Source organism: Devosia sp., assembly GCF_035944845.1.
Taxonomy (GTDB): Bacteria; Pseudomonadota; Alphaproteobacteria; order Rhizobiales; family Devosiaceae; genus Devosia_A.
Genome location: NZ_DASZAW010000066.1, coordinates 57,672 through 113,675 on the forward strand (window position 1 = coordinate 57,672; position 56,004 = coordinate 113,675).

Here is a 56,004-nt window from a genome sequence, read left to right on the forward strand (position 1 = left end):
TCGACAAGCGCGCTGACCAGGTTGAACGCGGTGGTCTTGGCGAGGCCGGTTCGCGCCGCGAGGTCGCGCAGCGACACCCAGTCGCCGCCAGCCATGGCGTCGAGCAGTGCCTTGGCGCGGGCAACGGACTGGATCCGGGCCTCGGCGGCGGGGGTACTGGTCGGCGCGTCGTCAGGGGCGCTGGCTTTAGGCATTTCGCACGGTCTCTCGGGGCTGGTTCCACATCGTAGAACAAGGGCCGGGTGGCTGCTACCGGCGCAATAAGACACGAGAGGCGGCGTCGTGCAAGCATTGCGAGAGAGTCTTGCGGAGATGCGACCTCGGCAGAGTTGACAGCCCGGCTGTCATTATCATTACATCCAGCACGGCGAGCAGAGTTACGTTCCATCATGTAGGATGGATGGTATTGCCGGGGAGCGATCGAGTTGCGGGTCTTTGTAGCGTCGCTGGCCACTGAAACGAATACCTTCTCGCCGCTGTTCGTCGATCGCAGCGCTTTCGAGGAGGCATTCTACTGCCCGCCCGGTGCACATCCCGACACGCCGACCCTGTGCTCGGCGCCAATGGTGGCCGCGCGACGCCGCGCCAAGACCGATGGGTTCACGCTGATCGAGGGCACGGCGACCTGGGCCGAACCGGCCGGACTGATCTCGCAGGGGGGCTACGAAAGCCTGCGCGACGAGATCCTCGGCCAGCTCAAGGCGGCGATGCCGGTGGACATCGTGCTCTATGGGTTGCACGGCGCGATGGTGGCGCGCGGCTATGACGATTGCGAGGGGGACCTGTTGGCGCGAACGCGCGCGCTGGTCGGTCCCGACGTGGTGATCGGGGCCGAACTCGACATGCACCATCACCTGACGCAGCAGCGGGTCGACAGTGCCGACGTGCTGGTGGCGTTCAAGGAGTTTCCACACACCGATTTCCTGGCGAGGGCCGAGGACCTGGTGGAGCTCTGCCTCCGCACGGTACGGGGCGAGATCGAGCCGGTGACCGAAGTGTTCGACCTTCGCTCGCTCAGCGCCGCCTTCATGACCAGCCGCGAGCCGGGGCGAAGCTTCGTCGACAGGCTGATGCAACTCGAAGGCAAGGACGGCATCCTGTCGATTTCGGTGACGCACGGCTTCACGCCGGCCGATGTCGCCGATGTCGGCTGCAAGGTGTTCGTCGTGGCCGATGGCGAGCGTAACCGCGGCAAGGCCAAGGCACTGGCCGAGCAACTGGGGCGCGAGATCCTCGGTTGGCCGCCGGGTGCGGCGGGGCCCTATCACTATAAGCCCGAGGAGGCGATCCAACAGGCGCTGGCCGAGCCGGGACAGCCGATCGTCTTTGCCGATCGCTGGGACAGCCCGGGTGGCGGCGTTGCCGGAGATTCCTCGGTGATGATCGATGCGCTGCTGGCGCATCCGGAAATCCCCTCGGCGATCGGGGCGCTGTGGGATCCGATCGCGGTGCAGTTCTGCCGCGCGGCGGGCGTCGGCGCGGCGATCCGGCTGCGCTTCTGCGGCAAGGTGTCGGAGACCTCGGGCCACCCGGTCGATGCCGACGTGGTGGTCAAGGGCCTGTCGGACAACCTGATGATCCCGTTCGAGCAGAGCTGGGTGTCGCTCGGGCCGGCCGCGGCGATCAGCATCGGCAATGTCGATATCGTCCTCGCTACCGGGCGGTCGCAGACCTTCAGCCCGCCGGCCTTCACCAATCTGGGTATCGACCTCGCGCAGAAGAAGGTCGTGGTGGTGAAGTCGTCGAACCACTTCTATGCCGCATTCTCCAGGATTGCGGCGACGATCCATTATCTCGATACCGGCGGGCCGTTCCCGAGCGATCCGAGGATGATCCCGTACACCAAGCTTCGCCGCCCCATTTATCCGCTGGACCCCCACCCATGGCTCTGATTCCCCGTCTCGACCTCGCCGCCCTCGATCGCCAGCCGCTCGACCCCTTGACCAAGGGGCTGCCGTTCGACGCGCCGGCGCTCACCGTGGGCGAGGTGGGCCGGCAGGGCTGGAACGTGCTGCAGGGCGACATGCCGCTGCCGCTGGCGGTGATCCGCGAGGAGGTGGTGCGTGCCAATAGCCGATGGATGAGCGCCTTTACCGGGCAGAACGACCTGGTGATCGCGCCGCATGGCAAGACCACGATGTCGCCGGCTCTGTTCGACCTGCAGGTGGCCGATGGCGCCTGGGCGATTACCGTCGCGACGGTACAGCAGCTCAATGTCTGCGTGCGCTTCGGGGTGAAGCGGGTGCTGATCGCCAACCAGCCGGTGGGCCGGCAGGCGATCGACGCCTGCTTCCGGGCGCTCGGGGGTGACGGGTTCGAGCTCTATTGCCTCGCCGACGGGCTGCCGGGGCTGCAGCTGCTGGCCGAAGGCGCAAGGCGCAATCCGCCGCCCAAGGGCAATCCGCTGCGTGTGCTGGTCGAGATCGGTTTTCTGGGTGGCCGCACCGGTGCCCGCACCCGTGTTGAAGCGATGGAGGTGGCGCGTGTCGTCGCCTCGACGCCGGGGCTGGTGCTGGGCGGGTTCGAGTGCTTCGAAGGCTTGCTGCCGACGCCGGAAGCCGCGGACGGGCTGATCGACGATGTGGCGGCGCTGGCGGTCAGTGCGCTCGGCGAAGGGCTGTTCCGCGATGGTCAGCCGGTGGTGGTGAGCGCCGGCGGCTCGGCGTTCTTCGACCGGGTCGGCACCCGTTTCAACCAGGTGTCGTTCGCACGGCCGGTGGTGAAGGTGCTGCGCTCGGGCTGCTACCTGACGCATGACTCGATCTCCTATGCCGCGGCCTTCGAGCGGATCATCAACGACACCTCGCTGAAGCTGCCGGCGGGCCGCCTCGAGGCGGCGCTGGAAGTCTGGGCTTACGTGCAGTCGCGGCCCGAGGATGGGCGCACCGTGCTGACCATGGGCAAGCGCGACGTGAGCTTCGATGCCGGCATGCCGGTGCCGCTGCGCTGGTTCCGGCCGGGCAAGATGACAAAGCCCGAGGCGATGCCGGCGGGGCATACGGTGGTGGCGCTCAACGACCAGCACTGCCACATGACCACGCCCCACGGCAGCCCGCTCGAAGCCGGCGACATGGTGGCGTTCGGCATCGGGCACCCGTGCACGACCTTCGACAAGTGGCAGATGCTGGTGCTGGTCGACGAGGATTATGGCGTCACCGGCGCCCTCAAGACGTTCTTCTGACCGATCAACCAAGGGGTTAGCGATGAGCAAGTCTGGCGGCGACTATATCGTTCTACCTGTGATGAAGGCCCTGCAGGTGCTGGATTACGTGGCGCGGCAGGGGCACGACGTGACGCTGACCGAGACGGTGCAGGAACTGAGGCTCCCCAAGACCACGGTGTTCCGCTACCTGCAGACGCTGTCGGCAGCGCAGTTCCTCGAGCACGACCTGAAACGCGACCGCTATGGCGTCGGCAGCAAGTTCCGCTCGCTGGCGCGGGTCGACCAGGAGCTGCAGGGACTGCGCGATATCGCCCAGCCCGAAATGCGGACGCTGATGGAGACCTTCCACGAGACGGTGAACCTCGCGGTGCTGTCGGAGAACGAGGTGGTCTATATCGACATGCTGGAGCCCGGCCGACCGCTGCGCGCCAATGCGCGGATCGGGCACCGGCACCCGGCGCATTCGACCTCGTTGGGAAAGGCCATGATGGCCTTCCTGCCGGATGCCGGTGCGCTGGCGCTGAGCAGCGATCTGCCGCAGCGGACCATCAACACCCTGACCGATGCCGACAAGCTGCGTCGCCAGGTGGATGACGTGCGGCGGCGCGGTTACGCTATCGAAGTGGGCGAGAACGAGGACGGGCTGATGTGCATCGGCGTGCCGATCCTCGATCGGACAGGTTATCCGGTCGCCGCGATGAGTCTTTCGGCGCCGGAACGGCGGATGAAGCCGGAGCTCACCATGGTGGCGGCGGATGCGCTGAAGGGCGCCGCCAGGCGGATTTCCACACATCTGGGGGCGCAGCATTAGGGCAGTTACCCCATATCGCCCGAGCGGGCGGAGGCCCTGGCTTCTGACCCACCCACCGGCTGTCATCCCTGCGAAAGCAGGGACCCAACTCTCGGCTGGCGCGGGCTGATGCTTGGGTCCCAGCTTTCGCTGGGATGACATCGTGGGTGGGAGATCGCTGTGGGTCAGCCGAAGGTTCGGCAACGTTGATCGCAGCCGCTCCTAAGGTCGATACTCCCCGCCCGTGTTGTTCCCCCTGACGAAACCCGGCGTTATTGACACCATTTTGGGCCGTTAATAGCGTGATGATCTACGGGTGCGCCCTGTGATCGCGACGGCTTAGCACTCCGTTTCCGAGACTTTTCTGAAGTTCTCCACCTTCGGAGAACCGATAGGACTGTTCACCTCGCCAATCCTTCATTTGGCGAGACGGGATGGTATTGCCCGGAGATTGCCTTGCGTATTGCCGTTATTCACGTCGCCCAGGAAACCAACGACTTCAATCCGGTCCTCACCACGATGGCCGACTACGAGGCGTTCGGCATCTATGAGGGCCGCGACATCGTCGAGAAATTGCGCGGGCTCGGGCAGGTCGGCGGCTTCATCAAGGTGATCGAAGAGTCCGATCTCGACATCGAGATCGTGCCGATCATCCGCGCCTGGGCGGTGGCCGGCGGGCGGATCGACCGGGCCTCCTACGACTATTTCGACGACAAGATCCGCGTGGGGCTCACAGCCGCGCTGGCCGAGGGGCCGATCGACGGGCTGGCGCTGCAGCTGCACGGGGCGTGCGCCGCCGAAGGGATCGACGATGTCGAGGGCGAGCAGGCGGCTTTGTGCCGCGCCATCCTCGGGCCGAACGTGCCGATCGTCCTGGGGCTCGATCACCACGCCAACGTGACGCAGAAGATGGTCGACAGCGTCGACGCCATCGTCGGCCACCGGACGCAGCCGCATGACACGTTCGACACCGGGGTGATCGGCACTGAACTGCTGCTCAAGATCATCACCAACAAGCTGAAACCGACGACGGCGTGGCGAAAGATCCCGCTGGTGTCGCATCAGGAGCAGTTCCTCACTTCGAAGGGGCCGATGAAGGTCTGGTTCGATCGGGCGCGTGCGATGGAAGCCGACCTACGGGTGCTGCAGGCCTCGAACTATCCGATGCAGCCCTGGCTGGACGTGGCCGAAGGCGGCTGGTCGGCCGTCGTCGTCACCGACAACGACCAGGCGCTGGCCGAACAGCTGGCCGACGAACTGGCCGACCTCTGCTGGTCGCTGCGTGATGATTTCCAGGTGCGCGAGGCGGTGTCGATCGACGATGCGGTGCGGATGGCCGACGCCGAACCCAAGGGTATCGTCGTCCTCTCCGACACTGGCGACACGGTGTTCGGCGGCTCGGCCGGCGACAGCAACCTGATCCTCGAGGCGATGATCCGGCTGAAGCTCAAGAGCAAGGCGCTGGTGCCGCTGATCTCCCCGGGCGCCGCGAAGACCCTCAGCGAAGCCGGCGAGGGCGCCCAGGTGACGCTCATGCTCGGCGGCGATGCGGCGACCGAGTTCTTCACCCCGATCGAAGTGACGGGCACGGTGCGGACCGTCGGCGGCGGCATGATCCATATCACCGACAGCCACCAGAACGAGGTCGATCTCGGCCAGGCGGTGATCTTCGATGTCGGGCCGATCACCATGATGATCACCGAGCTGCGCGGGCTCGCCGGCAACCTGCCGCAGCTCTACGAGGCGATGGGCGTGGACCCGCGCGACTACAAGATCGCGGTGCTGAAGACCGCGTCGAACTTCCAGTATTTCGCGCCGCTGACCGCGCGGGTGATCCGCGCCGATACGCGCGGCCCCGGACAGTCGGACGTGTTCACGCTGCCGTGGAAGCGGGTGCCGCGGCCGATGTACCCGCTCGATCGGGTCCCGGACTGGCGCGCCGTGTCGTCGCAGCCGGGCCCACGCCGGCCAGCCTGATTTTTCTGCCTGTTGCCGTCACGTCTTTTGAACTCACAGGGGAGTCGCTTGCATGAAGTACGGATTTCTTAGGCCATTGAAGATTTTGGGGCTGGCGCTGTTCGCCGCTGTCGCCCCGATCAGCACCAGCCTCGTCGCGCCGGTGTCGGCACAGGGGCAGGAACTGAAGGGTGGCACGCTGCGCGTCGGCCTGCTCGCCGACATGACCAACTACGATCCGCAGCAGTTCTCGACGGTGAACTTCCATCTGATCAAGAACCTCTATGACAGCCTGATCGAATACACCCCGGAAGGCGAGGCGGTACCGAGCCTTGCCACGGAATGGACGATCAACGCCGACAACACCTCGGTCACGCTCAAGCTGCGCGACGACGTGACCTTCGCATCGGGTGGCAAGTTCAGCTCGGCCGACGTGGTGGCGACGCTGGAAAAGGCGGCCAACCCCGACCTCGGCAAGAACGTTTTCGGCACCATGGCGATCGTTGCGGATTGGGCAGCGCCCGATGCGACGACCATCACCATCAACTTCAAGGCGCCGGTGCCAACCAAGCAGATCACCGACCTCCTGCAGTTCATGATCCCGATCGAAGCGGCGGGGATCGCGACGGTCGAAACCGTGCCGGCCGGCACGGGAGCGTATCTGCTCGCCGATCGTGCCGTCGGGCAGAGCCTGACGATGAAGAAGAACCCCAACTACTGGCGCGAGAACGAGCCGATCCTCGGCGAGATCGTGTTCACCATCTTCGCCGACGACGCGGCGGCCAGCGCGGCGCTCGAGTCGGGTTCGATCGACATGGTCTATGGCAGCACCGCACGTAACGCGGTGCGGCTGCAGGATGCGGGCTACCAGGTGATCCGCGGGCCGGGCTCGCTGGTGCAGGTGTTCCGCATTAATGCAACACGCGCACCGTTCACCAACGAGAAGTTCCGCCAGGCCTTCAACTACCTCATGGACCGCGAGGGCATGGTGAAGGTGGCCTATGCCGGCCTCGGTACCGTGGTGGCGCTGCCCTGGGCTCCGGCTTCGCCGGCGTTCGACGCGGCCTACACCGCCGAGTTCGCCTACAACATGGACAAGGCCAAGGAGCTGTTCGCAGCATCGGGCCTGTCGGCTGCCGAGATGAGCGACTGGAAGATGCTGGTGTTCGGCAATGACGAGCCTGGCGTGGTGATCAGCCAGATCGTGCAGAGCGCACTGGCCGAGGCCGGCATCAATATCGAGCTCGATGTCCGCCAGGGCGCCGAATACACCGATGCGCTGCTGGGCGGCGACTTCTGGGCCACCTTCGGGGCGGTCGGCAATGCGCAGAAGTTCCCGTCGCGCATGGCCACCAACTCGATCTACCGCACGTCCAAGAACCCGGTGCTGAAGGACCCGCACCCGTTCCCGGACTATGTCGCGGCGATCGACAAGGTGAACGCTACCTCCGGCCCGGAAGATGCGGTGAAGGCGGCCTATGCCGAGCTCAACCGCGTGCTGGTGACGAGTGCGTTTGCCGTGCCCACCAACACGGTCGATACCGGGCTGATCGTTGCTTCCGACAAGCTTGGTGGCTTTACGCTCGATATCGACAACCTGCTCGTCGCTCGCACCATCGGCTTCAAGTAATGGCCGACGCAGGCGCCGTGCGACCCGACAAAGACCCGAACGCTGTTCCGGTCCTGTCGGTCAGGGATCTCAAGGTGGAGTTCACCGGTTCCGGTCGTGCGGTGCCTGTGGTGCGGGGCGTCGATTTCGACGTCTACGCCAATGAAGTGCTCTGCATTGTCGGTGAAAGCGGATCGGGCAAGAGCGTCACCGCCCTCGCGGTCACCGGGTTGCTGCCCGAGACCGCGCGGGTCTCCGGCTCGATCCGGCTCGGCAAGCTCGAAGTGATCGGGGCCGAGCCGGAAACGCTGCGCCAGATGCGGGGGCGCGATGTCGGTTTCATCTTCCAGGATCCGACGACGACGCTCAACCCGGTGCTGCCGGTCGGCCGGCAGATCACCGAGGGGCAGGTGGCGCATGGGCTGCTCGCCAAAGGCGAGGCGCCCAAACGCGCCGCCGAGTTGCTGCGCGAAGTCGATATCGCCGATCCCGAAGGGCGGACCACCCAGTATCCGCACCAGTTTTCCGGCGGCATGCGGCAGCGGGCGGTGATCGCCATGGCGATGGCGGGGCAGCCGAACCTGATCATCGCCGATGAGCCGACCACGGCGCTCGATGTCACGGTGCAGGCGCAGGTGCTGGCGGTGCTGGCGCGGCGACAGGCCGAAACCGGCGCTGCGGTGATCCTCATCACCCACGATTTGGGAGTGGTGGCGGAAGTCGCCGACCGGGTGGCGGTGATGTATGGCGGCCGCATCGTCGAGACCGGCCCGGTGGCCGAACTGTTCGGCTCGCCCCGGCACCCCTATACGCGGGCGCTGTTGCGCTCGATTCCGCGGATCGATACCACCGATGCGCGGCTCGACCCGATCCCCGGCCAACCGCCGACCCCCAGTGCGCTGCCCACCGGCTGCAGTTTCCACCCGCGCTGCGCCCTCGCTGTGGGTCGGGCCCGTTGCAGCCGCGAAGAACCATCCCTACGTGTAGTCAACGAGCTGCAGCAGGCGGCTTGTCACTATGCGGACGAGATCCCCGTTGCGAGCGTAGTTGCCACGCCGCGCGAGGCGGCCGGCGGAGCCACCCCGCCGGCCGATCCGTTGCTGGTGGTCGATGACCTCAAGGTGCATTTCCCGGTCCGATCCTCGATCCTCCGCCGCACTGTGGGCTGGGTGCGGGCGGTCGACGGCGTGAGCCTTGCGGTGCGGCCGGGCGAGACGGTGAGCCTCGTCGGCGAATCCGGTTGCGGCAAGACCACCACCGGGCGCGCCATCATGGGGTTGATCGGGGCGACAGGCGGCGACATCCGCTTCGAAGGGCAGTCGATCGTCGGGCTGGAGCGCGCCCAGATGCGCAAGGCCCGCCGGCAGATGCAGTATATCTTCCAGGACCCCTATGCCTCGCTCAACCCGGTGCTGACGGTCGAGGACATCGTCGCCGAACCGCTGCGCATCCATGGCATCTATGACGAAATGGGCGGGGCACCGCGTATCGCCGAACTGTTCGACATGGTGGGCCTGTCGCGCTCGATGCTGGGGCGCTACCCGAGCGAGTTCTCAGGCGGGCAGAAGCAACGCATCGGCATTGCCCGGGCGCTGGCGCTGCAGCCGCGGCTGCTGATCCTCGACGAGCCGGTGGCGGCGCTCGACGTGTCGATCCAGGCGCAGGTGATCAACCTCTTGCAGGATCTGCAGCGCGAGCTGGGGCTCGGCTACCTGTTCATCGCCCACAACCTCAGCGTGGTGCGGCATATCTCGGACCGCGTAGCGGTGATGTATCTGGGCCGCATCGTCGAAGAGAGCGGGCGCGACACGCTCTATGACCAACCGGTGCACCCTTATACGCAGAGCCTTCTCTCTGCCGCGCCGGTGCCCGATCCGGCAGTGCGCGACAGCCGGCGGCGCATCGTGCTCGAAGGCGAGATCCCCAATCCGGCCAAGCCGCCCAGCGGCTGCACTTTTCATCCGCGCTGTTTCCGCGCCACCGAGCGTTGCCGCAGCGAGGCGCCGGTGTTCGAGGCCTATCCGGGGCTTGAAACCCGCACCTCGTGCCATCACGCCGGGCCGTTGCCGGCAGGGGCCGAACGGCAACTGGAGGCGGCGCGATGAAACTCCTCCGTTCAACCGGCTCGGTGGTGCAGCGGCTGCTGCTGAGGCCGGGTTCGGCGCTGGCGCTGCTGTTCCTCGTCGGCATCACGCTGGCAGCGATCTTCGCCGATTTCCTGCCGCTCAACCCCTATGCCCAGAAACTGGTCAACGCGCTCAACGGGCCATCGGCGGCGAACTGGTTCGGCACCGATGAGGTGGGCCGCGATATCCTGGCGCGCGTGGTGTTCGGGGCGCGGACCTCGCTGCTCACCGCCGCCGGCGCGGTGGCGATCGCGGCAGTCATCGGGGTGCCGATCGGGCTCGTCGCCGGGTTCTTCGGCGGCTGGCGTGACGCGACGCTGATGCGCTTCGTCGATGTGCTCCTGGCGCTGCCAGCCATCCTCTTCGCCATGGCGATGATCGCGGTGCTGGGGCGCAGCCAGGTGGCGGCGCTGATCGCGGTGGGGATCACCGGCATTCCGAGCTTTGCGCGCATCACCCGGGCGCAGGTGCTGTCGCTCAGGCGGCGCGATTTCGTTACCGCGGTCGAAGCGTTCGGCGGCAGCTCGGCCTACAACATGTTCCGCACGATCCTGCCCAATTCATGGAGCCCGATCTTCGTCCAGGTCGTCGTGCTCTGCTCGGTGGCGATCCTGCTCGAGGCGGCCTTGTCGTTTCTCGGGGTCGGTGTCGCGCCACCAACCCCGAGCTGGGGCGAGATGCTGCGTACGGGCAAATCCTACCTGCATGAAGCGCCGTACTATGCGGTGCTGCCCGGCATCGTGCTGACGCTGACCATCCTCAGCTTCGACACCATCGGCCGGGCGCTGGCCGGCATTCTCGAGAACCGCAGCGAGGTCGTCACGCCCGCCAAGGTCGGGGGCACGCCATGACTGGTCACGGGACTCTCGGTGATCCTCCACCGCGCAGCGGGGGGCGGATGAGGGCAAAGACCCTCACCGCGGTGGGACCACCGAAGCTGGTGGAGGGGGCGGCCTCACACATCGGCGCTTGCCGTCGCCCCCTCCACCGCCTTCGGCGGTCCCCCTCCCCCGTTCCACGGGGGAGGATCACGGAGAGGCCGGTGCGCACTAACTATGCCAAGGTCGGGGGCGCGCCATGATCGGTTTCGTGTTGCGGCGGTTCGGGCAGTTGCTGCCGGTGCTGCTGCTGGCCTCGATCGGCATCTGGGCGATGATCTTCGCGGTGCCGGGCGGGCCGATCGGCATGCTGGTGGGCGAGAACGCCACGCCCGAGGCGATCGCCGCGGCGGAAAAGCAGTTCGGTCTCGATCGGCCGGCGGTGGTGCAATATCTGGACTGGCTATGGAATGCCCTGCAGGGCAATTTCGGCATGTCGATCCACGGCCGCGAGCCGGTGCTGCATCTGATCGGGCAGCGGCTGCCGGCGACGCTGCACCTGGCGGTAGCGGCGACCATCGTGTCGCTGCTGATCGGTATTCCCGTCGCCATCCTCAGCGCGCTGAAGCCCGGCTCGTGGATCGACCGAGTGCTGAGCGCCTGGAGCGCTCTGGCGCTGGGCGTACCGACCTTCTGGCTCGGGATCCTGTTGATCCTCCTGTTCGCGGTGGAGCTGCACTGGTTGCCGTCGGCCTCGGGCTACGTGCCGATCTGGGAGGATCCACTGACAGCGTTGCGCAACCTGGCGCTGCCGGCGCTGACGCTCGGGGTCTATGTGTCGGGCATCCTGGCGCGGTTCCTGCGGGCCTCGCTGGTGGGCGAGCTGCGCGCCGATTATGTCCGCACCGCGCGTTCCAAGGGCCTGCCGGAGCGGCAGGTGGTCGGCACGCATATCATGCGCAATGCACTGCTGCCGTTCGTCACCATTGTCGGGCTGATGATGGCCAACTTCATCGGCGGGGCGGTGGTGACCGAGGCGGTGTTCACCTATCCGGGGCTCGGGCGGCTGCTGATCCAGGCGATCAGCACGCGCGACTACCCGCTGATCCAGGGCTGCATCGTGGTGATCCTGGTGCTCTATATCGGCATCAACATGGCCGTCGACGTGCTCTACGCCTATATCGACCCGCGGATCGAGTACAGCTGATGACGGACCCTGCACCGCGCAACCCGGCGCAGCTTTTCGACCTCTCGGGCCAGGTGGCGCTGGTCACCGGCGCCTCCAAAGGACTCGGCTGGGCAGTGGCCCAGACGCTGGCTGCGGCCGGGGCTCGTGTGGTGCTGACCGGGCGGCGGGCGGAGCTGCTCGAAGAGCGGCTGGAGCAGATGCTCGGCTGGGGTCTCAGCGCCGAGATTGCGGCCTTCGATGCCGCCGACGGCGATGCGGCGGTCGAGGCACTCAACGATATCGCCGCCCGGCATGGGCGGCTCGATATCCTCTATTCGAACACCGCCGTCGGGGTGCGGAAGCCGTTCGTCGAACTCGACGAAACGGAGTGGCAATCGGTGATCGACGGCAGCCTCACGGCCGGATGGCGGCTGGCGCGCCACGCGGCGCCGCTGATGATCAAAGCCGGCTATGGGCGGATCGTGTTCGTTTCGTCGATCAATGCCACCGTCGCTCGGCCGGGGATCAGCGCGTATGTGACGGCGAAGACTGCGCTGCACGGGCTGGTACGCGGCCTGGCAGTGGAGCTGGCGCCGAACGGGATCACCGTCAACGCCCTGGCGCCCGGCTACTTCCTCACCGATGGCAACGCCCCGCTGCGTGGCGCGGTGCCGGAATTCCAGCAGAAGATCGCCGACCGCACGCCGATGGCGCGCTGGGGCGATCCGCCCGAACTGGGTGCAGCTGCCCTCTATCTCGCCGCACGCGCCTCGGGCTACACCACCGGCAGCGTCATTACCGTCGACGGCGGACTCACCGCCGCAATCTGAGTTTTCGAGGAAACCTTCCAATGTCTGAGACCAAGATGCACCTCGTGCCGTGGGAGCGGCTGCAGGCCAGCACTGTGAGTGTTTTTCGTGCCGCCGGGTCGGAGACACGGGAAGCGCAGCTGATTGCCGGGCACCTGGTGGAAGCGAACCTGCGCGGCCACGATTCACACGGCGTCGGCGTGGTGCCAATGTACATCAACGGCGTGAAGTCCGGCGGCATGGTGATGAACCAGAGCCTCACGGTGGCGATCGACACCGGCGCCATGCTGATTTGCGACGCGGGGCAGGGCGCCGGGCAGGTGATGGCGCATGATGCGATGGCGCTGGGCATCGCCCGCGCCAAGGACGAAGGCAGTGCCATCGTCAGCCTCCGCAACAGCCACCACATCGGCCGCATCGGCCATTGGGCCGAGCAATGCGCGGCCGCCGGCATGGTGTCGATCCATTTCGTCAACGTGGTCGCCGGCGCCATCGTCGCGCCGTTCGGCGGTACGCAGTCGCGGCTCGGTACAAACCCGTTTGCCGCAGCCTTCCCGCGTGACGGAGCGCCACCGGTGGTGGTGGATTTCGCCACGTCCAAGCTCGCTGCCGGCAAGGTGCGCGTGGCGCACAACAAGGGGGCCGAACTGCCGCCCGGGGCGCTGCTCGACAACCAGGGCAAGCCGACCATCAACCCGGGCGCGCTGTTCGAAAACCCGCCGGGCTCGCTGACGACGTTCGGCGAGCACAAGGGCTGGGGTCTCATGCTGGCCTGCGAACTGCTCGGCGCCGCGCTGGTCGGGGCGCCGACGCAGCACGCAAAGGCCGGCAATGGCGCAGTGATCAACTCGATGTTCTCGGTGATCGTCTCGCCAGAGCGGCTCGGGACATCAGGACCGTTCGCCACCGAGATGGAGTCGGTGCTGAGTTGGGTGCTGTCGGAGAACGAGGGCGGCGGCAGTGTGAAGCTGCCGGGGATGCCCGAGCTCGAGACGAGGGCGAAGCGCCTCGTGGAGGGCGTGCCCGTAGATGCGGCGACACTCGAGCAGCTCGACGCGTCGGCGCGCGATGTCGGGCTTAAGGGTTTCGGGGCGGTCTGATGCGCATCTTCATCGCGGCGCTCGGCACCGAGACCAACACGTTCTCGCCACTGCCGACCGGACGGCAGACGTTCGAGGAAACCCTGTGGGTCCGCCGCGATGCCAGCCTCAGCTCGGACAACTATTTCGTCCTGCCGCTCAAGGAGTGGCGCCGCCTCGCCGAGGCGGCAGGCGACGAGGTGATCGAAAGCCTGTCGGCCTTTGCACAGCCGGCGGGCCGCACGGTGCAGGCGGTGTGGGTGGAACTCAGGGATACGCTGCTCGGCGACCTCCGAGCCGCCGGCCCGCTCGATCTGGTGCTGCTGAACCTGCATGGCGCAATGGCGTCAGAGCAGTGCGACGACTGCGAGGGCGAACTGGTCGAGATGGTGCGCCAGGTGGTCGGGCCCGGGGTGACCGTGGGCGTCGAGTTCGACCTCCACTGCCACATCTCCGAGCGGTTGATGCGCAGCGCCGACCTGCTGGTGCTCTACAAGGAATATCCGCATACCGACGTCGCCGAGCGCGGGGCCGAGCTGTTCGAACTGGCGCAGCGCACCGTCAGGGGTGAGATCAAGCCGGTGATGGCGCTGCATGATCTCCGGATGCTCGATGTTTGGCGCACCTCGGATCCGCCGGTGCGGGCGCTGGTCAACTGGATGCAGGCGGCCGAGCAGCGCGACAAGGTGCTGTCGGTGAGCTTCGGGCACGGCTTTCCCTGGGCCGATGTGCCGGATGTCGGCGCCAAGACGGTGGTGGTGACTGATGGCGACCTGCCGCTGGCCGAGGCGGTGGCACAGGAACTTGGCGACCGCATCTGGGCGCTGCGGGAAACCTACGCGGCGAACCTCCTTGATGTGACCGAGACGATGGCGGCGATTGTCGGCGGCAATGGCTGCACGGTGGTCGCCGATATTTCCGACAATGCGGGGTGCGGTGCAGCGAGCGACTCGACCTTCCTGCTCGAGCCGCTGCTCGCCGCAAAAGCCGAGCGCGCGCTGTTCGGGCTGCTGTGGGATCCCGCGGCGGTGCGGATCTGCGAGGAGGCCGGCGAAGGGGCGACGCTGCGGCTACGGATCGGCGGCAAGGTCAGCGCCATGTCGGGCCGGCCGGTGGATGTCGAGGCCAGGGTGCTGAAGCTCATCCACGATGCCAAGGTGACCTATGGCGCCGGCAAGATGCCGATGGGCGATGCCGTGCTGCTCGATGCAGGTGGCGTCCACATCGTCCTCAACACCATCCGCACGCAGACTTTCAATCCCGATGCCTTCACGCAGTTCGGCATCGAGATCGGCGACTACCGCACGGTGGTGCTGAAATCGGCACAGCACTTTCATGCCGGCTTCGCGCCGGTCGCCGACCGGATCATCTATGCGGTGGCCGAGGGCACGTCGTCGCCGGATTTCCGGACGCTGCCCCTGCCGCATGCCGGACGGCCGTTGTGGCCGCAGGTGGCGGATCCGTGGGCGTGAGGGTGTGGAGACCCACGCTACGCCGGTGCGAGCCGACCCCCACCCCTGTCCCCTCCCCGCAAGGGGGAGGGAGACCAAAACACTGACGCTGGTGTGGGCGTCTCCTCCCCCCTTGCGGGGGAGGGACAGGGTGGGGGGTACTCTGTGCGCACCAGCCTATCGAGGCATGGCGCTCACACCTTGTGCCCCGGCCAGCCCATCAGCAGCTTGACGTCCTTCTCGGCCTCCTTGGCCTTCGCCGCGTCCTTGAACACCCGCATGACGCATTGCGGTTTCTTCCGGTCGATCACGTCGTAGACCAGGTGGTAGCCGGTCTTGTCGAAGATCGGGCCGATCCAGCCGGCGCAGTGGTCGCAGTAGCGGCCCATCGGCTCGGCGTCGTTGTCCATGACTTTGGAAAGACTGGGGCAGACATTCATCCGCAATTCGAGGCGATCCTCGTTGCGGTCGATGTCCATGTCGCAGTTTTCTTCGATCTTGATGTGGGTCCAGTACTCCTCCATGCCCTCGAGCCCCTTGGTCTCGATCAGCTCGAGGATGTGCTTTTCCTGGTTCTTCGAGATGGCGAGGAAATAGGCCTGCAACTGGTCCTCGCCCTGCGATTCCAGAAACTTGAAAACCTCGTTGTAGAAGCGGGTGAAGTGGTCTGACGGGATCATGCGCGCCTCCTGATCACCTGACGGCACGACCCCGGGCCGGTGATTTCCGTGTCGATGGCATAGGGCGAGCCCTCGGCCAGTGCCTCGTTGGTGCGGCTGGTCTGGTCGCAGAAATGCGGTGAGGGCGTGCCGACGAGCTTGGCGACGTGATGCCAGGCGGTGCAGTGGCGGACGGTGAGGACGATCTCGTCGGCGCCGACATCGATATCGTAGTCGCAGTTCTCGCGGGTGAAGAAATGCCGCCAGTGGCGCACCAGCTGGCCGGTATCGCCGGCGACGAGGTCGTCATGGATCGAGCGGTAGACGTCCTTGCCGACCCTTCGGAAGATCGCGTCCATCGCCTCGACGCCGTAGCGCGAAATGATGAAATCGATGGTGGTGTTGGTGGCGCCGTGGAAATCGAGATGGACCTCGCCGCCCTCGGCGTAGCGCAGGTGTTCACTCATGCTTGGGGCTCCCAGGACATCTGGTTGGCGAGGATGCCGCCATCGACATAGAGCATCTGTCCGGTGATGTAGCGGGCGGCGGGAGAGGCGAGGAAGACGGCGGTGCCGCCGATATCGTCGGGCACGCCGACGCGACCGAGCGGGATCTGCCGTTCGAGCGCCGGGCGCACGCCCGGCGCCGCCAGCCCCTTCGCGGACAGGGGCGTCTCGATGATCCCCGGCCCGATGCCGTTGACGCGGATGCCGCGTTCGGCGAGCGTGACCGCAAGGTTGCGGACCAGCATCAGCACCGCGCCCTTGCTAGTATCGTAGATGACGCTGTTCTTTTCTGCCGCCAGTGAGTTGGTCGAGCCGGTGCAGATGATGCTCGGGTTCTCCTGCCCCGGCGCCAGACCTTTGACGAAGGCCTGTGCGGCGAACAGGTAGCCCTTCACGTTGAGGTTGAAGGTGCGGTCGAACGCCGCCTCGGTGAGGTCGTCGAAATTGGTGTCGAGGTAGGTGCCGGCGTTGTTGACCAGCGTATCGAGCCGACCGAGTTTCGTGCGCGCCGCCGCGACGAAGCCCTGCGCACCAGCCACTGTCGAGAGATCTGCCTGAACGAAGTGGCACTCGGTCAGCTTGCCGAGCCGCACGGCCGCCCCGCTATCGTCAGCGAGGTGCGAGTTGATCACCAGCCGTGCCCCGGCATGGGCAAAGGCCTCGGCGATGGCGTAGCCGATGCCGGTGGTAGAACCTGTTATGGCGACGCACTGGCTCATGCGAGTGCGTTCCCTGCCAGACCCGCCTCGACGCTGAGCACAGCGCCGACGAGCGCCTGTGTCGCCTCGGCCTGGGGGGTGCGGAACAGGTCGAGCGGCTTGCCCACTTCGACGATCTTGCCAGACGACATCACATAGACCTTGCTGGTTGTGTAGGCGACGACGGACAGGTCGTGCGCGATGAAGACAAGGCTCAGGCCGAGGTCGCGCACCAGGTCCTTGAGCAGGTTCAGCACCTGGGCCTGGATCGAGACGTCGAGCGCCGAGACCGGTTCGTCGGCGATCAGCACTTTCGGGCCAGGCATCAGCGCCCGAGCGATGGCGATACGCTGCAACTGGCCGCCGGAGAACTCGTGCGGAAAGCGCTCGAGGGCGTTCTTGTCGAGCCCGACCTGGTCGAGCACCTCGAGCACGCGGGCGGCGTGGTCGCCTTCGATCTTCAGGCTGCGCAGCGGCTCGAGCAGCGAGGTGCCGACGCGCATGCGCGGGTCGAGCGAGGAGCGCGGGTTCTGCAGCACCACCTGCACCGAGCGGCGGAACAGTTTTCGGTGTGCTTCACCGCCGGTCCAAACGTCGGCCCCGTCATAGAGCACCTGGCCTTCACCCGGGCGTTCGACGCCGGTGAGCATGCGTGTGAGGGTGGTCTTGCCGGACCCGGATTCGCCGACAAGACCGACCGCTTCGCCAGGGCGGACGGAGAAATCGATGCTGTCGAGCACCTTGAGCTTGGGGCGCGGCGCGAAGAGTTTCTGGCGGTTGAGACTATAGACCTGGCTCAGTTGCCGCACTTCGAGCAGCGGGCGCGCGTCGGTGGGGAAGGGGGTCACGGCACTCATTGCGCGGCCACCTCGCCAGCGAGGTGGATCGGGTGCCAGCAGGCGGCGCTGATGCCGTCGGTGCCCAGCTCAGGCATGGTTTCGCGGCACTTGTCGGTGGCAGCCGGGCAACGCGGATTGAAGGCGCAGCCGGTGGGCAGGCTGTGCAGCGGCGGCACCATGCCGGGGATCGAGACGAGACGCGACGAGCCGTCGAGCGCGATATTGTCCATGGTCGGCTGGCTGTCGAGCAGGCCGCGCGTGTAGTGGTGCCTGGGGTTGCGGAAAACCTCCTGCACCGGGCCGATTTCTACGATGCGGCCGGCATACATGACGGCGACGGTGTCGCACATGGCGGCGATGATCGGCAGATCGTGGGTGATCATCAACAGCGCCGAGCCGCGGTCGCGGACCGCGCCGTTGAGCAGGCGCAGCACCTGCTTCTGCACGGTGACGTCCAGCGCGGTGGTCGGCTCGTCGGCGATGATCAGTTGCGGATAACAGGCGAGCGCCATGGCGATCATGATGCGCTGGCGCTGGCCGCCGGAGATTTCGTGCGGGTAGGCGCGCACCAGTTGTTCGGGGCGCGGCAGGTTCATCTGCTTGATCAGCTCGATGGTCTGCGCTTCGGCGGTCTTCCTGTCGGCGCCGGTATGACGGCGGATCACCGAGCTGATCTGGTCGCCGACGCGGCGGACCGGATTGAGCGAAGAGAGCGGATCCTGGAACACCATGGAGAGGGTGCGGCCACGGCGACTCGACAGTGCCTTGTCCGACTGGGTGACGAGGTCGACGCCGTCATGGAGGATGCTGCCATGAGTGCTCCAGCCCATCGGCAACAGGCCCATCAGCGCCAGCGCCGTCATCGATTTGCCGGAGCCCGATTCCCCGACCAGCCCCATGCGGCCACCCTGCGGGATGGTGAAGGAGACGCCGCGCACGGCGGTGACATCGCCGTTGGAGACGACGAGGTCCTTGACCTCGATGGCGTGCGGTTTGGCGGAGGTGGTCATCAGCTCCTCCGCTTCAGCTTGGGATCGAGCACGTCGCGGAGGCCATCGCCGAGGAGGTTCAGCCCGAGCACCACGATGACGATGGCGAGGCCGGGCCACATGGCGAGCGGCGAGGAAATGCCGACGGTCTGCTGCGCCTCGTTGAGCATCATTCCCCACGAGATCGAGGGCCGGGTGACGCCGACGCCGAGATAGGAGAGGCCCGCTTCGGTGAGGATACCAGCGGCGAAATAGAGGGTGAACTGGACGATCATGACACCGGCGATATTGGGGATGACGTGGCGGGCCAGGATGAACAGCTTGCCGCGGCCATAGAGCTTGGCGGAGGTGATGAAATCTTCCTGCAGCACGCTCATCGCGGCCGAGCGGATGACGCGGGTGAAGGATGGGGTGAAGAAGGCGGTCAGCGCGAAAATGGTGGTGAGCGCGCCCGAGCCCATGGTGGCGGCGAGCACCAGGGCGGTCACCATGCCGGGGATCGACAGCATGATATCGGCGCCGCGCGAGATGGTTTCGTCGGCGATCTTGCCATAGGCGGCGGCGACCAGCCCGGCGACGGTGCCGAGGATCAGGCTGATGGTGGCGCCGCCGGCGCCGACGAGGATGGAAGTGCGCGCCCCGACCATCAGTTGCGCGATGATATCGCGGCCCAGCCCGTCGGTGCCGAGCCAGTGGTCGACGGTGCCGGGCGGCAGCATGCGGTTCTTGATGTTGGGGATGTTCGGGTTCGAGGGCAGCCAGAAGAACGAGACGATGGCGATGACCAGAAAGCCGATGGTCAACACCACGCCGACGACCAGCGAGGCATTGAGCTCGAGGCGGCGTCGGCGGCGCGGGGCGATGGTGGGGGCGGTGGTGGTGTTCATGGTGCTGCCTCCCGTCTCACGCCGCGTTCCGGACGCGCGGGTCGAGCACGCCGTAAAGCAGGTCGACGGCGAAATTGACGAAGATGACGAAGATGATGATCAGCATGACGGTCGACTGCACCACGATCACCTCGCGGGCCGCGACGTTGGCGAGGATCATGCGGCTCAACCCCGGCAGCGAGAACACCATCTCGATGATCACGGTGCCGCCGATCAGCTCGGCAATCTGCAGCCCGACAATGGTGACGATGGGCAGCGCCGCGTTGCGCAGGCCGACGCTGAGCAGCGCCTGGGTGCGGGTCATGCCGACGGCGCGGGCGGTGCGCACGTAATCCTGGTTCATCACGTCGAGCACGGCGGAGCGCACGTAGCGGATCAGCACCGCGGCCATGATCAGGCCGAGCGACAGCACCGGCAGCACCAGCGAGCGAATGGCGCCGATAGGGCTCTCGCGCCAGTCGATCCAGCCGCCGGTGGGCAGCCAGCCAAGTTTCACGCCGAACAGCACCGAAAGCAGGATGCCGGCCCAGAACACCGGCACGGCGATGCCGATCTGGCTGATCAGCGCCAGCACGGCGCCGGAGGGTTTCCCCACGTTGCGCGCGGCGTAGGTGCCGACGGGAATGGCGATGATAAGGCCGAGCAGCAGGCCCGAGAGCGCGAGCGGCACCGACACGGAAAGGCGCGCGGTGACGAGGTCGGCGACGCTCTCCTTGGTGCGGAAGGATTGGCCGAGATCGCCCTGCAGCATGTTGGTGACCCAGTTGAAATACTGGACCGGCAGCGGCTGATCGAGCCCGTAGGCATGCGCGAGGGCGTTGATCGCCTCGGCGGTGGCGTCCTTGCCGAGGACGATGGCGGCGACATTGCCGCCGGCGGCGCGAATGAGAATGAAGATGGCAAGCGAGGCAACGAAGACGGCGCCAAGAAAGAACGCAAGTTTGCGCAGCGCGTAGATTGCCATTCAGCCTACTTCCTTGTCTGGAGTCGCCGGTATCGGACTGGGCCACCAACCGGGTCATCCCGGCGAAAGCGGGGATCTCCGTTTGCTGTGCGTCCCGAAAACTGAGATTCTCGCTTTCGCGGGAATGACTCCGTGCGTGGTCACGTCGTGCAGGCCGCCAGCGTTACGCCAGCGGCCCGCGAGTTCAAGTGCTGCTTACCAGTGCAGCTTGCCGATCTCGATCGCGACGAGGACGCGCGGCTCGAGGAAGCCCTTGAGTTCCGCATCGAACAGGCCGACGCCCTTCTTGGCGATCAGCGGCACGATGACGGCGTCCTTGCGCAGGATATCGGCGGCCTCTTTCATCTTGGCGAGATATTCCTCGTCGGACGGGGCAGCGTCGGCCGCGAGCAGCGCGTCGGTATAGGGCTGGCTGCAATAGGTGCTCCAGCCGGCCTTGTCCGGAGTGGGGCAGGCCCACTGGGTCGGCTCGGCGTCGCCCGACATCACGGTGATGTCGAACTGCGGCGGCCGGCCCTGGAAGATCAGCTGGCTGTAGCGCGCCAGATCGATGGCGTTGCGGGTAACGTTGAAGCCGGCGCCCTGCATGGCCGGGATCATGATGTCGGCCGGCAGCGACAGGTCAGGCACGTCGCTCAGCGAGGCGTATTCCAGCGGGGTCGAGGCGAACTCCGGGGCCTTGGCCATCGCAGCTTCATAGTCGAACGGGTACGGACAGGTCTCCGGGCTCTCGGGCGAGTACCAGGGCTGGTTGGGCAGCGCGAAGGTACAGGTGTTCTCGGCGCCCCACGCGGCGCCGAAGGCGTCGTTGTAGGACTGGCGGTCGAGCGTCGCGGCAAGCGCCTGGCGCAAAGCCGGGTCGAGCTTCTGGTTGAACACCGCGTAGGTCGGCTCGCCGATCTGCGGGTAGGTGACGAGGGTGAACTTCTTGTCGAGCTCACGCTTGGTCAGCTGTTCCCAGAGATCAATGGTGATCACAGGAACGGCGTCGACTTCACCGGCTTCGAGCGCATTGAGGCCGGCGGTGCCGTCGGTCACGATGCGTACGGTGGCGGCGGTGATGGTGGGCTTGGTGCCCCAGTAGTTCGGGTTGGCTTCGAATTCGAAGGTCGAGTTGGTGGTGTAGGACTTCAGCACATAGGGGCCGGTGCCGATCGGGTTGGTGGCGATGGTGCCGGCGGCGTGCTCGGGCTGGATCAGTCCGGCGACCGAGCCCATGCCGCGCCAGAAGTTCTGGCTCGGCTGCGACAGCGTCACCTTGACGGTGGAGTCGTCGACCTTCTCGATGGCGGTGACGGCATTGTAGGCCGACGAGTTGTTGACGACCGGCGAGGCCTTCATGGTGTTGAGCGAGTAGATCACGTCCTCGACGGTCACCGGGGTGCCATCGGAGAAGTTGGTCTTACGGATCTTGAACTCGTAGGTCAGCTTGTCGTCGGAGATGGTCCACGACTCGGCGACGCCGGGCTCAACCGAGCCATCCTTGTTGAAGTAGACCAGCGGCTCGACGACGTTGGCCGGAATCCACAGGCGCAGCGCCGTTAGGCCGCTGGTGACGTAGTCGAGCGTGCCCGGATCCTGGCGGGCGATCAGCACCACCTTGTTCTCGGCGGCGCGCGGCGAGGCGGCCATGGCTTCGGCGCCGCCAAAGGCTGCCAGCATGATCGCAGCCGCGGCCATGGCGCCGAGGCGCTGGCCGAACTTTCCCTTAGACTGCATGTTGAATCGTCCCTTCCGATTGTCCCTGAAATCTTATGCGTCGCGCGGCGCCTCCACATGCGGCCCCTGTGCAGTCGGCAGTGCACCGCGCCCGTGCTGCCGACGTATTCCATAATGTGGAATGCAAACTCTTTTTGCATGCCGATAGTCTGCATAGGATATGTGCGTATGGCAAGTAGCTTCCCGATTATGCCCCTAAACGCGCAGAAAATTAATGTTCGGGCGCCGATTTGCGTTCCGCTATATGGAACGTTGCTGGACAGCGGCGCGAAATTGGGCGCCCCGAGGCTTGGGGGCGTACCGAGGCCGCGCCCATCCACGATGTCATCCCTGCGAAAGCAGGGACCCAATTATCCACTTGCACCGGCTGTGAGTTGGGTCCCTGCTTTCGCAGGGATGACAGCTGGTGGTAGGTCAACGATCCGGACCCAACCACGCTGCAGCAGCAGCCCCGCTTTTGCATAGCGTTGCGCAGGAGAGATTTGACGTGAAGATCGGAATTATCGGGCTCGGCGCCCGGGTAGGGTACCTGGCGCGGATCGCGGTGCAGCAGGTGCCCGGCGCGAGGTTGGTCGGTTATCTCGATCCGACGCCGTATGGAATGCCGGAGCTGACCGGAGCCGGGATCGATGCAGGTCCCGCATATGAAACGCCCGAGGCGCTGCTCAAGGCTGAGCAACTCGACCTGCTGATGGTGGGCTCGCCCAACCACATGCATCTCGACCACATCCGGATCGGGCTCGAAGCGGGCCTGAAGGTGTTCACCGAGAAGCCGGTGGTGACCACCGAACAGGATACCTATGCGCTGCTGCAGCTGTTGCAGCAGAGTGGCGGCGCCGACAACGTGATGATCGGCCTGGTGCTGCGCTACGCACCGCTCTATCGCGACCTGGTCCAGAGCTATCGCTCGGGGGCGCTGGGCAAGATCACCTCGATCGAAGCGAGCGAGCACATCGCGCCCTATCACGGGGCCTTCTTCATGCGCGACTGGCGGCGGCGCAGTGGCTATTCGGGCGGCTTCATCCTCGAAAAGTGCTGCCACGATATCGACCTCTACCAGGGACTGGTGGGCAACCGGCCGGTGCGGGTGGCGAGCTTTGGCGGGCGGAAGACCTTCGTGCCCGAAAACATGCCGACCAAGGCGGGGATCAACGATCTCGACGTGTATTTCCGTAAGCCCGGCGGCTGGGAAAGCGACAACCGGGTGTGGGACGGCGACGGCGACATCATCGACTACCAGACGGCGCTGGTCGAATATTCCGGCGGCGAGAACCTCTGCTTCCACACCAACCTGAACGTCCCCGACGAGTACCGGCACTTCACCGTGATCGGCACGCATGGCATGGCCGAGGGCGATTTCGTGCGCAATTTCTACCGCATGCACGATTCGCGCACCGGCGAACGGCTGGTCGACAAGCGCTACGAGACCAAGGGCACCTCGGTGCACTACGGCGCCGACGAGCAGATGGTCGCCGATATCTTCGCCCACCTTACGGACGGCGTACCGCTGCCGGTGTCGATCGTCGATGGGCTGGTGGCCGGGATGACGGCGATCAAGATCGATGAGGCCCGAGCCAGCCGGCAGGTGATCGACCTCACCGAGACCTGGCGGCAGTTCGACAGCTACGGGCTCAGCTGACGGATTCACCTTTCAGAGGGCTTTGCGGGCTCAAGCGGCGCCGATATGGTCGCGCGGAATTCTCGGAGGACAATCCCATGCACAAATCCATCGCAGCCCTCGGGCTCGCGTCCATCCTGGCGCTCGGCGTCTCCCCCGCGGCAATGGCTGCCGGCGAGAAGGTCTCGGTGATCACCCCGTTCCTCGCGGCGATCGCGACCGGCGAGATGATCGAAGCGTTCAAGGCCAAGGCCACCGAGTATCAGTGGGGTGTCGACGTGGTGGACACTGCCGGCGACATGGCGGCTTTCGCCAGCCGCGTCGAAGACGCAACCACCAGCGGCGCAAACGCCATTGTGCTGGTGTCGGTCGATCCGGCGCAGATCCAGGACCAGGTCGACAAGGCCAAGGCGGCGGGCGTGCCGGTGATCACCATCGATGGGGCAAAGAACGCCTCGAGCGTGCTCAACGTCACGTCCGACAACTATGTGCTCGGCGAGACGATGACCAAGTTCCTGTTCGACCAGATCGGCAACAAGGGCAACATCGTGCGTTTCTTCTATTCGGCGCACCCGGGCGTGCACCAGCGCGAGCTGGCGCTCGATGCGGCGCTGAAGGCCAATCCCGAGATCAAGCAGGTGGCCGACCACTATGTGGCGGTGCCGGGCCAGGTGGATGACAGCCGCGCCGCCATGGATGCGATGCTGCTCGCCAACCCGGGCGATGGCGCGATCAACGCGGTGTGGGCAGCCTGGGATGAGCCAGGAATCGGCGCCAACCTCGCGATTGAAGCAGCGGGCCGCAAGGGCATCGTCATCGCCGGCATCGACGGCAACCCGCAGGCGATCGACCTGATCAAGGCGTGCAGCGCCTATGTCGGCACGGTTCGCCAGGGTTTTGGCGAGATGGCCAATATCGCGGCGGGCGAGCTCAACACCATTCTTGCCGGTGGCAGCCCCAAGGCGGACGAGCTCTACGCGCCGGTGGAACTGATCACCCGCGAGAGCCTCGGCGTCAGCTGTCCCTGACGTTGCTCGAGCTTTCCGGGATCAGCCGGCGCTTCGGCGCGACGCACGCGCTCGCCGATGTGAGCCTCGCCCTTGCCGAGGGCGAGGTGCTTGGCCTCGTCGGGCCGAACGGCGCGGGCAAATCGACGCTGATCAAGATCATCGCCGGCGCCGACCGGCCTGATACCGGAGAGATCCGCGTCGACGGAGCGCCGGTGGTGTTCCACTCGGCGCATGATGCCTATGCCGCCGGCATCCGGGTGATCCATCAGGATGCGCCACTGGTGCCGGGGTTCGATACGGTCGAGAACTGCTATGTCGGCCGGGCCTATCCGCGGCGCTTCGGGCGGATCGACCGCAAGGCGATGCGCAGGGCGATCGCCGAGGTGGCCGCCGACATCGCACCGGAGCTCGATCTCGACCTGCCGGTGATGTTCCTGCCGCCGGCCGAGCGGCAGTTCGTGCGGCTGCTGCGGGCGGTGGCCGACAAGGGAAGGCTGCTGATCCTCGATGAGCCGACGGCGGCGCTGCCGGCCGAGGACGCGGAGCGGTTCTACGAGGTGCTGCGACGCACGCGCGAGCGGGGAACCTCGATCATCCTCGTCAGCCACCGGCTCGATGAGATCGCCGAGTTCTGCGGGCGCGCCGTGGTGATCCGCGACGGCAGGCTGGTGGCGCATCTCGGTGCGGGCGAGGTGAAGCCCGAGGCGATGATCGCGGCCATGGGCGGCAGCACCTCGGAGCGCTCGACCCGCGAAACCGATACCAGCGCGCCCAAGGTCATCGAAATCGATGGGGTCGTGGCGGGCGACCTGACGCGACCGGCACAGCTCGATGTGCATGCCGGTGAGGTGATCGCGCTCTACGGGCTGGCGGGGTCGGGGCGCTCGAGCCTGCTCAACGCGATCTGGGGAGCCATCCCCTGGGTCGGGCGGATGCGGCTCGCCGGCGCTGACTACGCGCCGCGTTCGCCGCGCCAGGCGATCACCAAGGGCGTTTCCTGCGTGCCGGCGGACCGACATCGCAGCGGGCTGTTCGTCAGTGAGAACCTGATCTTCAACAAGACCTTGCCGCTGCTCTCGGGCTATCGCCGCCTGCGCGGGCTACCGGTGCCGAACGTGAAGGCAGAGCAGGCAGAGTTCCGTGTCGCGGCCGAGCGGGTGTCGCTCAGCTATGGCGATCCGAAACAACTGGCGCGGACGCTGTCGGGCGGCAACCAGCAGAAGCTGATTTTCTCGCGCTGGGCCAACCGGCATTCCAAGGTGATGCTGCTCGACGAGCCGACCGAGGGCGTCGACGTGATGGCCAAGGCGACCATCAAGGACATCATCCGGGCGATCGCCGCGGATGGCAATGCGGTGCTGGTTTCGACCTCGGATCGCGACGAGGCGCTGGAACTGGGCGATCGCATCGCGGTGTTCCGGCAGGGCGGCATCGTCAGAGTTTTCACCCGCGCGGAGGCGAGCGCCGAGGCGCTGTCGGCGGCCGCGCAGTCTCGGGAGGCGGCGTGACCCGCACCAATCTCAATCGCTTCGGCACGCTGATCGCCTTCGTGCTGCTCTGCGTCGGCTTTTCGATCGCGGCGCCGGCGGCGTTCGCCTCGCCGGCCAATGTGTTCAACCTGATCCAGCAGATGGCGACCCTCGCCATCGTCGCGACCGCGGCGACGCTGGTGATGACCATCTCCGAGTTCGACCTGTCGGTGGGGTTCTCCGCCTCGCTCGCAGCGGTGATCTGCTTCGTGCTGTTCGGGCAAGGATATGAGGTGTGGCTGGCGGTGCCGGCAGCACTGCTGGTGGGGATCGTCGGCGGCGCGGCCAACGGCGTGCTGGTGGCCCGGTTCGGCATTCCGTCATTCGTCGCGACGCTGGCGCTCGGCACCATTCTTTCCGGCTTCGCCTTTGGGTTGAGCGGCGGGCAGAGCCTGTTCCAATCTGTGCCCGATGCGTTCAAGGCGCTGGCGCGCGGCGACGTGTTCGGCATCCCGGTGCTGGGCTTCTGGATCGTCGCGGTGCTGGGTGTTGCGGCGTTCGTCCTGACCCAGACGGAGTTCGGGCGGCGGCTGCGCGCCATCGGCGGCAACGCCCAGGCGGCGCGGCTCGCCGGCCTGCCGATCGTGCGCGACGTCATCGTCACCTTCGCCATCGCCGGCGGGCTCTCGGCGCTGGCCGGGCTGCTCCTGGCCTCACGGCTGGGCAGCGTGCAGCACACCATGGGCGAGCCGCTGCTGCTGCCGGCCTATGCCGCGGTGTTCATCGGCACTACGGCATCGCCGACCGGCGCGCCGACCGTGGCGGGGACGCTGCTCGGCGTTGCGATCACCGGGGTGATGGTCAACGGCATGACCATCGTCGGGGTCGAGCCGTTCGTGCAGAAGATCATGACCGGCGTCATCATTCTCGTCGCGGTGCTGCTACGCCGGGTAGGGCGCGCCAAGTGAGCATCCTCGTCCTCGACTGCGGCAGTTCGGCGCTGAAGGCAACGGTGTTCGCCGACGATGGGGCGGTGATCGCCACGACCGATGCCGGCTATCCGGACGCTGCAGCGCCGCATCGGCGGGCGCCCGAGGACTGGTGGCGCGCGGCAGTCGAGGCAGTGGGCAGGCTACCGCTCGACGGCGTCGCGGCGCTCTCCCTGACCGGGATGATGGAAAACCTGATCGCCGTTGATGCGTTCGGCACGCCGGTGCGAGAGGCGGCACTCTATTCCGATCCGGTCGGTACGGAAGCCTTCGAGGCGGTGGTGGCACGGCTCGAAGCGGCCGATGCAACCGCCATCCTCGGCAATGCGCCGCGGCCGCTGATGACGGCGTTCAAGCTCCTGGCGCTCGGATCGAAGGGCGCCGAATGGGTGCTGCCGGGTTCGAAGGACTATCTGGCGCTGCGGCTCACCGGCGTTGCGGCGACGGATCCCAGTTGCGCCAGCACCACCGGGCTCATGGATATCGGCACGCGCGACTGGTCGGATAAGCTGGTCGAGTTGCTCGATGTGGATCGCGCGATGTTGCCGCCGATCCGCGCGGCCGAGACGGTGCTCGGCGGGCTGACGGCCGAGGCAGCCGTGGCGCTGCAACTGCCTGAGGGCATTCCGGTGCTCAACGGCTGCGGCGATGCCGCCGCGACGACCATCGGCAGCGGCGCAGAGCGGCCGGACGAGGTCAGCGTCTATCTGGGCACCAGTGGCTGGGTCGCCGGCGTCACCGGCGTGACCGAGCGGACGCCACGGCCCTATTATCGGCTGGCACATCCGCTGCATGGGGGGCTGATCGAGGTGGCGCCGATCCTCTCGGCCGGCGCGGCCGCACAATGGGCGCGCGAGACACTGGGGCTGCGATTGCCGGAGGCAGAGCGGCTGGCCGGCGAGGCGGATGGGTCACCGGGCGGAGCGTTGTTTCTTCCCTACCTCAACGGCGAACGCACGCCTTTCGTCGACCTCCAGCTCAGGGCGGGGTTCGCCAATGTGGCGGCCACGGATGGTGCGGGAGCACTCTACTATGCGGCGCTCGAGGGCGTGGCATTTGCCATTGCCGCCAATGTGCGGGCGATGGGAGCTGCGGGACCGGTCTACCTGGTTGGCGGTGGGGCGCAGAGCGCGATCTGGCCGCAACTCATGGCCGATGTGCTGGGGCGCGAGGTCACGGTGCCCGAGCATCCGGTGCTGGCTGCCAGCCTCGGCGCCTGGCGTGTCGCGGCACAGGCGCTGGGGCTGACGATGGGGGCCACGGTGCGGGGGCGGGTGTTCCATCCGCGAGCCGATCGGGCAGCGCGCATCGCGCTGCAGCAGCGGCGGTTCGAGCGGGCGACAGAGATGCTGCGGGAGCTGGCTCGGCTCTAGAGGCCCGCACCAGCGGAAGCGGCTAGTCAGCGCCGCCGGCTGCCAGCATGTCGCTCAAATCGCGCGAAAAATGCTTGCGGAACATGGTCAGCTGCGCGGCGCCGAGCGGGGTGGCGCGGGCACCGAGTGTGCCGGCGACAAGACGCGGACGGGGTGCGCCAATAGCCACCAGCTCGCTGAGCGCCTGCTCGGTGGCGGCGACCAGCCGTTCGATGATCGGCTGCGGAGCGGTGCTGTCGATGATGGCGTGGTCGATCTCCAGCACCGCTCCGGTATTGACGATGATCTCAGCGAGGGCACTGCCGGATGCGCCGATCCAGGCGGCAACATGCGCCTCCCAATCCGCCCATGGCCACTGCGACGGGTTGTCGACCGGCAGCTCGATGCCGGCCTCGGCAAGGCGGCGGCCGAGCGCCATGGTCGAGGCGATGTCGTGTCCGAAACTGCGATACCCGTCATGACCGTTGACCAGCATGGATCCGAGGTTGGCGGAATTGCCGGTCGGGCCTTCCCACAGCGTGTGCTCCGCTGTGATGCCGGCGCCCAGATAGGTCGAGACGAACAGGTGCACCAGGTTGGCGGGCCGCGGCGGCGGCGACATCACCATTTCGGCGAAGCAGGCGCAGTTGCCATCGTTGAACCAGGTGGTGGCGAGGCCAGTGGCCGCCTCGAGCGCCGTGCGGAGGTCGAGCTCGCGCCAGGCCTCCAGCTGATCGGTCGGCGGCTCGATCTTGCCGATCAGGCCACCAAGGTTACTGGGTGTGGCGAGGCCGATACCGGCGACGCGTTGCTGCTGGGCCGGCGTCAGCCGGCCGATCAGCCCGGCGATCGCTTCGGCGGCTTCGGCGATGATGCTCGTGGCATCGGGATAGGCAAAATCGCGGCGATAGCGCCCGAGATCTTCACTGCCCAGGTTGATCAGGGTGATGTCGATGTGACGCCAGGAAATCTCGCAGCCGATGCCGTAGGCGCCGCCATAGTCGAGATAGAGCGGCGTCGCCGGCTGGCCGCGGCGGCCGCGCAGCACGTCGCCGCGGGTGATCAGGCCATCGTCTTCGAGTTCGGTGACGATGGCCGACGCCGTCTGGGGTGCGAGGCCGGTGCGGCGCGACACCTCGGCGTTGGAAATCCCGGGGCTGAAGGTGATGGTGGTGAGAACGGCGCGGCGATTGGCAGCGCGCAGGCTGGCATGTTGCACGCCGCGCCCCGCGGGTTCAAAAAAGTCAGCCAATTCTCAGCCCTCGCCGCAACCCAAATCGACGCCGAAGCAACGCCGCCCAGCCCGAAGTACGGGCCGAGCTTCGATTCCTGCGTCCAAAAGTACTAAGTGGGGTGGCGTCGCGAGGCGTCAACCCACGAGCGCACTACCAATTGGTCACAGAGCCATCGCGGCGGTGCAACATGGGAGCCTGCCAGAACTTGAAGCTTTGCTTCCTGATCAGCTCTTCATTGACCTCAATGCCGAGACCTGGCGCATCACTGACCGGGTAGTGCGAACCTTCGAGCCGCGGTTGCACCGGGAAAAACTCGGTATTGTCAAAGCCGAGATTTTCCGCCGGGCTGGAGCGGGTCTCGAGCCAGGAAAAATTCGGCACCGCCGCAGAGAAGTGGACGGTCGCCGCCGTGCAGATCGGGCCGAGCGGATTGTGCGGCATCATGTCCACGTAGTGCGCCTCGCTCCAGCCGGCGACCTTCATCGACTCGGTGAGCCCGCCGACATTGCAGACGTCGATGCGGTTGAACTGATGGATACCGCGTTCGATGTAGGGCAGGAACTGCCACTTCGACGCAAACTCCTCGCCGATGGCGAAAGGCACGTCGGTCAGCGTCCGGAGCGACTCGTAGGCCTCGGGGGTTTCGTCGCGGATCGGCTCCTCGAGGAAGTCGAGCGTGCCCGATGGCATCTTCTGGCAGAAACTCGCCGCCTCCGCCACCGACAGGCGGTGGTGGAAGTCAATGCCGAGGATCACATCCTCGCCCAGTTCCTCGCGCGCCTTCGTCATCCACTTGGCGGTCTTGCCGATGTGTTCGCGCGGCTCGTAGATCGTCTCGCCATGACCGGAGGGCGACAGGCGCATGGCATTCCAGCCGTGCGCGATCAGCATCTTGGCCTGCTCGATCATTTCGGGGCCGGGTTCGCCCGAGGTGGTGGCGAAGGTCGGGATCTTGTCGCGTTGCTTGCCGCCGAGCAACTCGTAGACCGGCACGCCGAGCGCCTTGCCCTTGATGTCGTAAAGCGCGATGTCGATGGCCGAGATCGCGGCCTGCAGCACGCGGCCGCCCTCGAAATACTGGCTGCGATAGAGCAGCTGCCAGATATGGCCGATCTTGAACGGGTCCATGCCGATGAGGATTTCGGCGTAGTGCTCGATGGCGCCGACCACCGCCTTCTCGCGGCCCGACAGGCCGCTTTCGCCCCAACCGAAAATGCCCTCGTCGGTTTCGATCTTGACGACCAGCTGGTTACGGATGCCCACCCAGACGGCGTAGGGCGTTATGGCAGTGATCTTCACGTTAAGTGCTCCTCAGCGGCGGGAGATTGCCCCGCTCGATTGGTTGTGAGGTGGCCCTGATTGGCAGCAGGGAGTCAATTGGACGAGCGGATGAACGGCGGGTCCGGCAGCCGGTCACTCGGTTTTAGGCGATCCGCCCAGCCTGGCGCGCATGCCACCATCGACCCGGAGGACTTCGCCGGTGATGAACGACGCCTTGTCGGAGGCGAGGAACAGCACGGCGCTCGCAACCTCGGACGGGTGGGCCATGCGGCCGAGCGGATGCATGGCGTCGATCTCGGCATAGACGGCGGCCGGATCGGGCGCGGCGTCGACGGCGTTGCGGAGCAGCGGGGTATCGACGGAGCCAGGGGCGATGCCGTTCACCCGCACGCCGTAGGGTGCATAGTCGACCGCCATGGAGCGGACGAGGCCGATCAACCCATGCTTGGACACCGAGTAGGCGGTAACCCCGGCCTGCGAGGCGACACCCTGCACCGACGAGATGTGGACGACGCTGCCTTTGCTGGCGCGGATCATCGCCATGCACGCCTTGGAGATAAGGAAGGCACCCTTGAGGTTGACGCCGAGGGTGCGGTCCCACAGCGCCTCGTCGGTGGTCTCCACCGTGCCATAGGTCTGGATGCCGGCATTGTGGCTCAACACGTCGAGGCCGCCGAAGCTCTGCTGCGCCATCGCCGCCGCACGGGTGCAATCGGCAAGACTGGCCACCGAGCCGACGCAGATCTCGATGGCAGCGGCCTTGCCGGTGAGCGCTGCGGCGACATCGTCGAGACCGGCTGCGTCGACATCGAGCAGGACGAGCTTTGCGCCTTCTGCCGCGAAGGCCTCGGCGACGGCTCGCCCGATACCCTTGGCCGCGCCGGTGACCAATACACGTTGCATGAGATCCTCCATCTTGTTGCCGGTCATATCAGCATCGCGACCGGACCAGCGGAAGATGGAAACAGGGATGATGACCCATCCATCGCCAAATGCCGATGCAGCGCTCTTTTCTTTTCTCTCCGATCCGCCTAGACGTGTCGGGCGAGTGAAGGGAAGCGTGATGCCGAAGACGGACATTGCCCGGCGGGTCTACAACCATACCTGGAAGCTCGATCCGATCGTCAGGAGCCTGCTCGATACGGACTTCTACAAGCTGCTGATGCTGCAGATGATCTGGGGCCTCTATCCCAAGGTCGACGCCACATTCTCGCTGATCAATCGCAAGACCTCGGTCCGCCTCGCTGACGACATCGACGAGGGCGAGCTCAGGGCGCAACTCGACCATGCGCGCACCCTTCGCTTCGGCAAGAAGGAGATGATCTGGCTGGCGGGTAACAGCTTTTATGGTTCGAAGCAGATCTTCTCGCCCGAGTTCCTGCGCTGGCTCGCGGGCTTCCAGCTGCCTGACTACCACCTCGAAAAGCGCGACGGGCAGTACGAGCTCACTTTCCACGGCAAGTGGGTGGAAACCACGATGTGGGAGATCCCGGCGCTCGCCATCATCAACGAGCTGCGCAGTCGGGCGGCGCTCAAGGGCTACGGGCCGTTCGCGCTCGATGTCGTCTACGCGCGCGCCAAGGCCAAGATGTGGGAAAAGGTCGAGCGGCTGAAGCTCTTGCCCGAACTCCGGATTTCGGATTTCGGCACCCGGCGCCGCCACTCGTTCCTGTGGCAACGCTGGTGCGTCGAGGCGCTGAAAGAAGGGCTCGGGCTCGAAGTTTTCACCGGTACCTCGAACGTGTTGCTCGCCATGGACAATGATCTGGAGGCGCTGGGCACCAACGCACATGAGCTGCCGATGGTGCTGGCGGCGATCGCGCCGAACGAAGAGGCGCTGAAAGAGGCGCCGTACCAGGTGCTGCAGGATTGGGAGAGCTACTATGGCGGCAATCTCAAGATCGTCCTGCCCGATGCCTTCGGTACCGATGCCTTCCTGCGCGGTGCGCCGGACTGGGTGGCGGACTGGACCGGCTTCCGGCCCGACAGCGCGCCCGCCATCGAAGGCGGCGAGAAGATCATCAAATGGTGGAAGGAGCGCGGGCGTGATCCGCGCGGCAAACTGCTGATCTTTTCCGACGGGCTCGACGTCGACATGATCGAAGAGGCCTATCACCACTTCCATGGCCGGGTACGAATGGCCTTCGGCTGGGGCACCAACCTCACCAATGATTTTTCCGGCTGCTCACCGTGGCCCAATCCGCAGCTTGAGCCGATCTCGCTGGTGTGCAAGGTGAGCGAAGCGGATGGCCATCCGGCGGTGAAGCTGTCGGACAATCCGGAAAAGGCCACCGGCGACGCGGCGGAAATTCGCCGCTACATCAGGATTTTCGGCGACAAGGGCCGGGTCTCCCACAAGGTTACCGTCTAGCAGACAGTATTATTCTCTGAGGTCTCATGCGTTATTCCGCCTGCATCGAGTGGCTGTTCGCCACCGAAGAACCCGACGTTGCCAACCGGGTCCGCGCGGCCAAGGCTGCGGGTCTCGACGCCGTCGAGTTCTGGCGTTTCTCCAATAAGGATTGCGATGCGATCAAGCTGGCGCTCGATGAGACCGGGCTGACCCTGGCGGGGATTCTGTGCGAGCCGATCGCGCCGCTGACTAATCCGGAATCGCATCAGTGGTTCCTCGAAGGCGTCCGCACCTCGCTGGCCGCAGCGCTGCAACTGGGCGCCAAGGTGATCATCGCCCAGGCCGGCGACAACCAGCCGGGTGTGGCGCGCGCGGCGCAGCACGCGGCGATCGTCAAGGTGCTGAAGGAAGCAGCAAAAATCCTCGAAGGTTCGGACGTGGTGCTGGCGCTCGAGCCGCTCAACGACCGGGTCGACCATCCGGGCTACTACCTGACCTCGACCGAGGAGGGGCTCGACATCGTCGACGAAGTGGCCCGGCCGGAGATCAAGCTGCTCTATGACATCTACCACGCGGCAGTCATGGGCGAGGAGATCGACGTGCTCTCGGGCCGGCTCGATCGCGTGGTGCATGTGCACCTTGCCGACACGCCCGGCCGCGCGGAGCCGGGCAGTGGCCGCATGGATTATGCGGAGCGGCTCGAGTGGCTCGAAGCGCACGGCTATGACGGGCTGATCGGGCTCGAGTACAAGCCGAGCGGGCCGACGGTGGAGACGCTCAAGTTCCGGGACAGGCTAAGCGCGGGCTGAAGCAGACGGCCGGGAGGGGGCGTCTCTATCAGTCGGCTAGTCCCCGGCTTCGCCCCGCAGCCAGTATCCCGCCGCCCGGATGTAGTCGTTGTTGAAGCCGCGCGCGACGAGATGGTGGCGCAGGGCTTTGGCCATCTGGGCTTCGCCGGCAACGAAGGCGAAGCCCTCGCCTGGCGGGAAACCGATTTCGGCGACAGCGGGCAGGATCAGGTTGTCGACCCCGGCCTCGCGGCCATTGCGGTGGATCCAATGGATCTGGATCGGCGAGCCGGTCTCGAAGCGCTGTTCGTCGGCGGCTTCCGGCACTTCGATGACGGCGATTGCCGGCTTTCCCGCCGGCAGTTCCTCGATGCGGCGACCAATGGCGGGGAGCGCCGTCTCATCGCCGGCGATGAAGTACCAGTCGAAGGCCTCGGGGACCCGGATGCTGCCGCGCGGCCCGCCGATCATCAGTTGATCTCCGGGCTTGGCCTGAGCCGCCCAGCCCGCGGCCGGGCCATCGCCATGCAATACGAAATCGAGGTCGAGGGTCAGCGCTTCGGCATCGAAGTAGCGGGGCGTGTATTCGCGGACGAAGGGCTTACTCACGTCATCGGGCCAGACCAGGCCGTCGGGATGGCGCTCGGGACGGGGCAGCGGCTTGCCGTCGGAGGAGAGGAATACCTTGACGTGGTCGGCATGGCCCGGGGATTGAAAGCCCGCGAGTTCCGGGCCGGTGAGCCGGATGCGGCGCATATGCGGGGTGATATCGACGACCGATGCGACATCGAGGATGCGGATGCGGGTTTCGAGCCGAATACGCTCGATTGATCTATTTATGACTTCCATAGTCAGGATTTAGCCGAGGCCGCTTCGACAGGTCAAGTGAACACACCGTAAGGTGAGATTGTTCGATCAAATCAAACAATCCCTTGCGCAGACGGTGCGCTATTCGAGTGAATGCCGGTGGCCTATCTCTACTGTCGAAACGACCGGCAATACGCCGCACAGGAGTTAGCAATGATCACTCAGATCAAGGGCCTGCACCACGTCACCTCGATGGCGCGCGATGCGGCCGAGAACAACCACTTCTTTTCCAAGACGCTCGGCCTGCGCCGGGTCAAGCAGACGGTCAACTTCGACGCGCCCGATGTCTATCACCTCTATTACGGTGACGAGGTCGGCACGCCGGGTACGGTCATGACGCATTTCCCGTTCCCGCATATCGCCCGCGGCCGGCCTGGCGTCGGCGAGGTCGGCACCACGGTGTTCTCGGTGCCTGAGGGTTCGCTCAGCTACTGGCAGGAGCGGCTCGCCGCGGATCGCGTCGGCGATCTGGCGCTCTTCGAAAGCTTTGGCGAGAAGCGGCTGAGCTTTCGGGCGCCGGAAGGCGATGCGCTGGCCCTGGTCGAAAACGCTGGTGATACCCGCCTGCCGTGGACCGGTAATGGTGTCGATGCGGAGCACGCCATCCGCGGCTTCCACTCGGCTTCGATGCGGCTGCGCGATGGCGGCGCCACCGAGGAACTGCTGAAGTTCATGGGCTATGAGAACGCCGAGAGCTCGGGGAACGTGCATCGGCTGATCCGGCCGGACGGCAACCCAGCCAACACCATCGACATCGAGGTGCTGCCCGATGCCAACCGGGCCGATCTCGGCGCGGGTTCGGTGCATCACATCGCCTTCGCGGTGGAGAACCGCGCGGCGCAGCTCGAGGTGCGGCAAGCCTTGCTCGACACCGGCTATCAGGTGACGCCGGTGATCGACCGGGACTATTTCTGGGCGATCTACTTCCGGACGCCGGGCGGCGTGCTGTTCGAGATCGCGACGAACGAGCCTGGTTTCGACCGGGACGAGGACACTGCGCACCTCGGCGAAACGCTGAAGCTGCCCAGGCAGCACGAGCACCTCAGAGCCACGCTGGAGCAGACGCTGCAGCCACTCGAAGACAAGGAAGTAGCATGATGGCCGAGACGATCGACAGCTACGTCAACGTGAATATCCCCGGCGCATCCGAGGATGCGCCGGCCTTCTACCTGCTCCACGGCACCGGCGGCGACGAGCATCAGTTCACCGACCTCGCTGGCGAGCTGAAACCGGGAGCGCGACGCATTGGAGTGCGTGGCGACGTCTCCGAAGGGGGCGCGCTGCGCTACTTCAGGCGCGTCGGCGAGGGCCGCTACGACATGGCGGACCTCAAGCGGGCGACCGAGAAGCTTGCGGGCTTTGTCGGCGCCAGCAAAGGGAATGCGAAACAAGTGCTCGGGCTCGGCTACTCGAACGGGGCCAACATTCTCGCCTCGGTCTTGTTCGAGGCGCCGGGACAGTTCGACGTCGCGGTGCTGATGCACCCGCTGATTCCGTTTACCCCCAAGCCGCAGCCTGGATTGAAGGGGAAACGGATCATCATCACCGCCGGCCGCCGCGACCCGATCGCGCCGGTGCATTCGGCGGAACTGCTTTCGGCGTACTTCAAGGAGCAGGGCGCGGAGGTAACGCTGTTCTGGCACGAGGGCGGACACGAAATCCGCCGCGAGGAACTGCTGGCGGTGCGGGATTTCCTGGCGTGAGATCGGCAGTCGACAGTCGGCGGTAGGCAGTTGAAGAGACGTGGGCTCGTGACAGGCCTCGCGACTGCCGACTGTGCGTCACCTCAACCGACGAAGTCGACGGGGACGCCCGGTTTCACCATCTTCGCCAGTTCGTTGGCATCCCAGTTGGTAAGGCGGACGCAGCCGTGTGAGCCGGTCTTGTCGATCAGGGACGGTTCCGGCGTGCCGTGGATACCAAAGGTGGGCTCGCTCAGGTCGATCCACATCGAACCGACCGGACCGTTGGGCCCGGGCGGGATGGTGAGCACCTCGGTGTTCTCGCCCTGCTGGAAGTTGATCTTGGGGTTGTAGGTATATTCGGGCATCGGGGCGACGCCTTCGACGATGTGGGTCCCCGAGGGCGAGGGGTTTTCCGCCGAGCCGATGGTGGCCGGGTAGGCAGCGATCAGCCGCCCGTCGGTACCGTAGGCGCGGACCTGGCGCTGCGACTTGTCGGCTTCGATGTACGCGACCTCTCCCTCGAGGTCGGGGCCATAGGCGGCAACGTAGATCGGCTCTCCGGTGACGTAGCTGGCGCCGGGGTTGAGCGCTTTCAAGAGGTCGATATCCATGTGGAAGCGCTCGGCCAGCGACTCCTCGATCGAGGCGTAGCCGAGGAACTTGCGCTTGGCCTGCTCGGCATAATCGGCGGGGGTCGGCGCGCCGATGGCGTTGAGGTCGTCGGCGATGACGGCGTAGTCGCCGATCACCGGGCCGCCGGTTTCAAGTGCGGCGAGCACGTCGGGGTCGAGGGCGCCGTCGGGCGGTAACCCCCGCATGAGCTCGAAGGCGAGCACGGCCTTCCTGACATTATCGCCATCGAAGCCATCGATGACGCCGGGGGACGCGCCGGCGCGATCGAGCAGCACCTGCAGGCGGACGATGGCTGGATCGGGGTGCCGCTCCACCGTAACCGCGGGATCGGTGGGCTCGACCGGGGCCGCATAGACCGCGGGGATAGTGGAGATGTCGGCCGCGTTCACCGCTTCGGCGGTGAGCGGGGCGATCGGGATGGTCACCGCCTGCTGCGCCTGGGCGCAGGTGGCGGCAACGACAAAGGCGAAGGTGGCGACCGCGAGGCGCATGGTTTCCAGTTCCTTTATGGACTGGGAAAACCACTGCTGGAGCTGTTGGGTTGCCTCAGAGGCCCGCTCGACGCATCGGGATGGTTAGCATTTTGCTAAAATGCCAGCGAACGAGGCGACAACCTCGCCGCGAAGTCAGGCCCGGAGGTCTGCCCACTCCGGGTGGCGGCGAAACTGCGCCACGACGTAGGAGCAGACCGGCACGATCTTGCTGCCAGTGGCGCGCGCGTCGGCGATGGCGGTTTCCACCAGCCTAAGCGCCAGGCCGAGGTTGCGGTGCTGCGGCGGCACGCCGGTATGGTCGGCGATGATGGTGTTGGCGTCGCGGCGCTGGTACGTCATTTCGGCTTCGGAGCCGTCGGGCAGATAGACCACGTAGCGGCCGCGACCATTGGCTTCTTCGTGCTCGACGGGGAGTTCGCCAGACATAGCGGGCCTTTCAGTTCGGCGGCGGGTGGACGCCGGTCGTGCTAGTCATATGGGGTGCGGGCGGGCAGGTGGAAGAGGGGGCGGGCGCTGGTCAGATCTGCGTCATCGGCTCACCCAGTTCGGGGAACAGCCGCCGCTCGCTGAGGAACGGATGGACGGCGAGGGCCGCGGCCATATCCTTGAGCGCCAGGGCGCGCTTGCCCAACTGCAGGTACATCAGGGCGCGACCGGAAAGGGCGCCGAAATGGCGGGGTTCGATCGCCAGCACCTTTTCGCAATCGGCGATCGAGGCTTCGAAATTGCCGAGCGTGTAATAGATGGTGGCGCGCTGGTTCCAGCCTTCGGCATAGTCGGGGTAATCGGCGATCAGCTTGTCGAGCAGGCGCAGCGCACCGGCGGCATCGCCCGAACCGCGTGCCGCCAGCACCTCGCGCATGCGGCCGGCGAGGATCGGCTCCGAGGGCGTGGTCCAATAGGTCCAGATCTGCGAATCGATGGCCTGAGCGGTTGCCGCATCGGGCGCGACACGCAATTGCGCGAACAGGCTGTCGATGGCGGCACGGTCGGCGGCGTCGTCGGCAAAAGCGGTGGGCGCCGCAAACAGCAGCATAAGCGCCAACAGGAGGCGCGACAGGATCGAAGCGAGCCGGACCGGGATGCGCATGGTGGGGTGATATTCCGCCTCAAGCTGCCATGACGCAAGGGGAGTCAGCGATCTCTTAGCTCCCGTCCCCCCGCGGCGCTACTGCGTCCGCTAGGAGGGGACGGGTGGGGGGTGGGGGTGGTGAAGTCAGCACCGAGGTTCCCCTCACTACCCCCTCCCTCAATCCCTCCCTTCCTAGCGGACGCGGTAGCGCCGCGGGGGGAGGGAGGGGTTCGCCTCATGGCCAGCGGAAGGATCGACCGCCAGTAGTGGATGAAGAGGAACACCACCACCAACACCAGCGCCCCGACGATGATCACCAGTTCGAGGCTCAACCCCATCGACCTCAGCCAGGCGGAAAGCAGCATGCCGGGCAGGATGTGGGCGGCCGCCCAGACGAAAGCCGAGGTGACGTTGATGATGGAAAAGTGCCGATAGTTCATGCCGAACATGCCGGCAATGCCGGGCACCACGGCCTTCACCCCGGGAATGAAGCGGCCGATGAACACCGACTTGCCGCCGTGGCGGGCGAAGAAGGCTTCGCCGCGGGCGATCAGCGGCAGGTGGTTGCGGAACGGCCAGAGCGTCTTGATGCGATCCTTGAGCCAGAAGCCAAGGGTGTAGGAGATCGCATCACCGACCACGGCGCCGAACACCGCGGCGAGGTAGATCTCCCAGAACGGCAGTTTCCCCTGAGCAATGAGCCCGCCGGCCAGCAGCAGCACCGGCGTCGAGGGAATGAACAGGCCGAGGATGAACACCGCTTCGGTGGCGGCGATCAGGAAAATGAACCACAGGCTCAGCCAGAAATTGCCCGAGATGGTTTCGAGCACCATCTCCAGCCAGCCGGTGAATGCAGTGAAAATCTCGAGCATCGGTCCTCAATAGCGGGCCGACGTGAGATGCGTATGACAGGGGCTTGAGCGGGTCGCTCTAGTGCCCGGCCTCGGGCTTCTGCCAGCGCGCCTGCAGCGAGCGCCCGAACTCGCCCATGAACGGGGCGAAGGCGAGGAGAATCCGCTTCCAGAAGTGGACGACGAGGAAGGCCACGGTCAGGACGATGGCGCCCACGATGATCACGAGCTCGAGGCTCAGTCCGATGGACTTGAGCCAGCCGGTGAGCAGCACGCCGGGCAGGATGTGCACGGCCGCCCAGACGAAGGCGGAGATGACGTTGATCACCGAGAAGTGCCGGTAGGACATGCTCATCATGCCGGCGACGCCGGGAATGACGGCTTTGACCCCGGTGATGAAGCGGCCGATGAAAATCGCCTTGCCGCCGTGCCGGGCGAAGAACACCTCGCCCTGTTCGATCAGCTTCAGGTGGTTCTTGAATGGCCAGACCGTTCGGATCTTGTCCTTGAGCAGGTAGCCGACCGTGTAGGAAATGGCGTCACCGATAATGGCGCCGAGCACCGCGGCAAAGAAGATCGGCCAGAACGGCAGGCTGCCCTGGGCGATGAGGCCGCCGGTCAGCAGCAGGATGGGAAGCGACGGCACCAGCAGCCCGACGATGAACACGGCTTCGCCGATGCAGACGAGAAAGATGAACAGCAGCGAAAGCCAGAAATTGTCGGAAATGCCCTGCAGGAACAGTTCGAGCCAGGTCGAGATGGAGTGAAGAAATTCGAACATTGGCTCCTGGAAGCTCCTCGGGGATAGGGCGCGGAGCCCCAAGCCCCACGCGGCAGCGTGTCACGAATGGCCTGATACCACCAGCCGCCATGGGCGCTCGCTTTGCGACAATTTGAAGAGGGGTGCATGAACTCCGCGTGAACGTGCTAAAGCCCTGTCTGCTGACCTCGGGCCGTGGGGGCGAGAGGGCAGCAAGACAGCAGGAATGAGCAATGTCGTTGCCAACTCATCACATGATTTCCAGCGGACCACAGCCGGTGGCGCCGTTCAGCCATGCGGTCGAGGCCGACGGCTTCGTGTTCATCACCGGGCAGATGCCGACCGACCCGGCGGCACCCGATGCGCCGCTGCCGGAGGGCATCGAGGCACAGACGCGCCGGGTGATCGACAACCTGAAGCTGATCCTCGGCGGGGTCGGGCTGGGGCTCGAGCACGTGACCATGGCGCGCATCTATCTCACCGAGTTTCAGCGGGACTATGCGGCGCTCAATGCGCTGTGGCCGAGCTTTTTCGAGGCGGGAAAACTGCCGGCCCGGACCACGGTCGGGGTCACGGCGCTGGCGGTGGGAGCGCTGGTCGAGATCGACCTGATCGCCCGGCGGCCCTGAGGGTTCGCACGGGTGCTGAATCGTGCAGGCCCCGACTGATAGTGTGGCACTACCGGTGCAGGCGCTGCCGACCATGTGATCTCAACTAAAGCAGCCCCAACGCTGCTCCCGTGACCGCGCTCAGCAGCACGACCAGCCACGGCGGGGTGCGGATCAGCAGCAGGGCCAGAGCGGCAATGGCCCAGGCGAGGTCGAGCGGACCGAACACGGCGCTGGTGAAGACCGGGTCGTAGAGCGTTGCCAGCAACAAGCCGACCACGGCGGCGTTGGCGAGATCGAGCCCGGCGCGCAGCCGCGGGTTGGCGCGCAGCGATTGCCAGTAGGGCAGGGTACCGAAAACCAGCAGGAATGACGGCAGGTAAATGGCGCCGAGCCCGAGCAGCGCGCCGGCAATGCCGTTGGGCGGGGCGTTGAGCAGTGCACCAGTATAGGCGGCGAAAGCAAAGAGCGGGCCGGGCACTGCCTGCGCCGCGCCATAGCCGGCGAGGAACAGGTTGCGGTCGATCAGCCCCGGCGTCACCAGTTCGGCCTCGAGCAGCGGCAGCACCACATGGCCGCCGCCGAATACCAGCGAGCCGGTGCGGTAGAATTTCTCGGCCACCACCATGAAGGCGTTGCCGCCGGCAGCGAGAATCGGCAGGACGATTAACAGGCCGAAGAACAGCGCCAGAAAGATCGTGCTGGTACGATCGAGGGCCGGGCGCGCAACGGCGGCGGGTGGCGCCAGCAGATAGCCGGCAAGGGCGGCAGCGGCGATCAGTGCCAGCTGGGTGAGGCCCGACGGCAGCAGCAGAGCAATCGCTGCAGCAGCCAGCGCGATGAGCCTGCGCCTGAGGTCCGGGGTCAGCGATTTCGACATCGCCCACACCGCCTGCGCCACCACGGCAAGCGCCGCGAGCTTGAGGCCGTGCAGCACGCCATCGGCCAGCGGCCCGGCAAGGCGGGTGGCGCCATAGGCAAAGGCCAGCAGCAGGATGACCGAGGGCAGGGTGAACGCCACCCAGGCGGCGATGCCGCCCCAGTAGCCGGCGCGCAGTTTGCCGATGGCGATGCCGACCTGGCTGGAGGCCGGACCGGGCAGAAACTGGCAAAGCGCCACGAGATCGGCATAGGCGGCATCGTCGAGCCAGTGGCGGCGGGCGACGAACTCGGTGCGGAAATAGCCCAGGTGCGCCACCGGGCCGCCGAAACTGGTGAGCCCGAGCAGCAGGAAGACGCCGAACACTTCAGCGACGGTGTTCCTGGTTTGCTGCATCGCCGACACACACTCCGTCGTCACCCCGGCGAAGGCCGGGGCCCAGTGCTCGGTGGTGTCGCGCACCGTGACGCCGCCGAACTTGCGCTGAAGGACCGGAGAGATCCGGCACGTTGGGCCGTCCGAGCAGTGGGTCCCGGCTTTCGTCGGGACGTCGGCCGGTGGCTAGGGGACGGCTGTGCCAGAGCCCCACGTCACAATCAACTCGTCACCTTCGCCGTGCGTCCGTAGACCAGCAGCATGACGATGATCACGAGGCCATAGATGATCTGCCGGCCGGCCTCGGGCATCTGCATGATCGACAGTACCGAGTTGAGCAAGACGATCAGGATCACCCCGACCACGGTGCCGATGAAGCGGCCACGGCCGCCGAGAATGTGGGTGCCGCCGATCACCACCGCGGCGATAGCCGGCAGCAGGTAGGCGTTGCCCATGCCCTGGTAGGCCTTGGCGGAATAGCCGGCGAGCAGCACTCCGGCGAGTGCGGCGCACAAGCCGGAGATGACGAAGGCCCCGACGATGACCCAGCGGGTGCGGATGCCGCTCAAGTACGACGCTGCCTCGCGGTTACCGGTGGCGTAGATGGCCTTGCCGAAAGCAGTGCGGCTGAGGATGGCGGCGATGACGATGGAGACCGCGGCCCAGACGAAGATGGCGACGGGAATGCCGAGCAGCTTGTCGGCGGCGAGGTAGCGCATCAGGGGAGTGGCGGAATCCTGCGGAGCGAAGCCGCCGGTATGGGCGATCATCAGCCCACGCATGACGGAGTCGACGCCAAGGGTGAAGATCATCGAGGGGATGCGCAGGTAAGCGACGCCGAAGCCGTTGAACAAGCCGACCAGCAGCCCGATGGCGAGGCCGGTCGGGATGGCGGCGGGGCCGCCGACGGTGGTCGCCATCATCGCCGCGGCGGTCATCGTCCAGGGGACGCTGAGGTCGATGTGGCCGAGCAGGATCACCATCATCATGCCGGCGGCGACGATGCCGAGGAAGGCGCCGGTCTGCAACTGCGTCAGCAGGTAGTTGGGGCTGAGCAGCGGCATCGTGCCGAGCGTCGCCACGGTATAGATCGAGCCGAGCGCCAGGATCACCAGGACGAAGCCGGCGGAGATGACGATCGGCAGGTCGTCGGCTTTCAGGCGGGGCAGGGTGAGGTCGTTGGCCATGGGTCCGGTCCTACCTGAAAAGTTCGAGACGGTTCTTCACCCGCAGCGTGCGGATGGCGCCGAGGCTGACGGCGGCAAGCAGCACCACGCCTTCGACCAGCGGCTGGAGCAGTGGATCGATCGACAGAATGCGGAAGTAGAACGAGATGGCGCGCAGGATCAGTGCGCCGATCAAGGCGCCGATCACCGTGCCGACGCCGCCGAGCAGCGAGATGCCGCCCAGCACCACGGCGGCGATGGAGTTGAGCGTGTAAGCGCCGGCCTGCGGGATATCGGCATTGCCGGAGCCGGTCTGGATGGCGAGATAGAGCCCGGCGCAGCCGGCAAAGAACCCGGCAAGGGTGAAGGCCCAGAGCTTGGCACGATTGATCGGCAGACCGGACATATAGGCGGCGCCTTCGGATGAGCCGATGGCATAGAGGGTGCGGCCGGTGACGGTGCGGCGGAACGGTATCCATACCGCCGCGGTGACAATGACGAGGATCAGCAGCGGCACCGGCACCCAGGCGACGGGCTGCAGCCAGGCGGCTTCGCCATCCTCGAACAGGTGGTAGGTCTCGGCCAGATCCTTGATCGAGTTGGTGACCGCCCAGTTGAGATCGAGATCGACCTCGCCGCCGGGTTGCGGACGGATCAACAGCGCAAGGCCGATGGCGACGGCGCCGGTGGCGAGCGTTGCGATGATCGGCTGCAGTCGGCCGTAGACGATGACGAGGCCGTTGACGAGACCGAAGCCGGCGCCTGCGGCGACCGAGACGATACAGCCGAGGACGATCTGCCAGGGCTCGCCCCGCACCAGTTCGCTGGCGATGCAACTGGTCAGCGTCATCACCGCGCCGACCGACAGGTCGAGGCCGCCGACGATCACTGTCATGGCTTGCGCCATGGCAACGAAGGCGAGGGCTACCGATTCATTGGTATTGGCGATGAAGACGTTGGTGGAAAAACCGCGCGGGTGAATGAAGTTGTAGACGAGGTAGAGCAGGGCGAGCAGCAGGATGGCGCCATAAAAGCCGCGGTTCTGGCGGATCGACATGGCGAGCGCCGAGGCGCGCGGCGGGGTGGTGGCGGTGACGGCGCTCATGCGGGCACCGCCTCTCGGGCTTGCGTGTCGGCGGGTCGGGTGATGTTGAGCGCGGCGGCGACGAGGGCTTCCTCGGTGATGGCAGCGCCACTGAACTCGGTGACGATGCGGCCGTCATACATCACGGCGACGCGGTCGCAGCAGCCGATCAGCTCGGCGTAATCGGTGGAGTAGAAGAGGATCGCCGTGTCCTTGTCGGCGAGCTCGCGCATCAGCCGATAGAGCTCCTGTTTGGTGCCGACATCGATGCCTCGGGTCGGGTCGTTGAGCAGCATGACCTCGGGTTGGGTGAGCAGCCATTTGGCGATCACCACTTTCTGCTGGTTGCCGCCGGACAGGCTGGCGACCGGATCGTCGGGCCTGTTGAGCTTGATCTGCAGCTGTGCGATGGCGTCGGCGACCGCCTGGCGTGACTTTGCCTGGTCGATGAACGGCCCCTGGCGGACCTTGTCGAAGCTGGCGACGAGGAGGTTGTCGGCAATCGACATCGGCAGCATCAGCCCCTCGGTCTTTCGGTCCTCCGGCACGAGTGCGATGCGGCTGCGGCCGCCTTTGGCGTCGGCGGGCGAGGCAGGGATGCCGCCTTCGCCGCCGACGGTAACCTTACCCTCGACGCCGCGGAGCACGCCGAACAGGGCGAGCAGTAGCTCCTTCTGGCCCTGGCCATCGAGGCCGCCCAGCCCGACGATTTCGCCCTTGCCGACCGATAGCGAGACGCCATTGAGGCGGTTCTCCCATTTGAGGTCGCTGACGGCGAGATGCGGCTTGCGGGCGAGCACTGGTGGTTTGGGCGGGAACTGATGGACGATGTCGCGGCCGATCATCAGCTTGACGATCTCGTCCTGCGTGCGGGCGCCCTTGTCGAAGGTTTCGATATGGCGGCCGTTGCGGAACACCGACAGGGTGTCGCAGAGCGCCTCGACCTCATGCATGCGATGCGAGATGAACAGCATGCCGGTGCCCTCTGTCTTCAGTTCGCCGAGCACGTTGTAGACGGTGTCGACGTCACGGCTGGTGAGCGCCGAGGTCGCCTCGTCGAGGATCAGCAGCTTGGGGTTCTTGCCGAGCGCCTTGGCGATCTCGACCATCTGCCGGCGCGACAGCGAGAGATCGCGGATCAGGGAACGCGGATCGACGTCCTCGCAATGGATGCGGGCCAGCAGCGCCTCGGCGCGCTCGCGCTGAGCGCGGCGGTCGATCAGGCCGAAGCGGCGCGGCGGATCGGAAATCGAGATATTGTCGGCGACCGACAGGTCGGGCATCAGCGACAGTTCCTGGAACACACAGACGATGCCGGCTTTCGCTGCCTCGGCGGGGCGCGAGAAGCGGTGCTGCGTGCCGGCAACGGTGAGCGTGCCGCTATCGGGCTGCACCACTCCGGCCATGATCTTGATCAGGGTGGATTTACCGGCGCCGTTCTCGCCGAGGATGGCGTGGATCGAGCCTTGCCGACAGGCGAAGTCGACCCCTTCGAGCGCCCGCGCGCCCGAGAAAAACTTGGAAACACCGCTTAGTTCGGCGAATGGCCGCGCGGCCTCTTCGTCCAGCATCGTCAATCCCCAGCCGTCCAATGAAAGGGAGAAGTGGTGCCGGGCGATGGGACCCGGCACCACCTGGAAAACCCGTTCGCAGCCTGCGCAGCGGCCAGGTTTCGTTCCTCGCCGGTCACGCGGTCGAAGGTCTGGTGACCACCGGCCGCGCTTCCAGGCCGTGCGGAGGTCTACTGCACGTTCTCTTCGGTCTGGGCCATGATGGCAGGGCCAGAGATGTTCACGCCGCAGGGCGGGAATTCATTGACGGTGAAGAAGTTGTCCGGCAGGTCGGTCCAGTAGTTCTCGCCGTCCTTGAGCGCGGTATAGTCGACCGACGGCAGCGGCACCGAGATGAGCTGCGGCATGACGTTGCCTTCGAGCGCCGAGATCGCCGCCTTCATCGAGATGGCGACAAGGCCCGGCGACTGGCCGATGGAAAGACCGGTGAGTCCCTCGGCCGAGTGCTTGGCGACGAGCTTGCGGAAGCCGTTCTCGGCTTCGCCGCCTACCGGCACGAACGGATGCTTGGCATCGAGCAGGGCCTGCACCGTACCGGTCGAGCCGCCCTGGGTGATGACGCCATCGAAGGTGCCGTGCACGGCGAGTGCGTCGGCGGTCACCTTCTGGGCAGTACCATCATCCCAGTTGCCGACCACCTGGACGATCTCCCAGGGGCCGGGTGTGGCGTCGAACACTTCGTGGATGCCGATCGAGCGATCGCGGTCCACCGAGTTGCCGGCGAGGCCGCGGACTTCGAGGATCTTGCCCGAGGTCTTGCCCTTGGCCGCCAGTTCCTTGAGCACGAAGTTGCCCCAGTCGCGGCCCATCTGCAGCTGGTCTTCGTTGACCATCATGACCGCATCGGTATCGAGAATGTTGTCGAACGGCACGATGACGACGTTCTCGCGATCGGCGAGGCGGATGACGCGGTCAAAGCCTTCGGGCGATACCGCGATGGTGACGATCGCGTCAAAGCCCTGGTTGATGAAGTCCTCGATGGCGCCGAGCTGGGCCGGCGCGTCGGTGCCGGTCGAGACGACCTTGAACTCCTTGATCTTGTCCTTGATCGCCGGGTCTTCGGCGAAGGCCTTGGCGGTCTTGATCATCTGGATGCGCCAGGTGTTGCCGACATAGCCGTTGACCACGGCGATGCGGTACGGCCCGGGCTGGGCTTCCCACTGGAAGTACTTGGTTTCGGCGTTCCACGGGGCAAAGCAGGTGGGGTCGGCGCCGGGGCCGGAGACCACTTTGGGCCCGGCATAGCTGAGGCTGGTCGAAACGAGGAGGCCGACAATAGCGGCCGAGGCAATGCGTAGTGCGTTCATAGGTTTCTCCTCCCAGAGAACGATCTGAAACAACTAGGCAGTCGCTGGTCAGTCGGTGGCCGGTAGTCCTCTGCCTGCCACCGTCGTCGGGGCCGATGTCGGCCCATGCGGCGCGCCATTCGGCGTCGCCAATCCCCGATGCGCGCTGTTCACGGCGCGAGTGTCACTCCTTGAACAAGGCCAGGCCCGCTTCGAGGTGCTGGCTCATGCGATACTGGTAGGCAAAGCGGTTGCGGCTCTCGAGTGCATCGGCAATGCCGCCGTGCTCGTCGAAGCTGACCCCATGGGTCTTCATGCGGTTGACGCCGCTTTCCATGATTTTCAGCATCACCGGCTTCATGATCCGGTAAATCTCATTGACCTGCTTGTTGCCGAGGATGCCGACCAGCGTCGCGTGGAAGCGGAAGTCGTGCTGGGCGGCGAGGTGGAGCTGCTCCTCCTCGCGCATGGCGTCGTTGGCTTCGCGAAGGTGGACGATGTCCTCTCCGGTCGCGCGGTCGAACAACTGGTCGACGGCGCCCACTTCGATCAGCTGGCGGAAGCCCTGGGTGTCGAGAAAGGTCTGCCGGCTCAGCTCCAGCGTATTGAACGAATAGAGCTCGAACACCGCATCCATGCGCCGGTCGATGATCACCGCGCCGACCTTGGGGCGCACATCGACCACGCCGTAGGCCTTGAGAATGCGCATGGCCTCGCGCACCGTGGTGCGGGAAGAGGTGAACATCTCGCCCAGTTCGCGCTCCGACGGCAGCGGGTCGCCGACGCCGAGATTGCGCTTGTCGATCAGCGCCTTGATCTGTCCGACCAGGGTTTCCACAGCCGAGTCATAGAGGTGCACGGCGCCCGGCTTTTTGCGCACGCCGCCTTGCTTCAGCCGAACGACATTGCTCCTGGCCGCCATGACCGGATTGCCTCGACACGAGATGTTGAAAGTCCCCTTGCCCTACATTTGTAGGACCACGGGACGTTAGTTTCGCGGTTTTTGACTGTCAATAGTGCAAACACCGCCGCTGCAGACAGAAATAGCTGCAATCTGGTATGACAAATACGGTTGTGACATCGATTGCATCTACTGCGATCTTTTCGGCTAAAGGCCGAAAAACCATTGTATGCTAACATGTTACCGGTAACGTGGCGCTATCGGTCAAATGATGACTGGCGCGCTCCATGCGGTGCCAAAAAAACTGCTGCCGTCCAGTGCAACAGGTGGGAAGGCGATGTCTGCGTCGCCGGCCGGATGAGTCAGTCCGGCGCGTAGGTCAAGGCGACGACGCCATCGGGGAGGGAGATCGACTCGAGTTGACGCAGCCTGATCTCTGCTCCCGTACCGAAGACCGCCTGGCCGCCACCGAGCAGGATCGGGTTGAGGAACAGGTGCAACTCATCGATCAGGCGGCGCTCGAGGCAGGAGCGGACGAGGGCCGGGCTGCCGAAACTGACGATGTCGCCACCAGGCTGCTGCTTGATGGCCACAAGTTCGGCCGGGTCGCGCAGCAGGACCGAGGTTTTCCAGTTGGCTTCAGCCTCGGGCAGGCTGGTCGAGACGACGATCTTGGTGGCGCGGGCAATCCAGTCGGCATGAGCAAGTTCGCCCGCAGTGGCGTCGGGGTCGCCGGGAACCGTCGGCCAGTAGCCCTGCATCATCCTGTAGGTCCTGGGGCCGAAGAGCACGGCATCGGCGTTGGCGGTGAGGCGTTTGGCGTGCGCTGCGACCTGTTCGTTGTAGGTCGCCCAGGACAGGCCGCCAGCCGCGTCGGCGGCATAGCCATCGAGCGATATATGCAGGTGCATCTTGAGCTTGCGCATCGGCGGTCCCTCATTGGTCAGGTGTCAGCTAACGAGAGCAGGATCGAAAGTCACCATGATGGCGGCGTTCATGGCGCGGGGGTAAGTGGGAACGTCCCCGGCAATGTGAGAAGGGCGCCGGCCTTGCGACCAACGCCCTCTGCTTCACAGGTGCAGGAAACTCAGGCCGCGTAGGCCTTGGTCGTCTGCTGCTGCTCGCCAAGGCCCTCGATGCCGAGCTTCATGGTCTGGCCCGGCTTCAGCCAGATCGGGGTGGGCTTCTGGCCCATGCCGACGCCCGGTGGGGTGCCGGTAGTGATGACGTCACCCGGCTGCAGGCTCATGAACTGGCTGAGATAGGCGACGAGGTGGGCAACGCCGAAGATCATGGTCTTGGTCGAGCCGTCCTGGTAGCGGTGGCCGTCGACGTCGAGCCACATGCCGAGGTTCTGCACGTCGGCGATTTCGTCCTTGGTGACCAGCCACGGGCCGATCGGGCCGAAGGTGTCGGCCGACTTGCCCTTGGTCCACTGGCCGCCGCGCTCGGTCTGGAAGTGGCGCTCGCTGAGGTCGTTCACCACGCAATAGCCGGCAACGTAGTCCAGCGCGTCCTTCTCCTCGATGTACTTGGCTTCCTTGCCGATGATCACGCCGAGCTCGACTTCCCAGTCGGGCTTCAGGGTGTTCTTGGGCAGGATCACATCGTCGTTGGGGCCAATGATGGCGCTGGTGGCCTTCATGAACAGAATCGGCTCGGCCGGGATGGCCGCGCCGGTCTCGGCGGCGTGGTCGGCATAGTTGAGGCCGATGCACATGAACTTGCCGACATTGCCGACGCAGGGGCCGATGCGCGAACCCTTGTCCAGTACCGGCAGGCTGGAATGGTCGGCCGCCTTGATCCTGGCAAGCCCGTCGGCGCCGATCGAGGCGCCATTGATATCGGGCACCACGGACGACAGGTCGCGATAGGTCCCATCGGTGTGCAGGATGGCGGGCTTTTCGGCGCCCTTGGGGCCAACGCGCAGAAGTTTCATGAAGTGCTCCTCAGATTTGGCCTAGGGGGATAGGGCCAGAGCCGCACGGAGTCGAGGCCAACGATGGTCGAATCCGTTCGGCGCCAAAGGGGATTGGCGCGATCGCGCTATTCGGGGCGCACAATGCCCTTCTTGAGCAGCACGTTGCCATAGAGCCGGCGCTCGCCGGTCTGCACCACGGCGTAGGCGCCGTGCACGCGCTCGTAGAAGGCGAAGCGCTCGAGCAGGCTGAGTTTCATGCCCGGCTCGTGCTTCTTGATCAGCTTGTCGAAATCCTTGTGGGTCTGCTCGCGCTTCTTGGCGTCGCCGACCACCTCCATGCCGAAGGCCTGTTCGTCGACGAAGGTATCGAGCGGCATCACCGTGAGGATGGCGTCGAGCACGTCGGAGGCGCTGATACCGTCGAGACGGACCAGTTGCGGGCCGGCGCTGTCGCCCGGGTAGTTGGCATCGACGATGGCGATCTCGTCGCCATGGCCCATGGCGCGAAGGATATAGAGCAGATCAGGGCCGAGAAGCGGGGGGATGTTTTTGAGCATTTGGGGTCTCGTGGTGGGTGGTGTCGGCAGTGGGCAAGGATCGGCAGTCGGCAGTCGAAGAGGGCAGGCCGGTGGCGGGTGCCCGCGACTGCCGACTGCCTACTGCCGCTAACCAAAGGGGAACGCCGAATACGCGGGATCCTCGCGCAGCAGCTGGCCATCGGCGAAGAGCTCGGCGTGTTCGACGGCGAAGGCGATGAGCTCGGCCATGACGGAGTCGATATGGGCGCGCATCGCGGCCGAGGCGATCGCGGCGTCGCCGGCTGTGATGCCGTCGAGGATCTTCTGATGTTCGGCGAGGGTCACGCTGAGCCGGCGCGGGGTGAGGATCAGCCGGCGGGCCCGATCGAGGTTGGCGCGGGTGTTCTCGATGACGCCCTTCACCTTGGTGAAGCGCATGTCGCCGAAGATGATGTCGTGGAACTCGAGGTCGCGCTCGTGAAAGCCGTTCTGGTCGTCGATCTCCACGGCGGCACGCTGGTAGCTCATGTTGCGCTGCAGCGTATCGATCAGTTCCGGGCTGTGGTTGCCGGTGACGACGCGCACCGCTTCGGCCTCCAGCGCCTTGCGGATCAGCATGTACTCCAGCACGTCGGCGATGCGGACCAGCGATACGGTGGAACCGCGCTGCGGCAAGATATCGACCAGGCCCTCGGCCTGCAGCCGCGCCAATGCTTCCGAGACCGGGAAGCGGGAGACGCCGAGACGCTCGCAGATAGCGCCCTTGTCGATGATCTCTCCCGGCTTCAGGTCGAGCTGGACGATGGCCTGGCGCAGCGTGTCGGTGACGAACACCGTGACGTTGCCACGCGTCGGGGTCGCCGGCGTAGACAGAAAAGAGTAGGGACTTGCCTCGGTCTTCATGCTAACATGTTAGTTGGACTGCCGGAGCTTTTCAATCGCACCTGCTTGTCACCCGACTGGTTTTCCGCCGCAAGCGGGCCGGCTCGAGCGTACAGGGCTTTTGCTTGGCTCCGGCCGTTCCCCGCCCCCGAATTCTGGATCAAAGAGCCGCCGCCAATGTCCGATGTCATGTCCCGCCCCGCCGCCGCCAAGACGCTGCTGCTCAACGCCCAAGACAATGTTGCTGTGGCGCTGAGCAATCTCGATGTCGGCACCGAAACGCCGCAGGGCGTCACCACCACCAAGCGCGTGCCCAAGGGGCACAAGTTCACCGTGAGGCAGGTCGCGGCGGGCGAGCCGATCGTCAAGTTCGGGCAGATCATCGGCTTCGCCAAGGACAACATCCCGCCGGGCGAATGGGTGCATGAGCACAATGTGACGATCGGCGAAGAGCATGGCGCGTTCAAGCGCGACTATGCCTTTGGCGAGGGCGTCGTGCCGGTGGATTTCGTGCCGGACGCGCAACGGGCGACGTTCCAGGGGTTTCGCCGCGCCAATGGGCAGGTCGGCACCCGCAACTATATCGGCATCCTCACGTCGGTGAACTGCTCGACCACCGTCGCCGGGTTCATCGCCCGCGAAGTCGAGCGCTCGGGCATTCTCGAGCAATATCCGAACGTCGATGGCATCGTGGCGCTGAAGCAGGCCAATGGCTGCGTCATCGACTATCGCGGGGTGATCTTCGACATCCTCAAGAAGACCACCTGGGGCTATGCCACCAACCCGAACATGGGCGGGGTGATCATGGTCGGGCTCGGCTGCGAGGGTTTCCAGATCCCCCGGCTCAAGGAGGCCTATGGGGTCACCGAGAATGAGACGTTCCGCACCATGACGATCCAGGAAGTGGGCGGGACGCGCAAAACCGTCGAAGCCGGCGTCGAGGCGGTGAAGGCCATGCTGCCGATCGTCAACAGGGCAAAGCGCGAGACGGTGCCGGCCTCGGAGTTGATGCTGGCGCTGCAGTGCGGCGGTTCGGATGGCTATTCGGGCATCACTGCCAATCCGGCGCTGGGTATGGCGGCAGATATCCTGGTGCGGCATGGCGGCACGGCGATCCTGTCGGAAACGCCGGAGGTCTACGGCGCCGAGCACCTGCTCACCCGCCGTGCCCGCTCCCGCGAGGTGGGCGAGAAACTCGTCGACATTATCCACTGGTGGGAAGATTACGCCGAGCGCAACAATATGGAGATGAACAACAATCCATCTCCTGGCAACAAACTGGGTGGACTTACCACTATTCTGGAGAAATCTCTAGGTGCAACTGCAAAAGGCGGGACAACACCGCTCAATGCAGTGTATCACTATGCCGATCCAGTGACCGAGAAGGGGTTCGTTTTCATGGATACGCCCGGATATGATCCGGTTTCGGCGACTGGGCAGGTCGCAGGTGGTGCAAATATACTATGCTTCACCACCGGCCGTGGCTCGGCCTATGGCTGCAAGCCGACGCCGTCGATCAAGATCGCCACCAACTCGGACATCTACCACAAGATGATCGACGACATGGACATCAATGGCGGCGAAGTGGTCGAGGGCGGCTCGCTCGAACAGAAGGGGCAGGAGATCTTCGACAAGATCCTTGCCGTCGCTTCGGGCGAAAAGAGCAAGTCGGAACTGCTGGGCTACGGCGACAACGAGTTCGTGCCCTGGCAGATCGGCGCAACCTTCTGATGCGGCGCGCCGTCCATGTGGTGATCACTGGACGGGTGCAAGGAGTGGGCTTTCGCGCTTTTGTCGAGCGCGAGGCCGAGGCGTTACGGCTCGACGGCTGGGTCCGCAACCGCCGCGATGGTACGGTCGAGGCAGTGTTTGCCGGCGACGAAAGCGAGATCCAGCACATCCTGATGGAACTCAATGCCGGACCGCCCGCCGCAGCGGTGACCGACGTGCGCACCGGACCCTATGAAGGCCCGATCCCGACCGGGTTCAGCTCGTTGCCGACGGCGTGAGAGTTGGCAGTCGGTGATTGGCACCAAAGTCACCTCGCCCGCGGTGACACCGTGGGGGTGGGAACATCGAGGCACAGCCGGATCGCGGCGAGGTAGGGCGGCGCCTTGGTCGCGCTCCACTCGATTTGACTTTACCGCGCGACCCCCTACATTCATGTCATGTCTTGCTTCGCGACCATTACCGTTATGGCACCGCGCCGGGAAACTCCGGTCGCAGGCATATAGCCCCATGATCCGCGCCTAGGCGCCGCCGGGTCTGGGGCATCCAGAACCCTACGCGGAAGTTTCCGCTCGGGTTCCCCAGCAAGGCGCCACATCCCAAACACCAGCGTGAACCGTCGCGGAAAGCTCCGCAGACGTTCGCGCATCGAAAGGACTTCTTCAGATGCAATCCATGCGTCGCTATGATCTCAACCCGCGTATCGTCCTCAGCGAGGATGATCATCGCAAACTTATCGCCCTGGCGCTGGCCGGCAGCGGACACAGTTCCGATGCGGCCGATGACCTGCTCTATGAAATCGAACGCGCTCGCGTCGTGCCGACCCCCAAGCTCGGCTCGAGCATCGTGCGGATGGGGTCGACCGTGACCTACCGCCCCGACAACGGGGCGGAGCGCACCGTGCAGCTGGTTTATCCGGTCGATGCGGATATCGCCCAGGGCAAGATCTCGGTGCTGACCCCGGTCGGCACCGCACTGATCGGGCTCGATGTCGGTCAGTCGATCACCTGGGAAGCGCGTGACGGCCACAAGCACGTGCTGACCGTGATGGCGGTCGCGCCCGCGGCATGATTCGCAGCCGGCGGGCTGCCCTGCCTGCTCGTCGGCAGCCGGATCATCAGCTAAATCAGATGGTTGGACCGTCACAATTGTGCGGTCCAACTGTCATCGAGCGGGCATTGCTCGTGGTTAATGAAGTGTTGCGGACAAACTGGCCGCGCCCGCACTTCGGAGGCTCGAATGGCCCAGCAACGTGCCCACCACCCAATTGTCACCGGCATGCGCTCGACCACCGGGCAGGCGCTGGCGATCCGCTACGACCTCGGCTCCAATTCCATTGCCTTTGTCGAAGACGACTGGTTCGCCGACGCCGTGCGCAGCAGCAGCGTGCCGCCCCGCACCGTGGTGCGGCAGCGGCTCGGCAGTACGGTGGTCCGGCTGGTGCCGCGGCGGCGGGGCTAGCTAACGCACGAGAGCCGGTGATCGACCACTGGAATCCCAGCAAACTCGATGTCATCCCAGCGAAAGCTGGGACCCAACTCGCCACTTGCTCAGCCTGAGAAATGGGTCCCAGCTTTCGCTGGGATGACACCGGTGGGAGTGGAGGCAGGGTGCTCTTTCTCCGCCCCACCCACACGTGGCCTAGCGGAGCCGCCAACTAGGGTCGCGTCGCGCCGTTCACCGCCAGGTAGATCGAGTGCAGGCTCTGCGTCGCGCAGATGAACAGGCGGTTGCGGCGGGGGCCGCCGAACTCGACATTGGCGACGGTGTCGGGGGTCAGGAGCTTGCCGAGCAGCACGCCCGATGAGTTGAAGCAGTGGACGCCGTCACCGGCAGAGGTCCAGACATTGCCGCGATCGTCGAGACGGAAGCCGTCGGGCAAGCCGGTATCGGTGACGCAGAAGACGCGGCCATTGCTGACGGTGTTCCCGTCATTGACGTCGAACACCCGGATATGGCGCGGCAGGTCGGTGCCGTGGCTGTATGCACTGTCGGCGACATAGAGGCGCTTTTCGTCGGGCGAGAAGGCGATGCCGTTGGGGCGGACGAAATCGTCGATCACCACCTTCAGCTCGCCGCTCGATGGATCGAGGCAGAAGACGTAGGCGCCATCCTGCTCGAACTCGCCCTTGTAGCCCTCATAGTCGGAAAGAATGCCGTAGCCCGGATCGGTGAACCAGATGGTGCCGTCGGACTTCACCACGACATCGTTGGGGGCGTTGAGCTTCTTGCCGAGATAGCGGTCGGCGAGCACGGTGATGCTGCCGTCCAGCTCGGTGCGCACCACGTTGCGGCCGCCATGCGAGCAGGAGACCAGCCGTCCCTCGCGATCCCGGGTGTTGCCGTTGATGTAGTTGGAGTTGTGCCGATAGACCGAGGCGCCGCCATCGGGGGTCC

54 protein-coding genes (2 of these 54 running past the window's edge) are annotated in these 56,004 nt (G+C 65.6%); 25 read left to right on the plus strand and 29 right to left on the minus strand.

Annotation, left to right across the window (positions count from 1 at the left end; all coding sequences use genetic code 11):
- Positions 1–194, minus strand: the beginning of a protein-coding gene (locus VGV07_RS11665) for an IclR family transcriptional regulator (RefSeq protein ID WP_326868862.1). Its footprint begins 634 nt before the window's first position; 194 of the gene's 828 nt are visible here — the first part of the coding sequence; its start codon is at positions 192–194; the stop codon falls past the left edge of the window.
- 231 nt (positions 195–425) lie between these two features.
- Between VGV07_RS11665 and VGV07_RS11670 the strand changes: the two genes are divergently transcribed.
- From VGV07_RS11670 to VGV07_RS11720, 11 genes are all read left to right on the plus strand, one after another.
- Positions 426–1,892, plus strand: a complete 1,467-nt coding sequence (locus VGV07_RS11670) for a M81 family metallopeptidase (protein WP_326868863.1) — start codon at positions 426–428, stop codon at positions 1,890–1,892.
- Positions 1,883–3,181: an amino acid aldolase gene (locus VGV07_RS11675; protein ID WP_326868864.1), complete on the plus strand. Its 1,299-nt coding sequence runs from the start codon at positions 1,883–1,885 to the stop codon at positions 3,179–3,181. Before VGV07_RS11670 ends, VGV07_RS11675 begins: the two co-directional genes overlap by 10 nt.
- 22 nt (positions 3,182–3,203) lie before the next feature.
- Complete coding sequence (locus VGV07_RS11680; RefSeq protein WP_326868865.1) at positions 3,204–3,974, plus strand: IclR family transcriptional regulator; 771 nt, start codon at positions 3,204–3,206, stop codon at positions 3,972–3,974.
- 435 nt (positions 3,975–4,409) lie between these two features.
- Positions 4,410–5,930 carry a M81 family metallopeptidase gene (locus VGV07_RS11685; protein ID WP_326868866.1) on the plus strand — a complete coding sequence of 507 codons (1,521 nt, stop codon included), beginning with the start codon at positions 4,410–4,412 and terminating at the stop codon, positions 5,928–5,930.
- A 52-nt stretch (positions 5,931–5,982) separates the two neighbouring features.
- Positions 5,983–7,539, plus strand: coding sequence for an ABC transporter substrate-binding protein (locus VGV07_RS11690; RefSeq protein WP_326868867.1), 1,557 nt, complete (start codon positions 5,983–5,985; stop codon positions 7,537–7,539).
- On the plus strand, positions 7,539–9,623 hold the full coding sequence (locus VGV07_RS11695; protein WP_326868868.1) for an ABC transporter ATP-binding protein: 2,085 nt from the start codon (positions 7,539–7,541) through the stop codon (positions 9,621–9,623). Before VGV07_RS11690 ends, VGV07_RS11695 begins: the two co-directional genes overlap by 1 nt.
- A complete protein-coding gene (locus tag VGV07_RS11700; RefSeq protein WP_326868869.1) occupies positions 9,620–10,495 on the plus strand; it encodes an ABC transporter permease in 876 nt (291 codons plus the stop codon). Before VGV07_RS11695 ends, VGV07_RS11700 begins: the two co-directional genes overlap by 4 nt.
- 226 nt (positions 10,496–10,721) lie before the next feature.
- On the plus strand, positions 10,722–11,669 hold the full coding sequence (locus VGV07_RS11705) for an ABC transporter permease (RefSeq protein WP_326868870.1): 948 nt from the start codon (positions 10,722–10,724) through the stop codon (positions 11,667–11,669).
- Complete coding sequence (locus VGV07_RS11710; protein ID WP_326868871.1) at positions 11,669–12,460, plus strand: SDR family NAD(P)-dependent oxidoreductase; 792 nt, start codon at positions 11,669–11,671, stop codon at positions 12,458–12,460. The genes VGV07_RS11705 and VGV07_RS11710 overlap by 1 nt, the downstream gene beginning before the upstream one ends.
- Positions 12,461–12,480: 20 nt before the next feature.
- Positions 12,481–13,539 carry a malate/lactate/ureidoglycolate dehydrogenase gene (locus VGV07_RS11715; RefSeq protein ID WP_326868872.1) on the plus strand — a complete coding sequence of 353 codons (1,059 nt, stop codon included), beginning with the start codon at positions 12,481–12,483 and terminating at the stop codon, positions 13,537–13,539.
- Complete coding sequence (locus VGV07_RS11720) at positions 13,539–14,990, plus strand: M81 family metallopeptidase (RefSeq protein ID WP_326868873.1); 1,452 nt, start codon at positions 13,539–13,541, stop codon at positions 14,988–14,990. The genes VGV07_RS11715 and VGV07_RS11720 overlap by 1 nt, the downstream gene beginning before the upstream one ends.
- Before the next feature lie 173 nt (positions 14,991–15,163).
- On the opposite strand, the gene VGV07_RS11725 is transcribed toward VGV07_RS11720, so the two are convergent.
- The 8 genes from VGV07_RS11725 to VGV07_RS11760 all read right to left on the minus strand — a co-directional run bounded on the left by VGV07_RS11725 (position 15,164) and on the right by VGV07_RS11760 (position 22,230).
- Complete coding sequence (locus tag VGV07_RS11725) at positions 15,164–15,649, minus strand: hypothetical protein (RefSeq protein WP_326868874.1); 486 nt, start codon at positions 15,647–15,649, stop codon at positions 15,164–15,166.
- The gene (locus VGV07_RS11730; RefSeq protein ID WP_326868875.1) at positions 15,646–16,095 is read right to left on the minus strand and encodes a hypothetical protein; all 450 of its coding nucleotides are present in this window, start codon (positions 16,093–16,095) and stop codon (positions 15,646–15,648) included. The genes VGV07_RS11725 and VGV07_RS11730 overlap by 4 nt, the downstream gene beginning before the upstream one ends.
- Entirely contained in the window at positions 16,092–16,853 is a 762-nt protein-coding gene (locus tag VGV07_RS11735) for an SDR family oxidoreductase (protein ID WP_326868876.1), read from the minus strand. The genes VGV07_RS11730 and VGV07_RS11735 overlap by 4 nt, the downstream gene beginning before the upstream one ends.
- Positions 16,850–17,689, minus strand: a complete 840-nt coding sequence (locus VGV07_RS11740) for a dipeptide/oligopeptide/nickel ABC transporter ATP-binding protein (RefSeq protein WP_326868877.1) — start codon at positions 17,687–17,689, stop codon at positions 16,850–16,852. The genes VGV07_RS11735 and VGV07_RS11740 overlap by 4 nt, the downstream gene beginning before the upstream one ends.
- A complete protein-coding gene (locus VGV07_RS11745; RefSeq protein ID WP_326868878.1) occupies positions 17,686–18,681 on the minus strand; it encodes an ABC transporter ATP-binding protein in 996 nt (331 codons plus the stop codon). Before VGV07_RS11745 ends, VGV07_RS11740 begins: the two co-directional genes overlap by 4 nt.
- The gene (locus tag VGV07_RS11750; protein WP_326868879.1) at positions 18,681–19,547 is read right to left on the minus strand and encodes an ABC transporter permease; all 867 of its coding nucleotides are present in this window, start codon (positions 19,545–19,547) and stop codon (positions 18,681–18,683) included. The genes VGV07_RS11745 and VGV07_RS11750 overlap by 1 nt, the downstream gene beginning before the upstream one ends.
- Positions 19,548–19,563: 16 nt before the next feature.
- On the minus strand, positions 19,564–20,511 hold the full coding sequence (locus VGV07_RS11755; RefSeq protein WP_326868880.1) for an ABC transporter permease: 948 nt from the start codon (positions 20,509–20,511) through the stop codon (positions 19,564–19,566).
- A 195-nt stretch (positions 20,512–20,706) separates the two neighbouring features.
- Complete coding sequence (locus VGV07_RS11760) at positions 20,707–22,230, minus strand: ABC transporter substrate-binding protein (RefSeq protein WP_326868881.1); 1,524 nt, start codon at positions 22,228–22,230, stop codon at positions 20,707–20,709.
- Between the two features lie 487 nt (positions 22,231–22,717).
- On the opposite strand from VGV07_RS11760, the gene VGV07_RS11765 reads away from it, so the two are divergent.
- The 5 genes from VGV07_RS11765 to VGV07_RS11785 all read left to right on the plus strand — a co-directional run bounded on the left by VGV07_RS11765 (position 22,718) and on the right by VGV07_RS11785 (position 28,689).
- Positions 22,718–23,869: a Gfo/Idh/MocA family oxidoreductase gene (locus tag VGV07_RS11765; RefSeq protein ID WP_326868882.1), complete on the plus strand. Its 1,152-nt coding sequence runs from the start codon at positions 22,718–22,720 to the stop codon at positions 23,867–23,869.
- Between the two features lie 77 nt (positions 23,870–23,946).
- Positions 23,947–24,876, plus strand: coding sequence for a substrate-binding domain-containing protein (locus VGV07_RS11770; protein WP_326868883.1), 930 nt, complete (start codon positions 23,947–23,949; stop codon positions 24,874–24,876).
- A 2-nt stretch (positions 24,877–24,878) separates the two neighbouring features.
- On the plus strand, positions 24,879–26,366 hold the full coding sequence (locus VGV07_RS11775) for a sugar ABC transporter ATP-binding protein (RefSeq protein ID WP_326868884.1): 1,488 nt from the start codon (positions 24,879–24,881) through the stop codon (positions 26,364–26,366).
- Positions 26,363–27,295 (plus strand): ABC transporter permease, encoded by a 933-nt coding sequence (locus VGV07_RS11780; protein ID WP_326868885.1) that lies wholly within the window; start codon positions 26,363–26,365, stop codon positions 27,293–27,295. Before VGV07_RS11775 ends, VGV07_RS11780 begins: the two co-directional genes overlap by 4 nt.
- The gene (locus VGV07_RS11785) at positions 27,292–28,689 is read left to right on the plus strand and encodes a xylulokinase (RefSeq protein WP_326868886.1); all 1,398 of its coding nucleotides are present in this window, start codon (positions 27,292–27,294) and stop codon (positions 28,687–28,689) included. Before VGV07_RS11780 ends, VGV07_RS11785 begins: the two co-directional genes overlap by 4 nt.
- Positions 28,690–28,711: 22 nt before the next feature.
- On the opposite strand, the gene VGV07_RS11790 is transcribed toward VGV07_RS11785, so the two are convergent.
- The 3 genes from VGV07_RS11790 to VGV07_RS11800 all read right to left on the minus strand — a co-directional run bounded on the left by VGV07_RS11790 (position 28,712) and on the right by VGV07_RS11800 (position 32,087).
- On the minus strand, positions 28,712–29,887 hold the full coding sequence (locus tag VGV07_RS11790; RefSeq protein WP_326868887.1) for an ROK family transcriptional regulator: 1,176 nt from the start codon (positions 29,885–29,887) through the stop codon (positions 28,712–28,714).
- Between the two features lie 166 nt (positions 29,888–30,053).
- Positions 30,054–31,202 carry a mandelate racemase/muconate lactonizing enzyme family protein gene (locus tag VGV07_RS11795; RefSeq protein ID WP_326868888.1) on the minus strand — a complete coding sequence of 383 codons (1,149 nt, stop codon included), beginning with the start codon at positions 31,200–31,202 and terminating at the stop codon, positions 30,054–30,056.
- A gap of 114 nt (positions 31,203–31,316) precedes the next feature.
- Positions 31,317–32,087 carry an SDR family NAD(P)-dependent oxidoreductase gene (locus tag VGV07_RS11800; protein ID WP_326868889.1) on the minus strand — a complete coding sequence of 257 codons (771 nt, stop codon included), beginning with the start codon at positions 32,085–32,087 and terminating at the stop codon, positions 31,317–31,319.
- Between the two features lie 160 nt (positions 32,088–32,247).
- Between VGV07_RS11800 and pncB the strand changes: the two genes are divergently transcribed.
- The gene (gene pncB, locus VGV07_RS11805) at positions 32,248–33,555 is read left to right on the plus strand and encodes a nicotinate phosphoribosyltransferase (RefSeq protein WP_326868890.1); all 1,308 of its coding nucleotides are present in this window, start codon (positions 32,248–32,250) and stop codon (positions 33,553–33,555) included.
- A 26-nt stretch (positions 33,556–33,581) separates the two neighbouring features.
- Positions 33,582–34,346: a hydroxypyruvate isomerase family protein gene (locus VGV07_RS11810; protein WP_326868891.1), complete on the plus strand. Its 765-nt coding sequence runs from the start codon at positions 33,582–33,584 to the stop codon at positions 34,344–34,346.
- Between the two features lie 36 nt (positions 34,347–34,382).
- On the opposite strand, the gene VGV07_RS11815 is transcribed toward VGV07_RS11810, so the two are convergent.
- A complete protein-coding gene (locus VGV07_RS11815; RefSeq protein WP_326868892.1) occupies positions 34,383–35,174 on the minus strand; it encodes a siderophore-interacting protein in 792 nt (263 codons plus the stop codon).
- 171 nt (positions 35,175–35,345) lie between these two features.
- Here VGV07_RS11815 and VGV07_RS11820 point away from each other — a divergent pair, with 171 nt between their 5' ends.
- Both VGV07_RS11820 and VGV07_RS11825 read left to right on the plus strand, forming a co-directional pair.
- The gene (locus VGV07_RS11820) at positions 35,346–36,290 is read left to right on the plus strand and encodes a VOC family protein (protein WP_326868893.1); all 945 of its coding nucleotides are present in this window, start codon (positions 35,346–35,348) and stop codon (positions 36,288–36,290) included.
- The gene (locus VGV07_RS11825) at positions 36,290–36,895 is read left to right on the plus strand and encodes an alpha/beta hydrolase (RefSeq protein WP_414649941.1); all 606 of its coding nucleotides are present in this window, start codon (positions 36,290–36,292) and stop codon (positions 36,893–36,895) included. Before VGV07_RS11820 ends, VGV07_RS11825 begins: the two co-directional genes overlap by 1 nt.
- An 83-nt stretch (positions 36,896–36,978) precedes the next feature.
- Here VGV07_RS11825 and VGV07_RS11830 read toward each other — a convergent pair whose 3' ends face one another.
- The 5 genes from VGV07_RS11830 to VGV07_RS11850 all read right to left on the minus strand — a co-directional run bounded on the left by VGV07_RS11830 (position 36,979) and on the right by VGV07_RS11850 (position 40,708).
- The gene (locus tag VGV07_RS11830) at positions 36,979–38,001 is read right to left on the minus strand and encodes a L,D-transpeptidase (protein WP_326868896.1); all 1,023 of its coding nucleotides are present in this window, start codon (positions 37,999–38,001) and stop codon (positions 36,979–36,981) included.
- A gap of 135 nt (positions 38,002–38,136) precedes the next feature.
- Positions 38,137–38,430 (minus strand): GNAT family N-acetyltransferase, encoded by a 294-nt coding sequence (locus VGV07_RS11835; protein ID WP_326868898.1) that lies wholly within the window; start codon positions 38,428–38,430, stop codon positions 38,137–38,139.
- 91 nt (positions 38,431–38,521) lie between these two features.
- On the minus strand, positions 38,522–39,094 hold the full coding sequence (locus tag VGV07_RS11840) for a tetratricopeptide repeat protein (RefSeq protein ID WP_326868899.1): 573 nt from the start codon (positions 39,092–39,094) through the stop codon (positions 38,522–38,524).
- Between the two features lie 44 nt (positions 39,095–39,138).
- Entirely contained in the window at positions 39,139–39,948 is an 810-nt protein-coding gene (locus VGV07_RS11845; protein ID WP_326868900.1) for a DedA family protein, read from the minus strand.
- A 58-nt stretch (positions 39,949–40,006) separates the two neighbouring features.
- Positions 40,007–40,708, minus strand: a complete 702-nt coding sequence (locus VGV07_RS11850) for a DedA family protein (RefSeq protein WP_326868901.1) — start codon at positions 40,706–40,708, stop codon at positions 40,007–40,009.
- A 233-nt stretch (positions 40,709–40,941) separates the two neighbouring features.
- Between VGV07_RS11850 and VGV07_RS11855 the strand changes: the two genes are divergently transcribed.
- Positions 40,942–41,316 (plus strand): RidA family protein, encoded by a 375-nt coding sequence (locus VGV07_RS11855; protein WP_326868925.1) that lies wholly within the window; start codon positions 40,942–40,944, stop codon positions 41,314–41,316.
- An 85-nt stretch (positions 41,317–41,401) separates the two neighbouring features.
- Here VGV07_RS11855 and chrA read toward each other — a convergent pair whose 3' ends face one another.
- From chrA to VGV07_RS11905, 10 genes are all read right to left on the minus strand, one after another.
- Positions 41,402–42,571, minus strand: a complete 1,170-nt coding sequence (chrA, locus tag VGV07_RS11860) for a chromate efflux transporter (RefSeq protein ID WP_414649942.1) — start codon at positions 42,569–42,571, stop codon at positions 41,402–41,404.
- Positions 42,572–42,771: 200 nt separating this feature from the next.
- Positions 42,772–43,737, minus strand: a complete 966-nt coding sequence (locus VGV07_RS11865; RefSeq protein WP_326868903.1) for an ABC transporter permease — start codon at positions 43,735–43,737, stop codon at positions 42,772–42,774.
- Between the two features lie 10 nt (positions 43,738–43,747).
- Entirely contained in the window at positions 43,748–44,821 is a 1,074-nt protein-coding gene (locus VGV07_RS11870) for an ABC transporter permease (RefSeq protein ID WP_326868904.1), read from the minus strand.
- Entirely contained in the window at positions 44,818–46,371 is a 1,554-nt protein-coding gene (locus VGV07_RS11875) for a sugar ABC transporter ATP-binding protein (protein ID WP_326868905.1), read from the minus strand. The genes VGV07_RS11870 and VGV07_RS11875 overlap by 4 nt, the downstream gene beginning before the upstream one ends.
- Positions 46,372–46,541: 170 nt before the next feature.
- Complete coding sequence (locus VGV07_RS11880) at positions 46,542–47,678, minus strand: sugar ABC transporter substrate-binding protein (RefSeq protein WP_326868906.1); 1,137 nt, start codon at positions 47,676–47,678, stop codon at positions 46,542–46,544.
- 163 nt (positions 47,679–47,841) lie between these two features.
- Positions 47,842–48,579, minus strand: a complete 738-nt coding sequence (locus tag VGV07_RS11885; RefSeq protein WP_326868907.1) for a FadR/GntR family transcriptional regulator — start codon at positions 48,577–48,579, stop codon at positions 47,842–47,844.
- A gap of 341 nt (positions 48,580–48,920) precedes the next feature.
- Positions 48,921–49,484 (minus strand): dihydrofolate reductase family protein, encoded by a 564-nt coding sequence (locus VGV07_RS11890; protein WP_326868908.1) that lies wholly within the window; start codon positions 49,482–49,484, stop codon positions 48,921–48,923.
- Between the two features lie 161 nt (positions 49,485–49,645).
- The gene (locus VGV07_RS11895; RefSeq protein ID WP_326868909.1) at positions 49,646–50,497 is read right to left on the minus strand and encodes a fumarylacetoacetate hydrolase family protein; all 852 of its coding nucleotides are present in this window, start codon (positions 50,495–50,497) and stop codon (positions 49,646–49,648) included.
- Between the two features lie 107 nt (positions 50,498–50,604).
- A complete protein-coding gene (locus VGV07_RS11900) occupies positions 50,605–51,036 on the minus strand; it encodes an RbsD/FucU family protein (RefSeq protein ID WP_326868910.1) in 432 nt (143 codons plus the stop codon).
- 108 nt (positions 51,037–51,144) lie between these two features.
- A complete protein-coding gene (locus VGV07_RS11905) occupies positions 51,145–51,900 on the minus strand; it encodes a GntR family transcriptional regulator (protein WP_326868911.1) in 756 nt (251 codons plus the stop codon).
- 156 nt (positions 51,901–52,056) lie between these two features.
- Here VGV07_RS11905 and VGV07_RS11910 point away from each other — a divergent pair, with 156 nt between their 5' ends.
- The 4 genes from VGV07_RS11910 (at position 52,057) to VGV07_RS11925 (ending at position 55,068) form a co-directional block, all read left to right on the plus strand.
- The gene (locus tag VGV07_RS11910; RefSeq protein ID WP_326868912.1) at positions 52,057–53,610 is read left to right on the plus strand and encodes an altronate dehydratase family protein; all 1,554 of its coding nucleotides are present in this window, start codon (positions 52,057–52,059) and stop codon (positions 53,608–53,610) included.
- Positions 53,610–53,888, plus strand: coding sequence for an acylphosphatase (locus VGV07_RS11915; protein WP_291309186.1), 279 nt, complete (start codon positions 53,610–53,612; stop codon positions 53,886–53,888). Before VGV07_RS11910 ends, VGV07_RS11915 begins: the two co-directional genes overlap by 1 nt.
- Positions 53,889–54,273: 385 nt before the next feature.
- Positions 54,274–54,678 (plus strand): nucleoside diphosphate kinase regulator, encoded by a 405-nt coding sequence (rnk, locus tag VGV07_RS11920; protein ID WP_326868913.1) that lies wholly within the window; start codon positions 54,274–54,276, stop codon positions 54,676–54,678.
- Between the two features lie 168 nt (positions 54,679–54,846).
- Complete coding sequence (locus tag VGV07_RS11925; RefSeq protein ID WP_326868914.1) at positions 54,847–55,068, plus strand: hypothetical protein; 222 nt, start codon at positions 54,847–54,849, stop codon at positions 55,066–55,068.
- A 196-nt stretch (positions 55,069–55,264) separates the two neighbouring features.
- Here VGV07_RS11925 and VGV07_RS11930 read toward each other — a convergent pair whose 3' ends face one another.
- Positions 55,265–56,004, minus strand: the 3' portion of a protein-coding gene (locus tag VGV07_RS11930; protein WP_326868915.1) for an SMP-30/gluconolactonase/LRE family protein. The gene runs 169 nt beyond the window's last position; 740 of the gene's 909 nt are visible here — the last part of the coding sequence; its start codon lies off the right edge, out of view; its stop codon occupies positions 55,265–55,267.

What these genes read in the sequence shown, in the direction of transcription:
- VGV07_RS11675 (WP_326868864.1), top strand. Translation starts at nt 1,883, where the DNA reads ATGGCTCTGATTCCCCGTCTCGACCTCGCCGCCCTCGATCGCCAGCCG.
- VGV07_RS11680 (WP_326868865.1), top strand. Translation starts at nt 3,204, where the DNA reads ATGAGCAAGTCTGGCGGCGACTATATCGTTCTACCTGTGATGAAGGCC.
- VGV07_RS11690 (WP_326868867.1), top strand. Translation starts at nt 5,983, where the DNA reads ATGAAGTACGGATTTCTTAGGCCATTGAAGATTTTGGGGCTGGCGCTG.
- VGV07_RS11695 (WP_326868868.1), top strand. Translation starts at nt 7,539, where the DNA reads ATGGCCGACGCAGGCGCCGTGCGACCCGACAAAGACCCGAACGCTGTT.
- VGV07_RS11700 (WP_326868869.1), top strand. Translation starts at nt 9,620, where the DNA reads ATGAAACTCCTCCGTTCAACCGGCTCGGTGGTGCAGCGGCTGCTGCTG.
- VGV07_RS11705 (WP_326868870.1), top strand. Translation starts at nt 10,722, where the DNA reads ATGATCGGTTTCGTGTTGCGGCGGTTCGGGCAGTTGCTGCCGGTGCTG.
- VGV07_RS11710 (WP_326868871.1), top strand. Translation starts at nt 11,669, where the DNA reads ATGACGGACCCTGCACCGCGCAACCCGGCGCAGCTTTTCGACCTCTCG.
- VGV07_RS11715 (WP_326868872.1), top strand. Translation starts at nt 12,481, where the DNA reads ATGTCTGAGACCAAGATGCACCTCGTGCCGTGGGAGCGGCTGCAGGCC.
- VGV07_RS11720 (WP_326868873.1), top strand. Translation starts at nt 13,539, where the DNA reads ATGCGCATCTTCATCGCGGCGCTCGGCACCGAGACCAACACGTTCTCG.
- VGV07_RS11725 (WP_326868874.1), bottom strand. Translation starts at nt 15,649, where the DNA reads ATGATCCCGTCAGACCACTTCACCCGCTTCTACAACGAGGTTTTCAAG.
- VGV07_RS11730 (WP_326868875.1), bottom strand. Translation starts at nt 16,095, where the DNA reads ATGAGTGAACACCTGCGCTACGCCGAGGGCGGCGAGGTCCATCTCGAT.
- VGV07_RS11735 (WP_326868876.1), bottom strand. Translation starts at nt 16,853, where the DNA reads ATGAGCCAGTGCGTCGCCATAACAGGTTCTACCACCGGCATCGGCTAC.
- VGV07_RS11740 (WP_326868877.1), bottom strand. Translation starts at nt 17,689, where the DNA reads ATGAGTGCCGTGACCCCCTTCCCCACCGACGCGCGCCCGCTGCTCGAA.
- VGV07_RS11745 (WP_326868878.1), bottom strand. Translation starts at nt 18,681, where the DNA reads ATGACCACCTCCGCCAAACCGCACGCCATCGAGGTCAAGGACCTCGTC.
- VGV07_RS11750 (WP_326868879.1), bottom strand. Translation starts at nt 19,547, where the DNA reads ATGAACACCACCACCGCCCCCACCATCGCCCCGCGCCGCCGACGCCGC.
- VGV07_RS11755 (WP_326868880.1), bottom strand. Translation starts at nt 20,511, where the DNA reads ATGGCAATCTACGCGCTGCGCAAACTTGCGTTCTTTCTTGGCGCCGTC.
- VGV07_RS11760 (WP_326868881.1), bottom strand. Translation starts at nt 22,230, where the DNA reads ATGCAGTCTAAGGGAAAGTTCGGCCAGCGCCTCGGCGCCATGGCCGCG.
- VGV07_RS11770 (WP_326868883.1), top strand. Translation starts at nt 23,947, where the DNA reads ATGCACAAATCCATCGCAGCCCTCGGGCTCGCGTCCATCCTGGCGCTC.
- VGV07_RS11800 (WP_326868889.1), bottom strand. Translation starts at nt 32,087, where the DNA reads ATGCAACGTGTATTGGTCACCGGCGCGGCCAAGGGTATCGGGCGAGCC.
- pncB (WP_326868890.1), top strand. Translation starts at nt 32,248, where the DNA reads ATGCCGAAGACGGACATTGCCCGGCGGGTCTACAACCATACCTGGAAG.
- VGV07_RS11810 (WP_326868891.1), top strand. Translation starts at nt 33,582, where the DNA reads ATGCGTTATTCCGCCTGCATCGAGTGGCTGTTCGCCACCGAAGAACCC.
- VGV07_RS11815 (WP_326868892.1), bottom strand. Translation starts at nt 35,174, where the DNA reads ATGGAAGTCATAAATAGATCAATCGAGCGTATTCGGCTCGAAACCCGC.
- VGV07_RS11820 (WP_326868893.1), top strand. Translation starts at nt 35,346, where the DNA reads ATGATCACTCAGATCAAGGGCCTGCACCACGTCACCTCGATGGCGCGC.
- VGV07_RS11825 (WP_414649941.1), top strand. Translation starts at nt 36,290, where the DNA reads ATGGCCGAGACGATCGACAGCTACGTCAACGTGAATATCCCCGGCGCA.
- VGV07_RS11830 (WP_326868896.1), bottom strand. Translation starts at nt 38,001, where the DNA reads ATGCGCCTCGCGGTCGCCACCTTCGCCTTTGTCGTTGCCGCCACCTGC.
- VGV07_RS11835 (WP_326868898.1), bottom strand. Translation starts at nt 38,430, where the DNA reads ATGTCTGGCGAACTCCCCGTCGAGCACGAAGAAGCCAATGGTCGCGGC.
- VGV07_RS11840 (WP_326868899.1), bottom strand. Translation starts at nt 39,094, where the DNA reads ATGCGCATCCCGGTCCGGCTCGCTTCGATCCTGTCGCGCCTCCTGTTG.
- VGV07_RS11845 (WP_326868900.1), bottom strand. Translation starts at nt 39,948, where the DNA reads ATGCTCGAGATTTTCACTGCATTCACCGGCTGGCTGGAGATGGTGCTC.
- VGV07_RS11850 (WP_326868901.1), bottom strand. Translation starts at nt 40,708, where the DNA reads ATGTTCGAATTTCTTCACTCCATCTCGACCTGGCTCGAACTGTTCCTG.
- VGV07_RS11855 (WP_326868925.1), top strand. Translation starts at nt 40,942, where the DNA reads ATGATTTCCAGCGGACCACAGCCGGTGGCGCCGTTCAGCCATGCGGTC.
- chrA (WP_414649942.1), bottom strand. Translation starts at nt 42,571, where the DNA reads ATGCAGCAAACCAGGAACACCGTCGCTGAAGTGTTCGGCGTCTTCCTG.
- VGV07_RS11865 (WP_326868903.1), bottom strand. Translation starts at nt 43,737, where the DNA reads ATGGCCAACGACCTCACCCTGCCCCGCCTGAAAGCCGACGACCTGCCG.
- VGV07_RS11870 (WP_326868904.1), bottom strand. Translation starts at nt 44,821, where the DNA reads ATGAGCGCCGTCACCGCCACCACCCCGCCGCGCGCCTCGGCGCTCGCC.
- VGV07_RS11875 (WP_326868905.1), bottom strand. Translation starts at nt 46,371, where the DNA reads ATGCTGGACGAAGAGGCCGCGCGGCCATTCGCCGAACTAAGCGGTGTT.
- VGV07_RS11880 (WP_326868906.1), bottom strand. Translation starts at nt 47,678, where the DNA reads ATGAACGCACTACGCATTGCCTCGGCCGCTATTGTCGGCCTCCTCGTT.
- VGV07_RS11885 (WP_326868907.1), bottom strand. Translation starts at nt 48,579, where the DNA reads ATGGCGGCCAGGAGCAATGTCGTTCGGCTGAAGCAAGGCGGCGTGCGC.
- VGV07_RS11890 (WP_326868908.1), bottom strand. Translation starts at nt 49,484, where the DNA reads ATGCGCAAGCTCAAGATGCACCTGCATATATCGCTCGATGGCTATGCC.
- VGV07_RS11895 (WP_326868909.1), bottom strand. Translation starts at nt 50,497, where the DNA reads ATGAAACTTCTGCGCGTTGGCCCCAAGGGCGCCGAAAAGCCCGCCATC.
- VGV07_RS11900 (WP_326868910.1), bottom strand. Translation starts at nt 51,036, where the DNA reads ATGCTCAAAAACATCCCCCCGCTTCTCGGCCCTGATCTGCTCTATATC.
- VGV07_RS11905 (WP_326868911.1), bottom strand. Translation starts at nt 51,900, where the DNA reads ATGAAGACCGAGGCAAGTCCCTACTCTTTTCTGTCTACGCCGGCGACC.
- VGV07_RS11910 (WP_326868912.1), top strand. Translation starts at nt 52,057, where the DNA reads ATGTCCGATGTCATGTCCCGCCCCGCCGCCGCCAAGACGCTGCTGCTC.
- VGV07_RS11915 (WP_291309186.1), top strand. Translation starts at nt 53,610, where the DNA reads ATGCGGCGCGCCGTCCATGTGGTGATCACTGGACGGGTGCAAGGAGTG.
- rnk (WP_326868913.1), top strand. Translation starts at nt 54,274, where the DNA reads ATGCAATCCATGCGTCGCTATGATCTCAACCCGCGTATCGTCCTCAGC.
- VGV07_RS11925 (WP_326868914.1), top strand. Translation starts at nt 54,847, where the DNA reads ATGGCCCAGCAACGTGCCCACCACCCAATTGTCACCGGCATGCGCTCG.